Origin of the sequence: Enterococcus sp. DIV2402 (assembly GCF_017426705.2) — a bacterium.
GTDB classification, from domain to species: domain Bacteria; phylum Bacillota; class Bacilli; order Lactobacillales; family Enterococcaceae; genus Enterococcus_F; species Enterococcus_F lowellii.
In genome coordinates this window covers 115,343-173,013 of the sequence record NZ_CP147251.1, presented here as the reverse complement: position 1 = coordinate 173,013, position 57,671 = coordinate 115,343, and the positions used below count along the sequence as shown (strand labels likewise).

The window sequence follows — 57,671 nt, the reverse complement described above, 5'->3', positions numbered from 1 at the left end:
ACGATATCATTGCTAATCCAAAAGATTTGAAATTTGATTTATTGGATGCTAATCAAACGATTCGTGTATTAGACGATGTAGATATTGCATGTGTAAACAACAATGTCGCTGTTGATGCAGGTCATATTCCAACTGAGGATGCAATTTTCTTAGAACCAATTGCTGATTCTTCTAAACCATACTACAATGTTATTGCAGCTCGTGAAGAAGAAAAAGACAAAGAGATTTATCAAACAGTAGTAAAATACTATCAAACAGATGAAGTGAAAAAAATCATCGAAGAAACAACGAAAAAATCAAGTGTTCCAGTTTGGTAAAAAAATAGAAACAGCTACGATTATCAGGTGATTCAATTCCTTTATACTAAGATGTAAAAGGCTTACTTACGTGAAAGGTTACTGTTTCAGCAAAAGCGTATAGATACGTTCATCTATACGCTTTTTTTTCGCTAATTTTTTTAATAATTAATATATAGTGATAGAAAAAAGCTATCACAAGTGCGTTGACTTTTTAAAATGAACCGACTATTCTTTGGGAACAAATACTATCAGTAAGTGATGTATTCAGGGAGGAATAATACATGAAAAAATGGAAAAAGGGGCTTTTTAGCGTCGGCATCTTTGCTTTAGGATTGGCTTTAGCGGCTTGTTCATCAGGAGGAAACACGAATGAAACAGCAAATAGTTCAAGTACCACAGCAGACGATGCGACATTTACGTATGCAATCAGTGGAGATCCTTCTTCTACCAACCCAATTAACACAAGTGACCGTTGGGGCTTAACAGTAACTAATATCATTTATTCACCATTAGTGATTGTTGAAGGGGATGGAACGACAAAAAATGCTTTAGCAGAATCAGTTGAACCAGCAGAAGATGGTTTATCTGTAACTGTTCATTTGAAAAAAGATGTGAAATGGTCAGATGGCGAACCTTTTACAGCTGATGATGTAGTGTTTACGTATGAACAAAAAGCCAAAAAAGAAAATGGAAATGCCGATCAACTATGGGTTGGCGATCAACCGATCAAATTTGAAAAAGTCGATGACTATACAGTGAAATTTGTATTGCCACAAGCCAGTGCAGCGGCAGTTAACAACATTGCGACTGAAACGTTTATCATTCCAAAACATATTTTTGAAGGCGTAGAAGATTTTTCGGTGAATGAATTACCAGAAAATCCAGTTGGAACAGGACCATACAAGTTAGTTGAGTATAAACGTGGCGAGTATTTAACATTTGAAGCGAATGAACATTATTTTGGTGGCGAACCATCAATTAAAAACTTAACTTTACGCATTATTGAAAGTGCCGATACAACAAAAGTAGCACTGCAAAAAGGTGAAGTTGATGCAGCCTTTGTTTTACCATCAGATGTGGCTGATTTAGATGAAAAAACCATCACTACGTACCCTTACAGTGAAAATCGTGTAGGTTATCTAGGATTAAATACAAAATCTGAAGCATTACAAGATGTTAAAGTACGTCAAGCTGTATTGTTTGCGTTAAACAAAGATGAGTTAAATCAAGCGGCGTATTTAGAAAAAGAATATTATGAACAACCTTACTCATTCTTACCACCAAATAATCCATTTGCGACAGAGGACGTTGAAAAATACGACACGAACATTGAAAAATCAAAAGAACTATTAAAAGAAGCTAATGTAAGCGACTTGAAATTAAACTTAGCCTTTTCTTCAAGTGATCCAGCACAAACGATTCAAGCAACTTTAATTCAACAACAGTTGCAAAAAGCTGGTATTACCGTAACATTAGAGGGTGGCGATGGAACAGCAATTTTTGCTGAATTGGATAAAGATGGCTCAACTAAATATAACCTATTCTTGGGTGGTTATATTATGGGAAATGATCCTGATTTATATGGTGCATTATTTGAAACAGAGGGTAGTGCCAATTACTTCCAAACAGAAAATAAAGCAACAGACGAATTATTTAACAAAGCTGCAGTTGAATTGGATGAAGCGAAACGCAAAGAATTATATAATGAATTACAACAAGCTATCGCTGACGATGCGCGTATCTATCCAATTGTTGATAACAAAAAAATTCTAGCAGTTAACAACCGCATTGGAAATGTAGAAGATGCCGGATTAATTCCAATTTACACGTTTGAAGATGTGTCTAAATTAACGATTAAATAGTGAATTGGACTGTGATAAAGACTCTTTTATCACAGTCTCTTTTCATTTTTATTATGAGAAAGGAAGTGTTACGTGTGGCAAGATATATTGCAAAACGAGTACTTCAAGCTATTCCTTTGCTATTGGTTATTTCATTTATTGTCTTTTCATTGATTCATCTGGCACCGTATGATGTAATTGATTCCGTGACAACACCTAATATGTCTCCAGACCGAGTAGAAGCATTAAGAGAGAAATATGGCTTGAATGAACCATTTTTTGTCCAGTACGCTACGTGGTTGACGAATATTTTTAAAGGAGATTTTGGTTATTCATTGGTTTCACAACGCAGTATTGCTGGTGAATTAGCGGTTCGTATACCTAATACGATGAAATTAATTATTCCGGCCTATCTAACGGCATTAATTTTAGCCATTACTTTGGGATTGATTGCTGCTGCAAACAAAGGGAAATTTTTTGATAAATTAATTGATGGTATTGCTTCTTTAGGGATTGCGATTCCAACATTTTGGTTTGCGATGATTTTGATTTATTTTTTAGGTTATCGGTTAAATTTATTCCCAATTATTGGTATGAATACAGTTGGGAAAGCGGGGGACTTCAATGATTTTCTGGCACATTTTATCATGCCTTATCTTACATTGACGGTTGCTTTTTTCCCAGAATTAACCCGTTATATTCGTTCCTCTGCCTTGCAACAAGTGGCGGAAGATTACGTGACTGTTCAACGAGCATTTCATGCGACAAAATGGCAAATTTTCCGTCGACACATTAGTCGAAATGTATTGATTCCAGTAGTGACCCAATTAGGTTTAGCATTACCGATGTTGGTTACTGGTGCGATTATTACAGAAACCATCTTTGGTTGGCCAGGAGTGGGGCCTTATTTGACGAGCGCAACGAGAAGTTTAGATTATCCAGTTATTATGGCAATTATGCTACTTTCAGCAACTTTAGTTATCTTGGGGAATCTCCTTTCAGATGTCCTTTATTCAGTTGTTGATCCACGAATTCGCAAGGGAGGAAAAGAGTAATGAAGCGTTTGAAAAATTTGTTCAGAGCGATTTTTTCTTCTCCAATTTATACCCTCTCTTTTATATTTCTAGCATTACTAATTAGCTTGTCACTAATCGCTCCGTTACTACCAATTGATCCGAATGCGACAGATGTCAGCAATATGTCACAACCTCCAAGCTGGCAGCATCTTTTTGGAACTGATGAAGTGGGCCGAGATTATTTTATTCGAGTGGTATATGGTGGTAGGGTCTCCTTATTAGTAGGTGTATTGGCAATGTTGACGGCGACGACAATTGGTACGACAGTCGGCTTAGTCTCAGGATATTTTGGCGGCTGGATTGATAATGTCTTGATGCGTATTGTAGATATCTTATCCTCTATTCCGTGGTTAGTTTTAGTGATTGTATTAAGTGTCTTCTTAAAACCAGGTCTAGGGACGATCATTATTGTTATTGGTGGTTTTTCATGGATGAATATTGCACGTTTAATTCGTGGTGAAACCTTGTCTGCGAAAGAAAGAGACTACGTTTTATATGCAAATTTCATTGGGCAATCTGCAAGCACGATTATTTTTAGACATATTTTTCCCTCGGTATTACCGACCTTAATTGTCGCAGCTTCAACGAGCATTTCTAGTGCGATTATGACTGAATCAGCGTTGAGCTTTTTAGGATTAGGAATTCAACAACCTATGGCATCATGGGGAAGTCTTTTGCAGAATGCTCAAAATAGCTTGCAACGGGCACCTTATATGGCCATACTTCCTGGTTTGTTTGTAGCATTAACGATTTATTCCTTTAATAACCTTGGTGACATGATTAAGCAAGTTTTACAAAGGGAGGTCTAATTCGATGGCAAAAAATATATTAAAATTGAGTGATTTACGCGTAGACATTCAACCAAAACGTGGCGAATTAATACCAATTCTTAGAGGAATTGATTTGGATGTGCCTAAAGGTCAAGTCATCGGGATTGTTGGTGAATCAGGTAGCGGCAAAAGTATGGCAATGAAAAGTATTATGGATATTTTACCGGAACAAGCTGTGATGTCGACAACTGCTTTTGAATTTAACGAAGAGCGCGTAACGAATCCACAAAAGTTACCAATTTCCATGATTTTTCAAGATCCAATGACCTCTTTAAATCCTTTACGAACGATTGGCTATCATTTAACTGAAGTGATTTTACGAAAACAAAAAATCTCCAAAAAAGCAGCTCAACAACGAGCGATTCAAGAGTTAGAAAAGGTGGGGATTGCTCTTGCTGAAAAACGGATGAAACAATTTCCTCATGAATTATCTGGTGGCATGCGCCAACGTGTAATGATTGCGATGGCCTTGTTAGCAGAACCACAACTTTTAATTGCAGATGAACCAACAACAGCTTTGGATGTGACAATTCAGGCACAAATCTTATCGCTTATTAAAGAATTACAGGAAAGTGAAGAGCTTTCCGTGATTTTAGTCACCCATGATTTTGGCGTAGTAGCAGGAATGTGTGACTATATTAAAGTAATGTACCAAGGTTTGGTTGTCGAAGAAGGAACCACTGAGGAAATCTTTTATCACCCACATCATCCGTATACAAAGCAATTACTGGAAGCAGCACACTTAGGAGATAAACAGGCGCAATTGCATGTTTTTGATTATCATGAAGAGTTACCAGATAATTTAACTCGCAAGGAACTATCAGCAACCCACCATGTTTGGCTTAAGGAGGAAGGAAAATGACAACAGAGTTAATTCGTGTCGAAAACGCGACAAAAATTTTTCGTTCCAAAAACTGGCGTGGTGCAGTAACAGAAGTACGCGCTTTAGATGATATTAATTTAGCGATTTATCGTGGTGAAACATTAGGATTAGTTGGTGAATCGGGAAGTGGAAAAACAACGTTAGGTCGTAGTTTATTAAGTTTAGAGACGCTAACAGAAGGGCAAGTCTTTTTTGAAGGACAAGAACTGACGAACTTAGCAACTGCTGAAAGAAAATCCATTTATCAAAAAATGCAAATTATTTTTCAAGATCCTTATTCTGCGTTAAATCCCCGAATGACTGCGTTAGAATTAGTGATGGAACCTTTATTAAATGATTCTAAAACAAATGCTCGCGACAAAGCGGAACAGATTTTAGCCCGTGTTGGAATTACTGGCGAGGCTTTACACAAATTACCTCGAGCCTTTAGTGGTGGTCAACGTCAGCGAATTGGGATTGCGCGTGCAGTAGTGAATCAACCTGAGTTTATTTTATGTGATGAACCGACGTCTGCATTAGATGTCTCCATTCAAGCCCAAATCATTCAATTATTATTAAGTTTACAAAAAGATTTTGGTCTATCGTATTTATTCATCTCGCACGATTTATCGGTGATTCGTCATATTTCTGACCGAATTGCGGTGATGTATCAAGGGAAATTAGTTGAGTTAGCGCCTACCCAACGATTGTTTGAAGCACCACAACATCCCTATACCAAAAAGTTATTGGCTGCGGCACCGATTGCTGATCCGAAATTAGCGCGTGCTGCGCTTGCAAAAAAAGAAATTCAACAACAAATTGAAGTGACCGAAGCCTTTGACTGGGTTGAAGTAGCAGAAGGCCATTTCGTAAGGAGGAACAAATGACAATCGAGACATTTACACTCATTCAAGGAAAAGAAAAAATTGAATTACCACATGAAACAGGAAACTGGGTTTTGGCAAGAGAACAAGGTTATTCGCCAGTTCAAATGCTAGTCTGTGCGGTCGCTGCTTGCGGTGGGTATGTATATCAATCGGTTTTAGATAATTCACATATTCCGTATCAATTTGAAAAGATTGAGGCTGACTACAGCCGAGATACAGAACGTCGTGCCGAGCCAGTTCAAGCCATTCAGTTACGGTTTTACGTTAAAATTGCGGAAGAATTTCAAGAAAAAGCGCAACGTTGTCTAAAATTAGTTTCCCCGAATTGCCCAGTTATTCAAAGCTTAGATCCAGCTATTCAAGTGGAAGAAACCGTTGAATTTATCTAAAAAAAGAAGCCCTCATCACGTGTGAGGGTTTCTTTTTTTGCCTTTTTGCTCAGGATCAGGTTGTTTTTCTTTGGTTAATTGCAAAAGGACTCCAAATGGATCTCGAACAATTGCATAAAAATCTGCAAATTCGTTTTCGCAAGGTGCAGCAATAATTTGCGTCTCATCATATTGAATGATTTTTTGATAAATCGATTCGATAGTGGCTAAATTGTTAATCGTAAAACTTAGCGAAAAATTGGTCCCACTTGTCAGGAAATCGCTGGTAATTGATGTGTCAGCAATTTGTAACTGTGTGGTCCCAATCTGTAAAATAGAATGTGAAATATACTCTTCTTGGCCGTTGGGAATTTCTAGCTGTGGATTGAAACGTTCTTTGAATTGTTGATTGGTAATTTTAAAAAGAACTTTCGCTTGAAAAATTTCTTGGTAAAAAGTGAGTGCTTGGTTGGCCTTGCCGTCTAATGATAAAAATGTGGCTAATTGAATAGACATAACTAATCATACTCCTTTGCTTTTTTTCTTAGTATACGTTTTAATGGTGACAGAAGATGGCACCAAAAGGAGAAAATATGAAAAAAAGTGAACGACTCAATCAAGAATTAATTTTTATACATGGAAAAAATAAATTCAATTTACGTGATTTAATGAGGGAATTTCGTATTTCTAAACGAACTGCCTTACGTGATGTGAGTGAATTAGAAGCACTGGGGGTACCTTTATATGCTGAAAGTGGAAAAAATGGGGGGTACCGTGTCTTACCTCATCAGTTACGAACCCCAATTTACTTTAAGGAAACAGAGTTGTTAAGTATCTTTTTTGCTTTGCAGTTATTGAAAGGTGCCACCCCTTTTCCCCATTCTTATCAACAAATTAAAGAGAAGTTAATAGAAAAATTTCCAGTGACTTCCTTAGAAGAACTCGAAACAATGGTTAGTTATGAAGGCCTCCAAGTACCGATAGCAGTTCCTCAGCTAGAGATGCTCTATCAAGCAATGTTGGCGCGACACCAGCTACATTTGCATTATCAAAAAGAACATTCAGAAGTCAAAATCATTCAACCAGTCCATTTAAATTATCGTCAAGGTTTGTGGTATTGTTTGGCTCGAGATATACAAAAACACCAATGGCGAACGTATCGTTGTGATAAGATGACCAATATTCAATTTTTTGCTGAAGGAAAAAACTATTCAGTAGAAGCAGTGCGAAAACAACAAGTGCGTCCATTTACTTTCGCAGCTCAGTTAACAGCAAAAGGCTGTGATCTGGCACAAAATCAATTATTTCCTAATATGACTATGGTAGGGAATCAGCTTAAAGGAACGTATCACGAAAAAGAGCTGGATTTTTTAGTGAATTATTTCTTAATGTTTGGCACAGAAGCGCTTATTCTTGAGCCCCCTATGTTAAAACACGCTTATTTGCAAAAATTACAAGATATGCAAGCCCGCTACTAATTGGGTATAATAAAATAGAGAAAGAAGGGAACAAATGAGTGAACTAACACAATTATTAGAAGAAAAATTTGGCTATCAAACTTTTCGTAAAGGTCAACTAGAGATTATTCAAAAAATTTTAAACCGAGAAGATGTTCTGGGCATTATGCCGACTGGTGGTGGGAAATCCATTTGTTATCAATTACCTGCTTTGTTATTTAATGGACTGACAATTGTAGTTTCTCCTTTAATTTCATTGATGAAAGATCAAGTGGATAGTTTAAATGAAATGGGGATTCCAGCAACATATGTTAATAGCACGCTTCATTTTTCAGAAATCCAACAACGCTTAGGAATGGCAGCTAGAGGAGAAGTGAAGTTATTATATTTAGCGCCGGAACGTTTAGAAACAGCTGATTTTCTTGAACTGTTACGTCATGTAGATATCGATTTAGTAGCAGTAGACGAAGCACATTGTATTTCGCAATGGGGACATGATTTTCGTCCAAGTTATTTAAAACTAGCAGAAACGTTGCGTTCATTTGCCCAACGCCCAACCATCATTGCGTTGACAGCTACTGCCACTACCCAAGTTGCGGAAGATATTTGTCAGTTATTATCAATTTCTGAGAATAATCAAATTAAAACGGGCTTTGCTCGTGAAAACCTCGCTTTTCAAGTGGTTAAAGAACAAAAAGATGTCTATTTATTGGAATATTTAAAAACCAATAAAGGACAAGCGGGTATTATTTATGCAAGCACGCGTAAAGAAGTGGAGCGGTTGTATCATTTATTGCGACATAAAGATATTCCAGTGGGCATGTATCATGGTGGACTCTCTGAACAAGTACGTTCAAAAAGCCAAGAAGATTTTCTATTTGATCGTATTCAAGTGATGGTCGCAACAAATGCATTTGGTATGGGGATTAATAAGAGCAATGTGCGCTTTGTCATTCACGCTCAAATTCCGGGAAACCTAGAATCTTATTACCAAGAAGCTGGACGTGCAGGTCGGGATGGCTTACCTAGCGAGGCCGTTTTACTTTATGCTGCGCAAGATTTACAAATTCAGCAGTTTTTTATTGAACAATCAGAATCGTCCATTGACTATCAACAAAATGAATATTTGAAATTACGAGAAATGAGTCAATATGCCCATACACAAACATGTCTTCAATGTTATATTTTACGTTATTTTGGTGAAGAAGGCGTCGCTTGTGGCAAGTGTAGTAATTGTTTGGATGACCGTGAATCAGTAGATATTACCGTTGAAACACAAAAAGTATTGTCTTGCGTAAAACGCATGGGAGAAAAATTTGGGAAATCACTTGTTGGCAAAGTGTTAACAGGTTCCAAAGATCAAAAAATTACGCAATGGAGTTTTGAACAATTATCTACGTATGGCTTAATGAAAGACTGGACACAAAAAGAAATTGTTCAGCTAATTGATTATTTAACTGCGGAACAATATTTGACACCTTCAGAAGGGCAATATCCATTATTGTCGATTTCACCCGAAGGAATTGACGTTTTATTAGGGAAACGAAAAGTCTATCGGAAACAAGCCACTGTTAAACAATTGGTGATGGACAATGAACTATTTGAAGAATTACGTGCTTTGCGTCTTTCATTAGCGCAAGAACAAAATCTACCGCCGTATATCATTTTTTCTGATAAGACTTTGCAAGACTTGGCAGAAAAACAACCTCAAAATTCCTTAGAATTTTTACAAATTAAAGGTGTGGGGCAAAACAAATTAGACAAATATGGCGCGCAATTTTTAGCGGTATTAAAAAAACAGTAGTAGAAGTGAAAACTTCTCTACTATTTTTTTATGGAAAAAGGCGTTTTTCATTACTTTTTGCAATAATCAATCATTATTTCTGAAAAAACACCTAATTGATATTCATTTGAAATGATTTTGTAACATTCTTTTTACCTAAGTGCTATATTAATATGTTAAGATTTATCTGTCGCTAAATTAGAACATGAAATTTTCTTATACAAAAGAAGTTAGATAATTATATTATAGAGTAATCTCAGGGGGAACAATAATTTGAAGAAAAAATACTTAGCCACTTTAATGGTATGTTCATTAATGTTAACAGCAGTTACAGCGCCAAGCGCAACTTTGGCAGATACAATCGATGACCAAATTGAACAACAAGATCAAAAAATCAATGATTTAAAAGGTCAACAAGCAGATGCACAAGCACAAATCGATAGTTTGTCATCAGAAATTGCAACAGTTAGCGGAAAAGTTAGCGAATTAGAAGCAAAACAAGCTGAATTAGGTAAAGAAGCTGAAAAATTACAACAAACAATTGCTGATTTAAAATTACGTATTGCACAACGTGAAGAAGTTATCCAAAATCAAGCGCGTGACGTCCAAGTGAATGGCGATAACATGAATTTACTTGATGCGGTTTTAGAAGCTGATTCTTTAAGCGATGCAATTGGTCGTGTACAAGCAGTATCAACAATCGTTAAAGCAAATAACGAATTAATCGAAAAGCAAAAACAAGATAAAGAAGCTGTTGAAAAAAATATTCAAGAGAATGAAAGAAAAGTCCAAGAAGTTGCGGCGACACAACAACAATTGGAAAATGAAAAAAATTCTCTTGCTGAAAAACAAGCAAGCGTAAACGTCTTAAAAGCAGACTTAGCAGCACAACAAGCAACTGCTGAAGGCGATAAAGCAAAATTACAAAAGAAAAAAGAAGAAGCTGAAGCTGAAAAAGCTCGCATTTTAGCAGCACAACAAGCAGCCGCTAAAAAAGCAGCTGAAGAACAAGCACGTATTGAAGCAGCTCAACAACAAGCAGCGCAAGAAGCCGCTCAACAAACAGTTAAACAAGAACAAACTGAAGAAAAAGCGACACAATCAGTAGAAACACAAGAACAAGCTGCTGAACAAACTATCGAACAAGAAACTACTGAGCCAAAAGCAGAACAAGCTGAATCAGTAGAAAAAGCAGTTGAACAACCAGCAGAAACACAAGAACAGCCAGTAGTTGAAGAGACTGTGGAACAAGAAGTTTCTGAACCAAAAACTGAAGTAAAAGAAGTCGTTCAAGAAGTAAAAACAGAAGCGACTGTTGTAGAACAACCAAAAGTTGAAGAAACACCAGAAGTAACTGTTGAAACACCTTCTGTTGAATCAAACAATAATAGTTCATTTGTAGGAAATTCATCAAGTGGTGCAGTTGACCATTCTTCTTCAGGTAACATGTATGCTTGGGGACAATGTACTTGGTATGTGAAAAACCGTGCACCATGGGTTGGAACTTATTGGGGTAATGGCGCACAGTGGGGCGCATCTGCAGCAGCTGATGGCTATACTGTAAATGGTACACCTGCCGCTGGTTCAGTCGTAGTATTTGCCGCTGGTCAATCTGTCGGTGGTGTTTGGACAGCTGATGGTGTTTACGGACACGTTGCTTATGTAGAATCTTATGATGCAGCAAGTAACACAATCACTATTTCTCAAGGTGGTATGGGATTCTCTAGCCCTGGAGGCCCTAACACTGCAACAATGAGTGCATCAGGTTACACTTATATTCACCGTTAATTTTAAGATAGTTAGAGGTAGAAAACTTAACGAAGTTTTCTACCTCTTTTTTATGTGACAAAACTGTTCGTCACTTGTTATTTAAATAGCTGTAAACACTAGAGAGTTATTGTTATATTAAAGAAAAAAAGAAAGTAGGAAACAACATTTTTAATCGAAATCAATTGAAAGTATTTATGCTTATCTTAATGGTGTTTGACCATATCAGTCCCTTTGTATCTGCCGAAACAGCAGCTCTTTTTCACGTGTTAACGCGTTGTGTGGGTGTGTTTTTTGCGTATATGAGCGTGGAAGGTTTACGCTATACTAGAAATCAAAAAAAATATTTAATCCGTTTATGGAGTGCTGGTTTGCTCATGCTTGCAAGTAATTGGGTGTTAAATACACTTGTTTTTGCGGAAGAATATGCTGTGCATAATAATATTTTTCTGACATTAGCGGTCGGGACAACTATTCTATATCTGATACAGCACTGGCAAACAAATCAAGGACTAACCCGAGTAGCAGCTAGTCTACTAATTTTTTGCTTAATAGCAGGATCTTTAGTGACAGAAGGAGGTATTGTGCTGATTCCATTTATGTTGATCGCTTATCTCGCTCGAAACAATAGTTGGTTGCGCAATAGTTGTTGGTTCGCACTGTCCATTTTGTTCTTTTTCCTTAGTTATGTGGATTATGGAGATTGGCAAACGACATTGACGATGTTAGCGATGAACTCAGACTTTTTCTTTATTTCTGTTTTGCCATTCTTAGCATTATATAATGGAGAAAAAGGGAGTAATCAGCCCTTCTTTAAATATTTCTTCTATCTATTTTATCCATTGCACTTATATATTATTGCTTTAATAGCGACTTTTATGTTGTAATAAATGATAAGGTCACAAAAGATAAGAGGCGATTTGATGGATGTAGTAAGAAAATATTGGCATACATTTAGTCAGAAACAAGGACTGACACAAGCACTTCCAGATGCTTGGATGTTTGGAGATGGATCGGAAAAAATGGGGAATGAATTAGGTCAGCTCGTTGTTCAAGGGCTTAAAACAGGAACCTGTTCAGCCAAGTGTATCCATGAACTTGAAGAAGAAAACATACCTGCTGTTGGAGGATATGAAATTGTATTGGATGGGCAAAATAATCCATTGGCGATTATTCAATATACGAAAATTGAAATTGTCCCGATGAATGAAGTTTCTCAAGAATTTGCTGTTTCTGAAGGTGAAGGAGATTTAAGTTATGAGTATTGGTACCAGGAGCATGAAAAATTTTTCCGCTGGGAATTAGGACAATATTCATTGCCATTTACGCCAACGATTGAATTGGTGTGTCAGTCATTTAAAGTCGTGGATCTTTATAGCAATAAATAAACAGTGTTCGTTGAAACTGATTTCAACGAACACTGTTGTCGTTTATTCTGCTTTTTTGGCTGTATCAGCAATAACTTGTAAATAACCTTTTGTATCAGCAAAGGTAGCACCAGAAACGACATCCGTTGGGTTACCGTCTTCGCCTTGTTTATCTAATTCACCGATAGCTGCTTCGATTTCAGCAATCGTTTTACCAATTGCAAAATCTTCGACTGCTTTCATATTTACTGCATATTCTTGAGTAGAGCCGCCTTTTTCTTTCATTAAAGCTGAATAGGCATCATTGTTAGCGACTTTAGAAGCCAATACTTGCCCTGCTGCAACACCTTGACCAAAGTCGGCATCAGAGTTTGGAACGCCACCGAAAGCTGTCGCATCTACGTATTGGAATTCATCAAGGAAGACGGCAGCTACTTTATCGCCATCCATTGCAACAGTTGTGATGGCAAAGGATTTATCGCCATGTGGTGCGCCAAGAGATTGTGTTTGTGTAAAATCAGTTGCTTCAGTTTTAGCACCAATAGCAACCATGCCGTTGTTGGCTGTGTCAGCAATGGCTTGTAAATAACCTTTTGTGTCGGCAAATGTAGCACCAGAAACAACATCAGCAGGGTTACCATCTTCGCCTTGTTTATCCAACTCACCGACAGCTGTCTCGATTTCAGCGACCGTTTTGCCTTTTACAAAATCAGTAATGGCATCCATACTGGCTTGCCATGTTTGTGTTGCACCAGCTTTATCTTTCATTAAAGCGGAATAAGCCGCATCATTTTCAGTTTTACTTCCTAAAACAGTCCCTTCAGGAAAAGCTTCGCCAAAACCAGCATCAGCATTTGGAACGCCTGTAAAATCAGCTGGATCTAAATATTGAAACTCGTCTATATGTGCGGCAACAATTGTTTCTCCGTTCATTAGAACATTTACAGCAGCGAACGAGTTTGTTCCATGTGGTGCTGTATACATTTGTCGCATCACTAATGTGCCTGCTTCGGGAATTTCAGTGCCTGTATCTGTTCCTTCCGCAATAGTAATGTTACTTGCTTCACTTGTAGTGCTTTCTGAAGTGGTTGCACTTGAAGCAGTGGTCTGTTGTCCTTCTGTTGTTGAACCTGCCGTATTTGAATCATCCGGACTACAAGCTGCTAAACTTAAACTAGCGAAAACAAGAAAGGTAGCGATTCGTGTCTTTTTCATAATATCCTCCTAAAATTTAATTGTTAATTTATTCACATTGTATCACAAAAGGAAAACGTTGCCAAATGGTATTTTGGGTTTTATAGGAAAAAATTCATGCATTTAATTGTGAAATTCAAGTCAATGTTATTTAAAATTGAAAAGTTAGTTGTTGAATTCCATTTTTTTTGTATAAAAATCGAAGAAAGAAGATATTTAAAGCTGTAAAAAATTGTCATTTTCAAGTATACTAGCAAAGGAACAAACGGAGGATGACCACATGGCACAATTATTTTTTAAATATGGCGCAATGAATAGTGGAAAATCAATTGAGATTTTAAAAGTTGCCCATAACTATGAAGAACAGAATAAACCTGTTGTTTTGATGACAAGTGGATTAGATACGCGTTCGGGCATTGGACAAGTCTCTAGTCGAATTGGTCTAGAAGAGAAAGCTATTCCAATTTTTGATGAGACAGATGTATTTTCTGTCATTCAAGAACTGGACTACACTCCTTATTGTGTATTGATTGATGAAGCACAATTTTTGAAGAAAGAGCATGTTCTTTCTTTTACCCGTGTAGTTGATGAATTAGGAATCCCTGTCATGGCATTTGGTCTGAAAAATGATTTTCGTAATGAATTATTTGAAGGATCAAAATATTTATTGCTATATGCCGACAAAATTGAAGAAATGAAAACTATTTGCTGGTTTTGTCACAAAAAAGCAATTATGAATTTACATTATATTGATGGAAAGCCTGTTTATGAAGGTGCACAAGTGCAAATTGGTGGCAATGAAGCCTATTATCCAGTTTGTCGTCACCATTACTTCCATCCAGAAATTTAAACAAAGGAGCAAAACAAATGTACGATCAGTTACAAGCAATTGAAGACCGTTACGAAGAATTAGGCGAATTATTAAGTGATCCAGCTGTCGTATCTGATACCAAGCGTTTCATGGAACTGTCTAAAGAAGAAGCTAGCACACGTGAAACAGTTGACGTTTATCGTCGTTATAAAGATGTTGTCGCAGGAATTGCGGATGCAGAAGAAATGTTAGGCGAAAACTTGGACGATGAAATGGCGGAATTAGCCAAAGAAGAGCTTTCTGAACTGAAAAAAGAAAAAGTAGAGCTTGAAGAACGAATCAAAATCTTATTATTACCAAAAGATCCAAATGATGATAAAAATATTATTATGGAAATCCGGGGTGCTGCTGGAGGAGACGAAGCGGCATTGTTTGCAGGAGATCTATTTAGTATGTATCAACGTTATGCTGAATCACAAGGCTGGAAAACGGAAGTGCTAGAAGCAAACGTTACCGGAATCGGTGGCTACAAAGAAGTCATCATGATGATTAGTGGCGATAATGTATTCTCAAAACTAAAATATGAAAGTGGCGCTCATCGAGTTCAACGTGTGCCTTCAACAGAATCTCAAGGACGTATTCATACGTCGACAGCAACAGTTGTTGTGATGCCAGAAGCTGAAGAAGTAGAAATCGATCTTGCGGATAAAGATATTCGTACGGATATTTATCATGCATCGGGTGCTGGTGGTCAGCACGTCAATAAGACGGCCTCTGCGGTACGTTTAACACATATCCCAACTGGAATTGTGGTGGCAATGCAAGATGAACGTTCACAATTGAAAAACCGTGAGAAAGCAATGAAAGTTTTACGTGCGCGCGTGTATGATCAAATCCAACAAGAAGCGCAAAGTGAATATGATGCGAACCGTAAATCAGCAGTAGGAACTGGTGATCGTTCAGAGCGAATTCGTACCTATAATTTCCCTCAAAACCGAGTAACGGATCATCGTATTGGCTTAACTATTCAAAAACTAGATCAAATTCTAGCAGGTAAAATGGATGAAATCATCGACGCATTAATTATGTATGATCAAACATCGAAGTTAGAAGAGTTGCAAAATGGCTAAAACTTATCAAGAAGTCCTGTCATGGGCTTCTTCTTTTTTAGAAGAACAAGGTAAAGAAGGCTATGCGATTCAATACGTCTTTTTAGCAAGAAAACATTGGACGAAAACGGATTGGCTGTTAAACATGCGAAAAGAAATCTCTTTCGCAGAAGAACAACAACTACAAAGCGACTTAGCTGCTTTATTAGCCAATCATCCTCCACAGTATTTAATTGGTTACGAAGAATTTTATGGTCGCAGATTCCAAGTAACCACAGATACATTAATTCCTCGGCCCGAAACGGAAGAATTAGTGGCACTTTGTTTAGAAAAAAATTCTTCTGAACCTTTAACGGTGGTAGATGTGGGAACAGGAACCGGTGCAATTGCTATTACATTAAAAGCCGAGCGTCCAAACTGGCAAGTTATGGCAGTGGATATTTCTGTTTCTGCCTTAGAAATAGCTCAAAAAAACAGTCGAGCGTTAACAACAGAGGTAGATTTTTACCTCGGTGATACCTTGGAGCCGATTTCGCAGCCAATTGATGTGTTAATTTCCAATCCACCGTATATCAGTCAAGCTGAATGGTCATTGATGGATGAGAGTGTTCGTTTGTTTGAGCCCAAAACAGCATTGTTTGCTTCAAACAATGGGTTAGCTATGTATGAAAAGTTAGCTCAGCAAGCAAAAATGAAATTACAACCTCACGGGAAGATTTTTTTAGAAATTGGCTTTCAACAAGGAGAAGCAGTTAAAAAATTATTTCAAGAAGCGTTTCCTGATAAAGTAATTGAAATTAAAAAAGACTTGGCAGGACAAGATCGAATGGTTTTTGTTTCTTAGTTATCCACAAGATTGTGGATAACTAAGATTGGTAATCAAATCCTTTAAAAGTAGCTATATTCCTACCAAGGTAACTACCGAGAGAAATGCTGAGTGACAAATAGATGATAAATAGTAGAGTTTTCCACAGAATGTGTATAACTATATAGAATTGTTGATAACTCAATAAAAAAAGATTGAAAGGGTGTGGATAACTTTGGAAACCAAACGATTGAATGAAGAAGAATTGAACACGGCAGTAGCTATTTTAAAAGCAGATGGTTTAGTGGCATTTCCAACCGAAACAGTCTATGGACTAGGTGCGAATGCTTTATCCGAAAAGGCAGTAAAGCGAGTTTTTGCAGTGAAAGGTAGACCAACAGATAATCCCTTGATTGTACATATTACAGGATTTAATCAAGTAAAAACCTATGTAGATAACATTCATCCCTTAGCAGAACAATTAACAGAAAAATATTGGCCAGGTCCTTTAACATTAGTATGCCAAACGAAAAAAGATGCTTTTCCAGCAGTGGTATCAGCTGGACTATCAACCGTTTCGTTTCGTATGCCTAATAACGACAAAACGTTAGCTTTGTTGAATGCATCGGGTTTACCTTTAGTTGGACCTAGTGCAAATACCTCGGGAAAACCGAGTCCGACTAGTAGTGAGCATGTTTATCACGATTTAAATGGGAAAATTGAAGGGATTTTAGAAGATGGTTCAACAGCGATTGGGGTGGAATCAACTGTTTTAGATATTAGTGATCCCAACCAACCACCAATGATTTTGCGTCCAGGAGCAATTACAAAGGAACAACTAGAACAAGACTTAGGCATCGAGATTGCTGTTGATAAACATTTGATTAAAGAATCAGAAGCACCAAAATCACCAGGTATGAAATATAAACACTATTCACCCGATACAAGAGTTATGATGATTCGCGAAAACGATTGGGAAAAAGCCATAGCAGCTGCTAGACAACAAGCATTGAAAGTCGGCGTTATGGCAGGACCTACTATTGTAAACCAAGTGCAACAAAACGTAACGACGGTTTTTACGTATGCTGATGATAGCGTGGAAGCAGCCACAAAAGGGCTATTTGCAGGATTACGGGCCTTAGATGAAACTAATCCAAAATTAGATGTGATTTACGTGGCGACATTTCCTGAAAAAGATTTAGGCGTAGCGTACATGAATCGCCTAAAAAAAGCGGCAGACCAACAATATTTTGAATAAATGAGCAAGAAATGCATCTTTTTTCTAACGATAAAAGATGTATTTCTTTTTATTGTTCGTTTTTAAACCGTTTTTAATTTGAAATAGACAAAATGAATCGCCTTTTTAGATTTTTTTGGAGATTTATGTGCGCGATTATGTTACAATGCTAACATCTTAGTAAAGGGGTGTTATGTGTAGAATGGATTATAAAGAGTTTGATAAAGATTTATGGACAGCGATTGAAAATGAGGCTGAGCGTCAACAAAACAATTTAGAATTAATTGCTTCTGAAAATATTGTTTCTGAAGGTGTTATGGCTGCGCAAGGTAGTATCTTAACAAATAAATATGCAGAAGGTTATCCAGGCCGTCGTTATTATGGTGGTTGTGAATTCGTAGATGTCATTGAAAGTTTAGCAATCGATCGTGCGAAAGAAATTTTTGGTGCGGAATTTGCAAACGTACAACCTCATTCAGGTTCCCAAGCTAACACAGCTGCGTATTTAGCTTTAATTGAAGCAGGCGATACTGTTTTAGGTATGGATTTATCTGCAGGCGGACATTTAACACATGGTTCACCAGTTAACTTTAGTGGTAAAACATATAACTTTGTAAGTTATGGTGTCGATAAAGAAACAGAATTAATTGATTATGATGTCGTTCTTGAATTAGCAAAAGAACATCAACCAAAATTAATCGTTGCTGGTGCTAGCGCATATTCTCGTACGATTGATTTTTCTAAATTTAAAGAAATCGCTGATGAAGTTGGCGCAAAATTAATGGTTGATATGGCTCATATTGCTGGTTTAGTAGCAGCTGGCTTACATCCAAGCCCAGTACCTTATGCTGATATTACCACAACGACAACGCATAAAACATTACGCGGGCCTCGTGGTGGTTTAGTCTTAACGAATGACGAAGCTTTAGCGAAAAAAATTAACAGCAATGTCTTTCCAGGTATCCAAGGTGGTCCATTAGAACACGTGATTGCTGGTAAAGCTATTTCATTTAAAGAAGCTTTAGACCCAAGCTTTAAAGACTATGCAAGCCAAGTCATCAAAAATGCCAAAGCGATGGCAGAAGTCTTCAATGATTCAGCAAAAGCTCGTCTAATTTCTGGTTCAACTGATAACCATTTATTACTAATTGATGTAACTGGTTTTGATATGACCGGAAAAGATGCTGAGAAATTATTAGATACTGTCAATATCACTGTCAACAAAAACTCTATTCCATTTGAAACATTAAGTCCTTTCAAAACAAGTGGTATTCGTGTAGGAACACCAGCAATTACAAGTCGTGGTTTTGACGAGGAAGGTTCAGCAGCTGTTGCTAAACTAATCGTGAAAGTATTAGAAAATAAAGACGATGAAGCTGTTCATGCACAAGTGAAAGAAGAAGTTCGTGCTTTAACAGATGCACATCCTTTGTACGCGAAGTAATAACAAAAGGGATTCTCTAGCTAATGAGAATTCCTTTTTTTGTTACAGTAAAATCAAGAAAAAAGAAAGCTTGTTATTTATCAGGATGCAAGTAACTCCGATTAACTAAAACCTTGCCTAGATTTATCCAAAGTTGAAATAAACACTAATTCTTATCAAAAAGGAATAAAAGATGGATATTTCAAAAAAATAACGTGAATTGACACAAGATATGTTGTGCGAAATTTTGATTTGAATTACAATAAAAGAAAACTCTAAAGGAGAGCTGACAATGGGCAAATTTCAAGTAATCGATCATCCGTTGATCCAACATAAAGTATCAATTATTCGTGATAAAAATTGTGGAACAAAAGTATTTCGTGAGGTTGTTGATGAAATTGCGATGTTAATGGCGTACGAAATTTCACGTGACATGCCAGTAGAAGACGTCGTTATCGAAACTCCGATTACGAAAACAACACAAAAAACTTTAGCAGGTAAAAAAGTAGCAATTATTCCAATTCTACGTGCTGGTTTAGGAATGGTTGATGGTATCTTACAATTGATTCCAGCAGCAAAAGTAGGTCACGTTGGTGTGTATCGTGATGAAGAAACACTAGAACCACATGAATATTTCGTAAAATTACCAGAAGATATTGATAGCCGTCAATTATTAGTGGTTGACCCGATGTTAGCAACAGGTGGTTCAGCGATCATGGCAATTGATTTATTGAAAAAACGTGGTGCTTCAAACATCAAATTTGTTTGTTTAGTTGCTGCTCCAGAAGGTGTGAAAGTGTTACAAGAAGCGCATCCAGATGTAGACATCTATACAGCTGCATTAGATGATCATTTAAATGATCATGGCTATATCGTTCCTGGTTTAGGCGATGCGGGTGACCGTTTATTCGGTACAAAATAAATAAAAACCGATTGGGATTTTTCCAATCGGTTTTTATTATATTTTCTTCATATGTTTATAGTTAATAATGATAACGCCATTACTTTTGGACATGAGCTGTTTATTGTCAGCAGTTTCATTAATTTCAATAACGGCTGAGTTTTTTAGCTGTTTAGTGACAGTACCTGTTTCTACTTGATCGTGAATTTTGAATGCTACCGGAGTATCTACGGTAAACATTTCACCAAATTCGGATGGGACGACAGTTGTTTCAAATTTACCAAATGTTGACATATTTAAAAAACCTCCCTTTCTGTATTAAATTGTAACACATTTTTTGGAAATTTTCAGACAACAGGATTATAAAAGAATTTCACTTTACAAAAAAAAGATTTTTAACTATAATACTTGTGTATTTTCGCCAGCTTAGCTCAGTTGGTAGAGCAACGCACTCGTAACGCGTAGGTCACAGGTTCGATCCCTGCAGCTGGCATAAGTAATTAACGCTGATGTAAAGCCGTCGTGGTTTTTATTAGCGTTTTTTATCGAGTCAATCATAAAAATAAATCATATTCAAAGAAGCGTTGATACAGAAATAACTGTCTTACAAAAAAAATGAACACGATAAAAAATTTATAAATTGCTCTAAAGTGAGTATTTCTAAAATTTTTTTGAATGTCTCAGCGGAAGACTTTCAATTCTAAATGATTCCATCTATAATGAGAAGAGTATTTTTAGGGAAAGAGAGAGCCGATGGAAAAAAAGAATGTGTTTAGAAATGATAACCGAATTGATTATGGGGTAATTTTACCTGTTTTTCTTTTATGCTTAGTGGGATTAGCGTCATTATATGTTGCATTGTTTCATAGTCATAATTTAGCAGAATCTGCTAATCCAATTAAAGGCGTTCTAAAGCAAGGTGTTTGGTATGTGTTTGGGGTTATTGCAGTCGCTATTATCATGCGAATTAGTTCTAGAATGTTATGGCTATTAACGCCGTATATTTATGGTTTAGGACTCGTAATCATGGCGCTATTGGTTCGTTTTTATGATCCAGATATTGCGGCGTTTACTGGTTCTCGTAACTGGTTTAGCTTTGGAGCCTTTACTGTACAACCAGCCGAGTTAATGAAAATTGCGATGATTATGATGTTGGCTTTGGTTGTTACCAAGCACAATGGGAGTTATCGTGAGCGAACGTTACAGACAGATGGACTGTTGATTGGTAAAATGTTAGCTGTGACGTTACCAGTTATTATTTTAGTTTTATTACAAGAAGACTTTGGGACGATGTTAGTCTTTTTAGCTATTTTTGGCGGAATCTTTTTGATGTCTGGGATTTCCTGGAAGATTGTGGTTCCAGTCATTGCAACGTTTGTGGTTATTGGTGCCGGCACAATTTTTTTAGTTCTTACAGATGGTGGACGAGCGTTTTTAGAAAATATTGGCTTATTCTCGGAATACCAATTCAAGCGAATTGATGCCTGGCTAGATCCTTTTCATGACGTTCAAGGAAGTTCTGGGCAAGTAGCTAAAGCAATTATGGCGATTGGTTCCGGTGGTATGTTTGGGAAAGGTTTTAATGTCAGTGATGTCTATGTCCCTGTTCGTGAATCGGATATGATCTTTTCAGTAATTGGTGAGAATTTTGGTTTTGTAGGTAGTACTTTTGTGATTTTATTATATTTCATTTTAATTTATCGCATGATTCGGGTTTGTTTTGATACGAACAATGAGTTTTATACCTATATTGCAACTGGAATTATTATGATGATTTTATTCCATGTGTTTGAAAATATCGGTGCAAACATTGGCTTGTTACCGTTAACTGGGATTCCATTGCCATTTATTAGTCAAGGTGGTTCAGCATTGTTAAGTAACATGATTGGCATTGGTTTGATTTTATCCATGCGTTATCATTCTGTTGACCAAGAGTCAGAAACACTTAAAAGAGGTAGTAGAAGGAGCAAAAGATAGATGTTTACATTATATTGGTATCCAAAATGTAGTACGTGTAGAGACGCAAAAAAATGGTTGGAAGCACATGGACAAACTGTTGAGACAATCGACATGATTACGCAACCTCCTGAGCCAAAAGTATTACAGGCGTGGATGGAAGCTAGTGATTTGCCGATGCGTCGCTTTTTTAACACAAGTGGCATGAAGTATCGTGAATTGGGCTTGAAAGATAAGATTGATAGTTTTACACTAGAAGAAGCTAGTCAGGTTTTAGCATCTGATGGAATGTTGATTAAACGACCTATTCTAGTAAAAGATGGTGAATTTTTATTGAATGGGTTTAAGGAAAACGAATATGAGGGAGTCCTTTAAAATGGAAAAAACATGCTTGAAGAAAAAAGATAACTTATGGATATTATTTAATGGCGTGGAATATGTCATCGGTTTAACAAAAGAAGCACAAGATGATTTAGGAAAAATTACGTTTGCTTCTGTTCCCAAAGTAGGACAAACATTTGCGCAAGGGGATACATTAGTTGAACTTGAAGCCGAAAAAGCCGTGAATGAATACCTAAGTCCATTAACTGGTGTGGTCTCTTCTGTCAATGAAAAAATTGATGAAGATGTGGATATATTAAATGATGAAGATGAGCTAAATGCTTGGATTATTAGTTTGAAAGATGTCGATGTAGCACAATTTGATGCACTATAAAAAAATCCCTGTAAAGTTTCGTGTAGTGACCCCCAAAAGTTAGATTTTTGGAGGTCGGTACATTCGACTTTACAGGGTATTTTTTATTATTCTTCTTCACCGATAACTTCTGGTTCAGCAGCTTCACCAGGTTCTTCATCTTCTACAATTTGAGCTTCATTCACAGCCGCAATTTGTTCTTCGGGATTTGTTACAATAGTATATTCATCAGAAGTTGGAATATCTTCAACAGTGATGGATTGACCAATTTCTAAAGAAGTAACATCAACTTCAACATTTTCTGGTAATTTATCAGGGGTAGCAGAAACAGTCACGCTATATAGATTTTGAGTTAGAACACCACCAGCTTTGACACCAGCAGCTTCACCAACTAAAACAACTTCTGCTTCCACTTCTGTTTCTTCTTTCATGTCAACGGATAGGAAAGCAACGTGTGTCACTTGACCTGTAAATGTGTCAGACGAATAGTCTTGGATCAAAGTATTAACATTTTTTCCGTCAATAGCCAATGTAATTACAGTGTTTAATCCATGCGTACGTAAAATACGGTCAAATTCTTTGGCATCAATGGAAATAGGTGTACTTTCTACTTTGTACCCATTTACAATTGCCGGAATTTTTCCTTCGTGACGTAATTTGTTTCGAATAGAACGGGGGCGAACTTCTCTCTTACTTACTTTCAATGATACTGACATAACTCAATTCCTCCTAAATTTCCTGTGTTGTAACAGTAGTTTTTAAGCAAATTTTTGTTACTCATGCACATTTAAGTGGCACGTGATTGAGAACACGCAAAAAGGCAGTTGTTTATCCACAGCTGCCCAGAAAGGTTGATCAGATCTTTCTCCACCAGGTTGTAACGCTGTGTGTAGTGAGAACTTATATTTACTTTACCCTTTAACCATACGTGGAATTTTAATAGAAGTCAAAGATTTCGATTTTTTTATTAGGACAATCTTAAAGAATTCAAGCTATAATAAGATAGAAAGAAAGGGATACTATGCGATTAGATAAATTAATTGAGAAACAGTTAAAGACGTCGAGAAAACAGATGAAACGTCTTTTTTTAATGGGGAAAGTTCAAGTAGATGGTCAAGTGGTTTATCAAGAAAATAAAAATGTGGATAGTCGAATTCATCAGATTGACATTAATGGGCAACGCCTTTTTACAAATGACAAATATTATTTATTAAATAAACCTCAAGGTGTTGTCACTGCCAATAAAGATAATTTGTCAACTGTTTTCGACTGTTTACATACTGAAGACTATCGTCAAGATTTAGTGGCAGTCGGGCGTTTGGATCGTGATACAGAGGGTCTTCTGCTACTAACAAGCAATGGACAGTTGAATTATGATTTAATTCAGCCAAAGAAAAAAGTTGATAAAGTATATGAAGCAATCATTAATGCAGAAGTGACTACAAAAGATATGACGATCTTCGCTCAAGGTATTAAATTTATTGGGGGTGCAACCTGCCAACCAGCAAAATTGGAAATTTTATCAGCAACACCCTATGAAAGTCATGTCCGTTTAACTATTCGAGAAGGAAAATTTCATCAAGTGAAAAAAATGTTTTTAGCGACTGGTAAAAAAGTCATCTATTTAAAACGTGTGGCAATGGGGCCAATTACACTAGGAGATTTATCAGTAGGTGCTTATCGTGAACTAACGCAAGACGAATTACTGTTATTAAAAGATTATTTCAGATGAAAAATCTAGGCATAATTATTTACTTAGGCTTTCAAACTATGGTTTAATAGTAAAGTACTAACTTATAGTAAGTTTAGGAGGATGTTATGTTTAAGAATAGATTGGTCATTGGCATTATTATTATTCGAGTGATTTTAGGAATCACTATGTTGTTGCACGGTGTTGCGAAATTCACAGATTTAACTGGCACACAACAATTTTTTGAAAGTATCGGCGTACCAGGAATCGTTGCTATTTTGACTGCTTTGGTAGAAGTAGTTGGTGGAATATTTATGATTGCGGGGATATTAGTGCCACTGGTTTCGCTAGGATTTATTGCCATTTTATTAAGTGCAATGTATTTGTTAAAAGCACAAAGCGGCTTTGTGAATGGCTATGAATTAGAACTATTATTGGCAGTCATCAGCTTAGGTGTGGGAATTAGTCATTTTGATAAAAAAATTGTGCAATTTATTCCCACAAAATAACAAGAAAAAACCAGGACTACATTTTGTAGCTCTGGTTTTTTTCAATAAGTTTACTAATGGCTTCAAATTCCAATATGAGTTACACTATTTAACAGAGTGAAGACAAAAGGAGCGTTACTATGCGATACAAAACATTATTATTCGATGTCGATGATACCTTATTAGATTTTAAAGATGCAGAAAATCAGGCATTACAATCTCTGTTTCAAGAAGTGAAAATTGAGCTGACACCAGAAATTGAACAGACTTATAAGGTGTTAAATCAGCAACGTTGGAAAGAATACGAAAAAGGCAATATGACTTCAGCAGAGGTTGTAAATGGTCGATTTGGTATTTTGTTTGAACATTTAGGAAAACAAGTAGATAGTCCAGCCATGGAAAAACGCTATCGTCATTATTTGAATCAAGGACACAAACGCTTAGGAAATAGTTTAGAGATTGTACAGGACTTGGCAGAAAAAGCTGAGTTATACGTGGTTACAAACGGTGTTGCCACAACTCAATACCAACGTCTCACTGATTCAAAGCTATTACCTTATTTTAAAGATATTTTTGTATCCGAAACAGCGGGTTATCAAAAACCAAAACGAGAATTTTTCGACTACGCATTTGCACGTATTCCAGAATTGAAAAGAGAAGAAACAATCATTATAGGAGACTCTTTGACTTCTGATACTCAAGGTGGGAAAAATGCTGGTATTGATACCATTTGGTTAAATCCTGTTAAAAATGTTGAAGAACCAAACATTAAACCGACTTTCCAAATTCGAAACCTGGAAGAAATTTATGGAATTTTAGTTTAACTGGTGGATTTTGATAGTAATTTTGCCTATTTTCGTTATAATTTAAAGAGAATTGAAAATGAAAGAGGTAAATTTGATGACGAAACATAAACCAATCATTATTGGCGTTACTGGAGGATCTGGAAGTGGCAAGACAAGTGTCAGTCGTGCGATTTTAAATCACTTTCCCGAGCATTCAATCATGATGTTAGAGCATGACTCTTATTACAAAGACCAAAGCCACTTAGCCTTTGAAGATCGTTTAAAAACGAATTACGATCATCCGTTAGCTTTTGATACGGATTTATTGATTACGCATTTATCAAAATTATTAAATTACGAAACGATTGAAAAACCTGTTTATGATTATGTCAAACATACACGTAGTGACGAAATAATTATTCAAGAACCAAAAGAGGTCATCATTTTAGAAGGGATTTTAATTTTAGAAGATGAACGATTACGTGATTTAATGGATATTAAAATTTACGTGGATACAGATGACGATATTCGTATTATTCGTCGTATCAAACGTGATATGGAAGAACGTGGACGTACGCTAGATTCAATCATTGAACAATATTTATCCGTCGTAAAACCTATGTATAATCAGTTTATTGAACCAACCAAACGTTATGCAGACGTCATTGTGCCTGAAGGTGGCGAAAATCATGTAGCGATTGATTTAATCAATACGAAAGTTGGCTCAATTTTAGAAGATTAAACACTAGCCAAGCGAGTGATTTTATGCTAAAGTAATCTTCATGCGATGAGCCGAGACGGCTAGCGGATGCTAGTCAACTCAAACAGAGACACACCGAGGAAACTCAACCTGCCGGATTTGCAGGGTGTCGGATGATTGTTTTGTGGAGAATCGATCATCTACTAGCAATAGTACTGTAAAAAGGGCAACAACAAACAATTTGTTTGTTGTTGCCTTTTTTTGTGTATGTGTGCTTTTTCAGTGGTTCAGGTAGAGCGATTGCTGAAGCAGCAGGTACAGCGGTACGTAATCTTCTTGAAAGTGATACACAATATAAAGTGAACAAACTATTCCTAATTTTCGGAAGGCAGCAAGCGCAACACTATTATGTGAAGGAAAAACAGAAAAATTCGAGCAACCGTATCAAAGCAAATTTGTTTTTGGAGAGTCCGATTGTCACTAAGGAGTTGATTTTACAAACCGTTGAATTATTTGAACAATTCTATCAGCAAGGGGGCGATTAGAGAGTAACGAGGTATTTTTTCTTTATAAACCAGATAGTAAATTTTAATTGTTAAGAAAGGAATGTGTGATATTACGTTATGAACAATAAATATCTGAACGATAGAAAGACGACTCCTATGCTTCGACAGACCTCTGTCGTAATAGTAGCACACACGCTTCTCTATGGTTCAGATACTTTTATTTGTATTCATGTCATAACTTCAGGCTAATTACTCGAAATGCGCACGCTATTCTTTCACGTCTAGATAAGAATAGGCTCGTACATCATAGCGATTTCTGCTACATGAGAATTCTAGTGGTTGACCATTGTTTAAATAAATGATTTGTTGAATCTCTAAAACCGGATCTGTTTTTTTACATTGTAAATACTGTTGATCAAATTCAGAACTGATATCGGCCATGATTGTTCGATAGGCACCAGCAAATTTAATCCCCAATTCGTCTTTGACATAACTATAGATAGAATTAGCAGCATGGATTTTTTTCAATCCAGGTACAAGATTGACTGGCATATACGTATACTCTAAAATAAATGGTTCACCATCTAAAATGCGAAGACGAATAATTTTGTAAATCGGCTGTTCAGCATCGATCATTAAACGTTCTTGGATATTCTTGTCAGGAAAATCAACTTTAAATTCAATGACTTGACTCTCTAATGAGCGATGTTCACGCATCATCTCTGTGCTTAAACCTTGATAATTGGACAAAATAGACGTATCACGATTAACGAAAGGGTGATTTAATACTTTTGTACCACTACCACGTTGTGCATAAACTAGTCCTTCCATAGTCAAAATATTAATGGCTTTTTTGATGGTCATTCGACTCACTGAAAATTCTTCTACCAATTGTACTTGATTGGGTAAAAAGCTGTCAGGAGGATAAATCTGACTTTTGATTCGTTCTCTTAAAACATTTGCGATTTCTTCGTACTTCAACACATCATTCACCTCTATTTGAGTATACATAATTCTTTTCATTTCCTCAATCTTAAGATGAAATAAACAAGAGATAAACGCGAAATACACGGGTTTATCTCTTGTTTTGTTTACTCTTCGATAGTTGTTTGGCGATCCATTGCTCGTAAGAATGGATACCAAATTAAAGCAACTATAATGAAATCTATTGCTTGCAATAAACCGCCTAACCATGAGTTTGTGGCTAGTGTTCCGCTAGCAATAATTGGAACTGTCCAAGGAACGGAAACGCCTGTCGGGGCAGGAACGATACCTGTTGCCATCATAAAGTAGTTGAAGGTGGTTACAATCAATGGTGCACAAATCCAAGGAATTAAAATGGTTGCGTTGAGTACAATTGGCAAGCCAAAAATCGCGGGTTCATTCACATTAAAAATGCCTGGAGCTAAAGCTAGTCGACCAATCTCTTGATATTGCTTTTTCTTTAAAACAAAAGCCATTAAGATGACAACTGCCAAAGTCATACCAGAACCTCCTAGTCCAACAGTAAATGTTTCCATGAAAGGTTTGGTAATAATATGAGGTAAATCCTGTCCTTGTTGGTATGCTTCAAGGTTATCTAGCATTAACGTATTCCAAATTGGGTCCATAACAGAGTTTACGATAATTTGCCCGTGTAATCCAAAGAACCACAGAAATTGAACTAAAAATAATGCTAATAAAGTCGCAGGTAAACTACTACCTAGCCCAGTTAATGGTTTTTGGATGACTTCATAGATAACATCATGCAAGTTCACATGAAAGATTCCAATCATTAAGGCATTAACTAATAGAAAGAAAGTCAAAGTTACGACTGCGGGAATCAATGCGGCGAACGATTTTGTCACAGCTGGTGGAACACCATCAGGCATTTTTATTTGCCAGCCTTTTTTAGTGATTCGACAATAAATTTCTGCGGCAATAAAAGCGGCAATCATACCAATGAACATTCCTTTTGCACCTAATCGATCCAAAGAGAGTACGCCACTGACTTCAGTACCATCTTCAGTTAATAAAACAAACGGTGTTAAAATTAAAAAACTAGCTAAAGAAACAGCGCCACCGAAAATAGCCTCAACTTTATAAGATTTAGATAAATAATAGCCAATACCAAATGTGACAAAAATTGTCATAATACTCATTGTGGCATTTTGTCCATTTCCAAAAAGACCGCTCAAGGTTCCTTTTGTAGCATCATTAAAGAAAGGTAAATTATTAATAACAACAACAATAGAGCCAAACATCGTAAGTGGAAAAGAAAGCATAAATGCATCTCGTAAAACTGATAAATAACGATTCTGCCCTAATGCATTAGCTAAAGGCATAATTTTTTCTGACAATTTGTCCATAAAACTATTCATTATAGTCACCTCTATATATATTTGTAATCGATTACAACGAAAATATACCATTATTTATTTTAAATGTCTAGTCATTTATTTAAAAAGATTGATTTATTTTTTGATATCAGCTATGATAATTGGGAAATCGTAAAGGAGGAAAAAATATGAATTATAAATTTCCAGAAAATTTTTTATGGGGTTCAGCAGCTAGTGGTCCGCAAAGTGAAGGGCGAATCCATGGTGATCTTAAGGGAGAGAGTATATGGGATTATTGGTATGAAGAAGAGCCAGAAAAATTTTTTAATAAAGTAGGTCCAGAAAAAGCATCACAAGTATATACGAAATATAAAGAAGATATTCAATTGATGAAAAAGACAGGACATAATTCATTTCGAACATCCATTCAGTGGAGTCGTTTAATTCCGGATGGTGTGGGAGCTGTCAATCCAGAAGCGGTGGCATTTTATAATAGCTATATTGATGAATTACTGTCGAATGATATTGAGCCTTTGATAAATTTGTATCATTTTGATATGCCGAAGTCTTTACAGGAACAAGGAGGATGGATGAGTCGCCAAACAGTGGATGCTTATGTAAGATATGCTAAAATTTGTTTCGAACTATTTGGTGATCGTGTAAAGAAATGGTTTACTCATAATGAACCGATTGTTCCAGTAGAAGGAGGTTATTTGTATCAGTTTCATTATCCAAATGAAGTGAATTTAAAAAAAGCTGTTCAAGTGGGCTTCCATGAAAATTTGGCTAGTGCTCAAGCAATCAAGATATATCATGAGATGGAATTAGATGGCGAGATAGGAATTATTTTAAACTTGACACCTAGCTACCCACGAGATGATTCCAATCCAGAAGATGTTAAAGCTGCAGCAATTGCAGATGCTTTTTTCAATCGTTCCTTTTTAGATCCCGCTGTCAAAGGAACGTTTCCAGAAGAATTAGTAGAAATTATCAAAGAATTAGATATTTTACCAAAAATGGAAGTAGAAGATTTACTAACGATTCAGGAAAATACAGTTGATTTACTTGGAATTAATTATTATCAGCCACGTAGAATCAAGGCCAAAGAAACACCAATCGCTGATATCAATCATCCAATGCCAGACGACTATTTTGATAATTATGATATGCCAAATAAAAAAATGAATCCTTATCGTGGTTGGGAAATTTATGAAAAAGGAATCTATGACATCTTGACCAATACTCGAGAAAATTACGGCAATATTAAATGTTATATTTCTGAAAATGGTATGGGGGTAGAGGGAGAAGAACGTTTTATCAATAAAGACGGTCAGATTGAAGATGATTATCGCATCGCGTTTGTTAAAGATCATCTAAGGTATGTTCACCAAGCAATTCAAGAAGGTGCAAATTGCATTGGCTATCATATGTGGACCTGTATGGATAATTGGTCATGGACTAATGCTTATAAAAATCGGTATGGCTTCATTGCAGTAAATCTTGAGCAGGATGGTCAACGAACAATCAAAAAATCAGGATATTGGTTTAATGAAGTTTCTGAAAAGAACGGATTTAATTAAAGAATAGATAGGCTGTGACGTAAGGATGTATCATCCTCAGTTATAATCAGAAGGGGACTTATGTCACAGTCCTCTTTTTTTTGTGTATTCGTGCTTTTTCAAATGAAAAAAAGTATAGTACAATCAAATGTGACAAAGGAGGAGAAAATTCATGATTCATTACGGAATTATCAGCGCTGCACAGATTGTTCCCCGCTTTGTAGCAGGAGTGAAAGAAAGCAAAGATGGCGAAGTTGTGGCGATTGCAGCGCGTGATTATGCACGTGCGCAAGAAATGGCAGAACAGCTTGAAATACCTAATGTCTATGGTAGCTATCAAGAATTATTGCAAGATACTACCATTGATATTGTGTATATTGCCGTGTACAACAAAGGTCATTACGAAACGGCTAAGGAAGCCTTGTTAGCGAACAAGCATGTTTTACTGGAAAAACCCTTCACACTTAATTGGGATGAAGCAGAAGAATTATTTGATTTGGCGCGTGAACGCCAATTGTTTATCATGGAAGCACAAAAAGCATTGTTTTTACCAATCACACAAATTGTCAAAGAAAAAATTGAGGCAGGAGCAATCGGCACGGTGAACTATATGCAATCAATTACGGCATATCCTACGGTTCATCATATTGATTGGTTTTATTCTGTTGAAGCAGGTGGTGGTGCACTACGTGGCTCAGGCGGATATCCTCTACAGTACATGTTGTATGTGACAGGCGGAGCGATTGTTGAAGCGGCGGGTACAGCGGTACGTAATCCTCATGAAAGTGATACGCAATGTGATGTCAGTGTACTATTTGAAAATAAAGTACAAGGGAATATTTTTATTACTACCCATCTGGATTTACCGAGTCAGCTAACATTTTATGGAACAAAAGGGGAGCTGACTATTCCTAATTTTTGGAAGGCAACAAACGCAACACTGTTATGTGAAGGAAAAACAGAAAAATTCGAGCAACCGTATCAAAGCGAATTTGTTTTTGAAGTCAATCACGTCAATGACTGTCTTCAAAAAGGCTTGTTGGAAAGTCCGGTTGTCACAAAAGAGTTGACCTTACAAACCGTTGAATTATTTGAACAATTGTATCAGCAATGGGAAAGCTAAACATCCGGAGGTAAATCATGCTATTCTTAAACGATACACCCGAATTAAGTCCGATTGATTTTGAGATTTATAAATATATAGCGTCTCATATGGAGCAAGTAAGTTATATGCGTATCCGTGAATTAGCAACCTGCACACAGGCAAGTACCGCTAGTATTTTACGTTTTTGCAAAAAATTTGGCTGTGAAGGTTTTTCGGAATTTAAAATTAAATTGCGATGGTATCAGGAGAATTTAGAGAAACAACAAACGGTGCGAACTGTAGATGAGAGTGCTTTTATCAATTTTATTCATCGTTTGAAGGAAGAACGATTCCAAGAGGATTTACAGAAAGCAGTTCAACTTTTAGCGGAAAAAGAAATGGTGTTTTTTATTGGGGGAGGAACATCCAATAGTATTGCTTCTTATGGCGCGTTCTATTTTGCCTCTATTTTCCCGGTAGTCGCGCACCTTGATTTATCAGGGAATCATTCATTGAATTCGTTAAGCACTGCGAGCGCTGAAAAAATGGCACTGATTGTTTTATCAGTAGATGGAGAATCTTTAGACGTTATCAATTATCTCAATCATTTTGTGGCGCAACAACGTGCGATTATTTCGATTACCAATAGTGCTAACTCAACAATTGCCAGCTTGTCAGATGTTAATTTAGCCTACTATATTACAACAGCGCGTAAGGGAAAAGCCGATATAGCCACACAAGTTCCAGCGTTATATACGATTGAATATTTAGCAAAAGAAGTTCAAAAATCAAAAAATAAAAAAGCGTAGAAGCAGATTGTATGTTGAACCTCAAAAGGTAGAGCAAAAAGCTACCTTTTGGGGCTTACAATATCGTTTCTACGCTTTTTATTGAGGCTGTGACTTGCTGCTTTTAGTGGATTTCATGGTTTAAATGCAAGCGTTTAGCAATTTTTTCTAATAAAAATAGGGCAGGAACCTGTGAAGTCAGCTCAATTGTTTTATCTGTATTGTTACTGGATTTATAAATTGTTTCACGTTCGATAAAATAAGGAATCGTTAAATCCGATAGTCGGCTAATAGTAGAAGTTTCAGAATTAGTGATTGCAATAATGCAGCACTTTTTTTGGTTCAAACGTTGCAAATAATGAATCATTTCTTTGGTTTCACCAGAAATAGACAAGACAATTACACACACTTTCTCTAATATTTCTTCAGAAAACCATTCAATAGGATAATTGGAAGGGTCTTCAATTTTTAAAGCGGTTTTGGCTAAATTAGTAAAATAAAGCGATCCATAGGCGGCGATTGTTTCAGATGTTCCTGAACCGATAAATAAAACTAACTGTTTTTCTCTGAGTAATGACACTGCTTGATCAATTTTTTCTTGTAGAAACGGTTGATTGACTCGCTGTAAAAAATCCATGTATTGTGTTTCATCACTTTCTGCAATTTTTGATTTTTGCAAAGAATCATTGTACATCCGTAGTTTAATTTTGAATTCTGAAAAAGAAGCACATTCAAATTTTTTGCAAAAACGCGTGATACTAGTGGCACTGGTGTGGGTATGGTTGGCCAATTCTTTAATTTTTATTTTTGAAACAGCATCTAAATGTTGAGCGACAAAGCGATAAATCTCAAATTCTAAAGGAGTTAATTCAGGTACATAATCAAGAAATAACATGTATTCATCCTCCGTAACATGTCGTGACATAAATGTAACAAGAAACATTTTCCGTTATTGGAAACTAAAATGAATTATATCATTATATTGATTTTAATTCATGCTATACTCTCGGTGTAAATGATAGCACTTACAAATGGAGGGATTAGATGCATTATTCATTTTCAAAAGACTTTTTTTGGGGAGCAGCAACGAGCGCTACACAATCAGAAGGACGGGTTGAAGGAGATAGGAAAGGAGAAAATATTTGGGACTATGCGTCAAAAGAATACAACCATCGCTTTTTCGACGGTGTTACGACAGAACAAACGTCAAGATTTTATGAAGATTATCAAGAAGATATTCAAAAGATGGCGGATTTATCATTTAATTCGTTTCGAACATCCATTTCATGGTCACGATTGATTCCAGATGGGGTTGGCGAAGTGAATCCTGAAGCAGTTGTTTTTTATAATCAGATGTTGGACGAGTTAAATGCAAAAGGCATTCAACCATTTATCAATTTGTATCATTTTGATATGCCGATGAAATTGCAAGAAATAGGTGGCTTTGAAAATCGAGAAGTGATTCAAGCTTATAAAAAATATGCCGAAACTTGTTTTGAACTATTCGGAGATAAAGTCGCCTATTGGTTTACCTTTAACGAACCGATGATTCCCGCCGAAGCAGGTTATTTACATGATCGCCATTATCCTTATGTAGTGGATTTTAAAAGAGCTGCCCAAGTGCTACATCATATTGTTTTGTGTCACTGTGAAGCCATTAAATCTTTTCGTGAAGGTGGTTATTCTGGAAAAATAGGAATTATTATGGATGTGATTCCAGTCTATCCGCGTAGTCAACATCCTGCTGATTTGTATGCCGCAGAAATGGCCGATTTGTTTTATACCAAAAGTTTAAATGACGTTATTTTGAAAGGGTTTTATCCGGAAGAAATTGGCGAAATATTACGAAAATACGACCAATTACCAGTTGTCACAACAGCAGACAAAGAGCTTTTATCAGCAACGAAAATTGATTTGTTAGGGATTAATTACTATCGTCCTCGCCGTGTGAAAGCGAGAGAAAGTGTACCTAATCCAGAAGGTGTTTTCTCTCCAGAATGGTTTTATGATAACTATGAAATGCCGGGGCGTCGCATGAATACATCGCGTGGTATTGAAATTTATCCTAAAGGGCTGTATGACATCGCGAAGAAAATTCAAAATGAATATGGGAATATCGATTGGTTTGTTTCGGAAAATGGGATTGGTATTCAAGATGAGGAACAATATCTTCAAGACGACATGGTTCAAGATGATTATCGTATCGAATTTTTAGAAGAACATTTGAGTTGGTTACATCAAGCAATGGAAGAAGGCAGTAACTGCTTAGGTTATCATATGTGGACATTTGTGGATTGTTGGTCATGGATTAATGCCTTCAAAAATCGCTATGGTTTTTATCGTATGAACTTGGAGACAGGCGAAAAAACAGTGAAAAAATCGGGTTTATGGTTCAAAGATGTTATTGAAAATCAAGGCTTTGATAAAAATAATTAAAACAGGGGATGAAGAAAAATGAATTTTTTAGATTCAGTTGCAATGAAACTTTTACCGGTTGCGAATGCCATTGGGAATCAACGGCATCTGCAAGCTGTACGTAATGGATTGATTTCAATTTTACCATTGACGGTTGTGGGTTCCTTTTTTACGATTATTCTGAATCTACCTATTCCTGGATATACTGAATGGGTAGCGCCGTACTTAAATGCACTGGATGTTCCGTTTCGTTTCACAGTAGGTTTAATGTCATTGTATGCGGCATTTACGATTGGTTCTAACTTAGGGAATTCGTATAAATTAGATAAAATTACTAGTGGTTTCCTCTCAATGCTGGCTACTGTTTTAATGATTGTCCCGATTAATCTAGCGGAGGGTGTGAATCAAGCAGGAGAAGCAGTTGCGGCTGGACGCTATTTACCGATTGCTCCTCTAGGTTCTCAAGGCTTGTTTGGCGCGATTGTAGCTGCATTGATATCTGTCGAAATTTATCATTTTACCAAAGTAAAAAAATTAGAAATTAAAATGCCAGAAGGTGTACCACCAGTTGTGGGAGAATCGTTTGCTGCATTGTTACCAACATTATTAGTCATTTTGATTTTCTGGATTCCTCGCCATTTCTTTGGCTTTGATTTGAATGGTTTATTGACGATTGCCATCTCACCATTAAAAGGATTTCTGACGGGAAATAACTTACTTGGTGGTATCATTACTCAATTTGTAATTTGTGTTTTTTGGGTATTGGGGATTCATGGCCATGCAGTATTGGGTCCAATTATTCGTCCATTTTGGGATCAAGCAATTTTAGAAAATGCTGAATTGTTCCAAGGAGGAATGAACGCTTTTGATTTACCGAATATATTTACTGAGCAGTTTTATCAATGGTATGCACAAATGGGTGGAACCGGTGCAACATTAGCGTTAGTGGTTCTGTTTATGTTCTCCAAATCAAAATATTTGAAGCAATTAGGCAGATTATCTATTCTACCAGGTATCTTCAACATTAATGAACCAATGATTTTTGGAACACCTATCGTCATGAACCCACTACTAGCTATTCCATTTATTTTAGTACCTATTGCGAACACTATTTTAGTTTATATCGTTACGGCTTTGGATTGGATGCCAAGAATGATGGTTAAACCACCGTTTTCAATTCCAGCTCCACTGGGTGCCTTGATCACTTCTAATTGGAATTGGGTTGCGTGTGTCATGGTAATTGTCTGTTTCTTTGTTTCATTGGCGATTTATTATCCATTCTTCAAAGCATTTGAAAAACTTCAAATTGTTCAAGAAAACGAAGCAGAAAAAGAAGTTGCATAAAAAGGAGTGTTGACATGCAGTTAATCATTCTATGTGTATTACTGATATTAGGCACGCATATTTTTATGAAAAAGCAGGTAGCAATTTTTCAAATCGCTTTTTGGAAACTATTATTGGTAAGTTGTGTCTTTCTTTTATTGGTATTTATCTTAAGTGTAGAACTAAACAATTTTTATCCGATTATCATTAGCCTGGTTATTCTTTGTACCATGTTACAAGTCCGATTTCTTCAATTGTTTCAAAGGGGAAAATAATTGGTATAATAGAGGGAAAGAAATGGATTAAAGCTTTTGCAAACCTTTTCTTAGCGTGGTATGCTTAATAAATATCGATAATGAAGGTGAAAATATGAAAAGAAATCGGGTGTTATATTTAGAGGTTGCCGATCAACTAAAAGAAGATATTTTTTCTGGAAAATATCCAGTGGGAAGTATGTTGCCAACAGAAACTGAATTAGAGGAATTATTTAATGTCAGTAAAATTACGATTCGAAAAGCAATTGAGTTATTAGCAGCAGATGAATATGTGCAGAAAAAAAGCGGGAAAGGAACAACTGTTTTAAGTGACCGTCCTTACAATCGACTTTCTCGAGCTGTTAGTTTTACACAAATTCTTGAAAAATCAAACTTAAATGTGACCAAAACGACCTTACATGTCCAAAAAGTAAATTTACCAACGACACATCCGGCGTATGAATTTTTTGGTGAAGAAGCACTTTGCTTGGAACGATTATATTCGCTAGATAATGAACCGTACATTTATTTTACTCATTATATGCCGACGAGTTTATCATCTATTCCTAAGCAACAGTTTGAAGAGGAGTCGTTGTATCGTTTGATGAATCAAAAAGGATATGACTTGAATTCTTTTGAAGATTCTTTTTCGGCGATTATGCTTTCTGATGAGCAAAAAGAAAAGTTGCAAACGAATGAAGCATTAGCCATTTTACGTATCCGTCAATCAATTGATAAATATGGGAAAGTGGTTGAATATTCTGAAGCGATTTACAATACAGCGAAACAACCATATTATATCGAATACGAAACATAATCGAGTTTTTCGACAATAAGATTTCAAACTTATTGTCGAAAAACGTTTACAAAAAAATGTTTCCATGTTACTATTCATTCGTAAACATTATAATGATATAATATGGAGGTCAAGTAATGAATGGTTTTGTAGGTTTTATTGAACAAAAGTTGATGCCTGTTGCTAATAAAGTTGGGATGCAACGTCATATGGTAGCGATTCGTAAAGGGATTATTGCGACATTACCCTTAACGATTGTGGGTTCCTTTTTTACGATTCTGTTAAATTTCCCAATTGAATCGGTAGCAGCAATGATTGAGCCTTATCGTGAGGTGTTAGATATTCCTTTCCGTTATACAGTGGGCTTATTAGCATTGTATGCAACATTTGGAATCGCGTCTTCATTAGCATCTAGTTATAAATTGGATGCGTTAACATCTGGTATTTTAGCAACTATGTCTTTTTTAATTACAGCAGCGCCTCCTTTGCGAGTCTTCGAACCAGTCGAAGGAATTATTGATGCCGGTCGCTTCATTAATATTGCGAATTTAGGTTCTGGCTCATTGTTTGGTGCAATTGTAACAGCTTTATTATCTGTCGAAATTTATCGTTTCTTTATCGTCAAAAATATTACTATCAAAATGCCCGATGGTGTGCCACCGGAAGTAACCAATTCCTTTATGGCATTAATTCCTGGTGGAGCAATTTTAATTTTATTCTGGGCAATTCGTCATTTAATCGGATTTGATATCAATGCGTTCTTGAGTAATTTATTGATGCCATTTAAAGATGTCTTAGCAGGCAATAGTCTATTCGGCGGTTTGTTGACAGTCTTTCTAATTTGTTTCTTCTGGGTATTAGGAATTCATGGACCGGCAATTATGGGTCCAGTTATTCGTCCATTCTGGGATATTTCAATTGCTGAAAATATGGACGTTTTCCAAGCAACAGGGAACGCCCATGACTTACCAAATATTTTTACAGAACAATTTTTACAATGGTTTGTTTGGATTGGTGGAGCTGGAACGACATTAGCACTCGTTGTATTGTTCTTATTCTCAAAATCTAAATATTTAAAACAATTAGGCCGTCTATCTATCTTACCGGGAATTTTTAATATTAATGAACCAGTGATTTTCGGAGCACCAATTGTAATGAATCCGATATTGGGTATTCCGTTTCTTGTAGCGCCATTAGTAACGACAACTTTGTCTTACTTTTTGACTGTTTCTGGTGTTATCCCAATGATGGCTGCTCGTTTAGGTTTTGCGATTCCTGCACCGATTGCGGCGTGGATGAGTACTAACTGGAGTGTAGCAGCAGGAGTCTTAGTAGTAGTGAACTTCTTTATCACGCTAGCTATTTATTATCCATTCTTTAAAGTCTTTGAAAAACAACAATTAGCACGTGAAGCAGAAGAATCAGAATAAAAAAGGAGAGAGGATAGCTAACCACTATCCTCTTTGGTGAAAAAAATGATTATGATTTATATTCTTTGCCTATTTTTTGGCAGTCAAATTTTATTAATGAAAAGTTCATTGGGAACGAAATGCAATCAAGTGAAGTTCCGTTATATTTTAATGCTAGTCATAAGTCTTATTCTAGTGTCTATTGTGTTTGGAGCAGTAGGTGTTCTAACAACTACGATTCTAGGTAGTTCAACGATTTTATATCGATTCCAACAAAAATATGCAGAAATGGAGCAAGGAAAAATATGAAACGACAACTAGGTATTTCGGTTTATCCCGATCACAGTGATATACAAGCAGATAAGGAATATATTGCTTTAGCTGGAAAATATGGCTTTAGCCGAATTTTTATGAGTATGTTAGAAGTAACAGAAGGCAAAGAAGTTGTTGCCAAAAAGTTTAAAGAGTTAATTTTTTATGCGAAAGGGTTAGGTTTTGAAACAATCTTAGATGTCGCGCCTAATATTTTTGAAGAGCTAGGAATTTCGTATGATGATATGACATTTTTCCATGAATTAGGGGCAGACGGAATTCGCTTAGATTTGGGTTTTGACGGAAATAAAGAAGCGATGCTCACTTACAATCCTTTTGGTTTAGCCGTTGAGTTGAATATGAGTAATGATGTCGCCTATTTGGATAATATTTTAACTTACCAAGCAAACACGCCTTATTTATATGGTTGCCATAATTTTTATCCACAAGAAGGAACGGCATTGCCTTATGATTTCTTTGAAAAATGTAGTCAACGTTTTAAAAATCATGGCATTCGTACTGCAGCGTTTATCACGTCACAAGTGGGTGAAGTTGGCCCGTGGGACATTAATGATGGGCTACCTACCTTAGAAATTCACCGCCATTTGCCAGTGGAAGTTGCGGCGAAGCATCTATTTGCAACAAATTTAATTGATGATGTGATTATTGGAAATGCGTATGCTTCAGAAGAGGAGTTAGAGGCATTAAGTCAAGTTAATCGTTACCAAACAGCTTTTGCTATTGAATTTGTAGAGGGGATTAATGAAGTAGAAAAAGCGATTGTACTAAATGAACAGCATTATCGTCGCGGAGATATTACGCACCAAGTTGTTCGTTCAACAGAAGTTCGCAAAAAATATAAACAAGATTCGAATTCACCACATGACAATACCAGCGAGTTCCAAGTAGGGGATATTGTGATTGGGAATGATACGTTTGGGAAATACAAAAATGAATTACAAGTGGTTTTAGAGCCGCATGCAGATGCTCGTAAAAATAAAGTAGGACAGATTATTGATGTCGAACATTTGTTATTACCATTCATTCATCCTTGGTCTAAATTTAAATTTACAGAGAAATAAGGTGAATATATGTTAGATTTAGTAATAAAAAATGCTAAAATGATAACCAATCAAATGTTAGAAATTGGCATTCAAGCAGGTAAAATAGTAAAAATTGCCTCGGTAATTACCGAGGAAGCAAAAGAAACACTTTATTTAAAGGAATCGCAGTATCTTTCTGCTGGCTGGATTGATGATCATGTGCATTGTTTTGAAGAAATGAGTTTATATTATGATTATCCTGATCAAATCGGTGTAGAAAAAGGTGTGACCACTGTGATTGATGCAGGAACGACAGGAGCAGAAAATATTGGTCGTTTCTACAATTTGGCCCAACAAGCCAAAACAAATGTCTATGCGCTACTCAATATTTCTAAGTGGGGAATTGTCGAACAAGATGAACTAGCTGATTTATCTAAAATCAAGGAAGAATTAGTAGCCCAAGCATTAAAAGAATTTCCTGAATTTATTGTTGGCATTAAAGCTCGGATGAGTAAAACAGTCATTGGTGAAAATGGCATTACGCCTTTAGAATTGGCTAAAAGAATTCAGCAGAAAAATCATGTCCCCTTAATGGTTCACATTGGTTCAGCACCTCCAGAGCTAGCTGATATTTTAGCAGTCATGGAACAAGGCGATGTATTAACGCATTGTTTTAATGGTAAAGAAAATGGTATTTTGGCTACTGACAATACGATTAAGCCGATAGCTTGGGAAGCATATCGTAAAGGTATTGTCTTTGATATTGGTCATGGCACGGATAGCTTCAATTTCACTGTCGCCGAGACTGCTTTAAAAGAAGGCATCAAAGCAACTTCAATCAGTTCGGATATTTATATTCGAAATCGTAAAAATGGTCCGGTCTATGATTTAGCCACTACTATGGAAAAATTACATGTGATTGGTTATTCTTGGGAAGAAATCATTGAGAAAGTGACAGTTGCCCCAGCAAAAAATTTCCATTTAACAACAAAAGGGCAGTTAAAAGAAACGTTTGATGCAGATTTAACGATTTTTGAGTTGCTTGAAGAAGATAAAGAGCTTGTAGATTCTAATGGGTTTACTCGGATTACTCCTGTACAAATCAAACCTGTTCACACAATTATTGGAGGAGAAATTTATGACAATGAACTATAATACGTTTGGTTTAAAAGAAGTGATTAATGCTTCTGGTAAAATGACTATTTTAGGTGTCTCTAAAGTATCTGAAAATGTTTTAGAGGCGCAACGTTTTGGTGGCGAACACTTTTTTGAAATGGAAGAGTTAGCGATTCAAACAGGAAAATATATCGCTGATTTACTACAGGTAGAAGATGCACAGATTGTTTCTTCTGCTTCAGCTGGGATTGCTCAAGCAGTAGCGGCTGTTATTGGACAGGGCAGTTTATTTCATGTGTATCATCCCTATGATGCGAGCATAGCAAAAAGAGAAATTATCTTACCTAAAGGCCATAATGTTGATTATGGGACACCTGTAGAAGTAATGGTCAATCAAGGTGGAGGACAAGTGATTGAAGCCGGATATGCGAACATGTGCACAGCCGATCACCTAGAGATGATGGTTACTGACAAGACAACAGCTATTTTGTACATTAAAAGTCATCACACTGTTCAAAAAAGTATGCTATCAGTAGCGGAAGCAGCTGAGGTTGCCAAACGTCATCACTTGCCATTGATTGTCGATGCCGCAGCAGAAGAAGACTTATTTCAATATATGGTAGCTGGTGCGGATTTAGTTATCTACTCAGGAGCTAAAGCAATTGAAGGTCCTAGTGCTGGTTTAGTCATTGGTAAAAAAGAGCTGGTTTCATGGGTACGTCTACAAAGCAAAGGCATTGGCCGAGCAATGAAAATCGGTAAGGACAATATCCTAGGTTTTACCCAGGCAATTGCCGATTATGTGGCACAAGGTAGTGAGCAAGGTGCTTCAATGAAAGAACGGTTAGCACCGTTTATCACAGACCTCAATCAAATTACTAATTTAACAGCGAATGTCGTTCAAGATGGCGCTGGTCGCGATATTTACCGAGCAAGTGTAAAAGTCTTTGGGGAAAAAACAGCGAAAGAAGTTATTGCGGAATTAAAAGCGCAAAATCCCGCAGTGTATACGCGAGAGTACCAAGCCAATAACGGAATTATTGAATTTGATATTCGTTCTGTGAATACAGAAGAAATGAAAAAAATTGTAACACGTTTACAACAAATTATGGATGAAAAAGGAGCGGATTAATATGTCATTAACCCCTAATTATTTAGAAAATCGAATCTGTTTAAATGTATTGGCAAACTCTGTCGAAAATGCGAAAGAATGTTATGAAGCAGCAGAAGGTCACGTGATTTTAGGTGTTTTATCAAAAAACTATGATACAGATGAAAATGCCATTGAAGATATGAAAAAATATCAAGCAGCAACGAACAACGCATTATCGGTCGGTTTAGGCGCTGGCGATCCAAATCAAAGCCAAATGGTTTCACGAATTTCAAGTGTCTTACAACCACAACACATTAATCAAGTCTTTACTGGTGCAGCAACTTCACGGGCATTATTAGGTCAAGAAGAAACAATTATCAATGCTTTGGTTTCGCCAACTGGCAAAGTAGGCTATGTGAACATTGCGACAGGTCCGTTAAGTTCCAAAGAAGCTCCGGCAGAAGTACCTTTAGCAACTGCCATTGCGTTATTAAAAGATTTAGGGGCAAGTTCAATCAAATATTTTCCGATGAAAGGTTTAGCGCATAAAGAGGAATACGAAGCAGTAGCCAAGGCATGTGCAGAACATGATTTTTATTTAGAACCAACGGGCGGAATTGATTTAGAGAATTTTGAAGAAATTGTTCAAATCGCTGTAGATGCCGGTGTGCAAAAAATTATCCCTCATGTATATAGTTCAATTATTGACTCAGCAACAGGCGACACACGACCAGAAGATGTGAAAACCTTATTAGCGATGGCAAAAAACACGTTGAAATAATCATTGTGGAGGGAAAAATATGAAAATTGGTGCTTATGGCGAAGTAATGCTTCGTCTCACTCCTCCTGAATATCGTTTACTTGAACAGACACACTCATTGCGGATGGATTATACAGGAACGGGTGTCAATATTTTGGGCAACTTAGCTCATTTCGGACTGGATACTTGGCTGTTAACGAATGTCCCTGATAATCGTTTAGGGGATGCGGCAATTGTTAATTTACGTAAATTTGGGTTGAAAACAGACTTTGTAGGTAAATATCACAATCACATCGGTAGTTATTTTGCCGAAGTAGGTTTTGGTTCACGTCCAACCTATGTAACTTATCAAAATCGCCATAATAGCTCATTTGGTATTTCTACTGTAACCAATTATTTAATCAAGGAATTTTTGGAAACTGTTGATTTGATTCATATTTGTGGGATTTCCTTAAGTTTAACCGATGCTACGTGGGAGACAGCATGCGCGCTTGCCCAGCAGGCTAAACAACTAGGAAAAAAAGTTTGCTTTGATTTTAATTTTCGTCCAAGTCTAAATACCGAAGCAGGTAAAAAGGCCTTGATGAAAGCACGTTACGAAGCGATTTTACCCTATTGTGACCTTGTATTCGGAACATCGAGAGATTTACTTGAGTTACTCGAAATACCTAAAGAAGCGAATGAAGATAATGTTCGTTATATTCAACGATTTTTGGCGCATTATGAGGTGGAGTGGTTTGCTGGGACGCAGCGTACCACAATGTCTGAAAAACCGTATATTAGTGGTAGAATCATCACGAAGAACGCACATTACGAGACGGAACCAAAATTACTTACAGTATTAGATCGAATTGGCGCAGGTGATGCGTATGCAGCAGGTATTTTATTGGGCTATGCAGAAAAGTGGTCGCTAGAAAAAACCGCTGAATTTGCGACAACAAATGCAGTAGTAGCTCATACCTTATCAGGCGATGTTCCCTTGACAACACGCGCACAAATTCAACAAATTATGGATTATCCAGGCTTAGATTTAATCCGTTAATCAATAGCAATTATTTCAACAAATGAACGAAAATTGTTGAAGTAATTGCTATTTTATTTTTTTCTTCATGCTATACTGAGTGAAAAAAAGGAGTAAGTTATGCAATCTCTTATCAATAAATTACAGAAAAAGCGTCCACAATTAAGTGAATTAGAAAAGCAAGTGTTTGACTATATTTTACGTAATCCAACAGAAATAAAACAATTAACAATTGATGAGTTAGCAGCGAAACTTTTTCTATCGACAGCGACTATTTCACGTACGGCTAAACATTTGGGGTTTAAAGGTTTTCAAGAATTAAAATATGCTATTGCTCAGTATAGTCAAACTGAACGTGGTGAGCGTGAACTAACGAATCCAAGCATCATAAGTTTGTCACAATCAATCCAACTTCAATTATCCCAGACACTTCGTTTATTACAACAAGCGCCAATCAAAGAAATTGTTGATGCCTTATATCATGCTAAAGTGATTGAGATTTTTGGCGTAGGCGGGAGTTTACCAAACTGTATTGAAGCCGCACGAAAACTAACTTTTCTAGGAAAAAAAGCAAATGCCAGAATTGATTGGGATGAACAACAAGCAGTTTCTAAAAGTTTAAGTTGTGATGATTTAGCTATTATTGTTAGTAATAGTGGAGAAACAATTCATATTATTGAATATGCTTTGAATTTACAACAAAATAATGTACCGGTTTTAGCAATTGTGGGTACGGAAAATAGCCGTTTAGAAACGCTTGCTACTCATACATTACAAGCATCAGTAGATATGATTTATTTTGAAGAAGTTGATTTAAGCTCAAGAGTTTCGTTATCGGCTATTTTAGATATTCTATTAATTCAACTGGCTGGCAGAAGTTCTCACGAATGAAGATACAAACGTATGTATCTCCATTCATTTTTTTGAAAGCGCTTGTCAAAATGGATAGATTACCTAAAATAAGGGTAACCAAAAGTTGAGGGGAGTTTATTCTATGAAAAAGCAAAAAGGTAGTGCTTGGGAATTTTTTCAAGGTTTAGGAAAAACATTTATGTTACCAGTCGCATTATTAGCATTTATGGGGATTTTATTAGGAATAGGAAGTTCGTTTTCAAGTCAAGCAACGATTGATGCGTTTCCTTTTTTAGGTAATCATTTCTTACAAATTATTTTTCGTTTAATGTCGACTGTCGGAGGTTTTGCTTTTAGCTATTTACCTGTTTTATTTGCGATGGCGATTCCATTAGGTCTTGCACGTAAAGAAAAAGGCGTAGCCGCATTTTCTGGTTTTGTTGGATATGTCATTATGAACTTAACCATTAATTTCTATTTGCAAGAAACTGGACGCTTGGCTGACCCTGAAAATTTGCGTGAAGCAGGTCAAGGAATGGTTTTTGGGATTCAAACAATTGAAATGGGCGTACTTGGCGGGATTATTGCAGGGTTAGTCGTTTATCAACTGCATAAACGTTTTTATACGATTCAATTATCTGATAGCTTTGCATTCTTTTCAGGCGTACGTTTTGTGCCTATCATCACTTCACTCGTTATGCCGGTTATTGGTCTTTTAATTCCAGTGATTTGGCCAATTTTTGCATTGGTCATTACTACAATTGGATTAGCCATTCAAAAAGCTGGCGCATTTGGGCCTTTCTTATTTGGTTCAGGCGAGCGTTTGTTATTGCCTTTTGGTTTGCATCATATCCTAGTATCGATGATTCGTTTTACCGAAGCAGGAGGTTCAGCAATTATCAATGGCAATGAAGTGTTTGGTGCATTAAATATTTTTTATGCGGAATTGCAGAATAATTTACCTATCAGTCCAAGTGCGACAGCTTTTCTTTCGCAAGGAAAGATGCCAACATTTATGTTTGGATTACCGGCAGCGGCATTAGCGATGTATCATACTGCGAAGTCCCAAAATCGAGCTAAAATCAAAGGCTTATTGATTTCAGGAGTGATTGCAACTTTTGTTACAGGAATTACTGAACCGATTGAATTTTTATTTTTATTTGTTAGTCCGTTTTTATGGATTTTCCATGTGATTATGACTGGTCTAGGTTTTATGGTGATGAGCTTATTAGGCGTTACGATTGGTAATACAGATGGTGGCGTTCTTGACTTCTTAATCTTTGGTATTATGCAAGGCAACTATACGAAATGGTGGCTAGTCTTGATTGTGGGAGCCTTTTGGTTTGCAATATATTATTTTGTCTTTAAGTTTGTTATTGTCCGAAAAAATTTAGCTACTCCTGGACGTGAAGAAGTCATTGATACAACGGAATATTCTAATGAAGAAGTAAACTATAGTAAAAAAGGCAGTTTTGATGCAACAGGAATTTTAGCTGCTTTGGGTGGTACTGAAAATATCGAGTCTTTAGATAATTGTATTACACGCTTACGTTTGGTATTAAAAGATGGAACCTTAGTGAATGATGCTCGTTTAAAAGAGCTTGGGGCGTTAGGAATTGTTCATTTAGATGATAAAAATGTTCAAGTGATTATTGGGACCAAAGTAACGACAGTGCGTAATGCGCTAGATGAATTGCTTTAACAAGGAGGAATAATTTTGAATTTTGATAACATCATAGATCGTAAAGGAACTTTTTGTACCCAATGGGATTTTGTTCAAGACCGTTTTGGTGTCGCTGATCTTTTGCCATTTACGATTTCTGATACTGATTTTGCATTGCCTCAAGAAGTTATTGAGGTGCTTACACAACGTTTAAAGCATCCAGTTTTTGGGTATACTCGTTGGAATCATACCACCTTTAAAAGTAGTGTCTGTCAATGGTATCAAAACCGTTTTGATACGCCGCTTAATGAAGAGTGGCTCATGTATAGTCCATCTGTTATTTATTCGATTTCTAAGTTAATTCAATTGGTCTCAAAAGAACATGAGGGTGTGGTTGTTCAAACACCTGCTTACGATGCTTTTTTTAAAGTGATTGAGGGAAATAACCGACAAGTGGTTGAAAATCCACTCTGCTATCAAGAGAATCGTTATACGATAGACTTTCAGAACTTGGAAGAAAAATTAGCACAAAAAAACAATACAATTTTATTATTATGCTCGCCACACAATCCTACTGGACGGGTGTGGTCCACGCAAGAGCTTAGAAAAATTGTCGCATTATGTGAACAGTATGAGGTTTTTTTGATTTCAGATGAAATCCACATGGACGTCTTGCGAAAAGGAGTGACACATCAGCCAATTCTTAATTTTTCTAACAAAAAAATAGCGTTAGTTAGTTCCGGTTCTAAAACATTTAATTTTCCAGGGTTAGTTTTTTCGTACGCCATTTTGCCAGACGCACAAGTACGTGCCCAGTTTCAATTGGCTTTAAAAAATCAAGATGGGCTTTCTTCTGCAAGTACGCTAGGAATGTTGGCAACGATGACAGCATACGACGAATGTGGGTATTGGGTAGATGAATTAAACAATTATTTAGATGAAAGCATTGCGATGGTCACTGCTTTTATTCAACAGAACATTCCTGAAATAAAGATTATTCCTGCTGAAGCGACCTATTTAATGTGGCTAGACATTAGCCAATTAGGCGTAGATATGACTGAACTCCAAAGAGCGCTAATTGATATTGGCAAAGTTGCCATTATGGATGGCAGTGTCTATGGTGGGAATGGGCAGTCATTTTTACGTTTAAATATTGGCTGTCCTAAAGCAAAGGTGTTCGATGGCTTGGAGCGTCTCGAAAAAAGTATTCAGTATCTTAAACAAACCACTAGATAAAAAGTCTGGTGGTTTTTTCTTTCAAAAACTTCTATAATAAAAGTAAAGTAGGTGAGAAAATGCGTTTAGTAATTGATGGTGATGGTTCACCGGTTAAAGAAGAAGTGATTCAATTAGGTGCAAAATTTAAGTTGCCCGTGTTAATTGTCACGAGTGTCGATCATTATACAACAAAAGAGTATCCTGATTTTGTTCGGTTTATTTATGTTGATAAAGGCGCAGATAGTGCAGACTTTCAAATTGTGAAAGAAATTCAACCCAACGATCTTTTGATTACCCAAGATTATGGCTTGGCATCGTTGGTTTTACCAAAAAAAGTACGCGTTTTTCATCATTCAGGAAAAGAATATTTACCAGAAACAATCGATCAACTATTGGCACAACGCTATCTAGGGACGCAAATGCGTAAAGCTGGGAAACGAACCAAGGGACCCAAAGCCTTTACTAAAAATGATCGTCAACATTTTTATCAAATTCTAGAACAAAATATCCGAAACTATTGTGAGTAATTTGATTAAATGAAAGCATGGCAAAAAATTCAGTGAGAAGACTCGCAAAATAACAGTTAATGATGTGACAAAGTATTATTTTGTGCTAAAATATGTGAGAATCATACGTGAAATGTGACTCTAAACACAGGAGGAAAAACGTTGAAAATTATTTTACTTTACGGCGGACAAAGTGCAGAGCATGATGTATCTATTTTATCAGCTTTTTCTGTACTTAATGCTATTTACTACAACTATTATCAAGTACAACTCGTCTTTATTTCAAAAGATGGACAATGGGTGAAAGGGCCTTTGTTAACTGACAAACCCGCAGCACCAGAAGAATTACACTTAACTTGGTCAGCGACAGGTGAAGCAGGCGAATTTACAGGAACATTGATTCAACCAGGAGATATTAAAGAAGACGATGCAATTGTCTTTCCTTTATTACATGGTCCAAATGGAGAAGATGGTACGATTCAAGGTTTCTTGGAGACAATTCGGATGCCGTATGTTGGTGCTGGCGTTGTAACAAGTGCTTGTGGCATGGACAAGATTATGACGAAATATATCTTGCATTCAGCAGGCATTCCACAAGTTCCTTATGTTCCAGTATTGAAAAATCAATGGAAAGAAAATCCAAAACAAATTTTTGAACAATGTGAAGGTTCTTTACGTTACCCAATGTTTGTTAAACCGGCGAATATGGGATCAAGTGTGGGCATTTCAAAAGCGGAAAATCGCGTTGAATTACAAAATGCGTTAGAAGAAGCTTACAAATACGATACTCGTGCAGTCATTGAACAAGGTATTGAAGCTCGTGAAATTGAAGTAGCGATTTTAGGAAATGAAGATGTGCGCACAACAATGGCGGGTGAAATTGTTAAAGATGTTGCTTTTTATGATTACAACTCAAAATATATCGACAACAACATTGTGATGCAAATTCCTGCACAAGTTCCTGATGAAGTGCAAGAAAAAGCCCAAGAATATGCAAAACTTGCTTATACAATGCTCGGCGGTAGCGGCTTAAGTCGTTGCGATTTCTTCCTGACGAATAAAAATGAATTATTCTTAAATGAATTAAATACAATGCCTGGTTTTACTCAATTTAGTATGTATCCATCATTGTGGAGCGAAACAGGTTTGCAGTATGGTGATTTAATTGAAGAATTAATTCAATTAGGTGTAAAACGATATGAGCAACGCCAAAGCTTTCTAACAGAGATGAAATAAATCGACAAGGCATCATCGAGCAAACTCGACATGCCTTGTTTTTATATGAAGGAGAAGAACATGAAGTTAACAGTAAAAGAAATCGCAGATGCGTTGCAGATTTCATTGGTTGGAAATTCAGAAGCGGTGGTAACTAGTGTTGAATTTGATAGTCGTTTAATTCAAGAAGGTAGCTTATTTGTTCCGTTAGCTGGTGCTCGTGATGGACATGAATTTATTGGACAAGCAATCGCTAAAGGCGCAGTTGCGACTTTATGGAGCAACGATCTTTCGGAGGCACCAACGGATATAGCTGTGTTGCCTGTAACAGATACCACCCAAGCTTTTCAACAACTTGCTGTCTATTACCAACAAAAAGTGGCACCTAAACTTGCGGCAATTACGGGCAGTAACGGTAAAACAACAACCAAAGATATGACAGAATCAGTGTTGGCACAAAAATTCCGTACGTATAAAACGCAAGGAAATTACAATAACGATTTGGGAATGCCCTATACGATTTTACATATGCCGATAGACACGGAAATGTTAATTTTAGAAATGGGAATGGACCATGCCGGTGAAATTTCTTTCTTATCAAAATTAGCTAAACCAGATGCAGCAGCCATCACTCTAATTGGGGAAGCTCATATTGAACACTTAGGCTCACGTGCAGGGATTGCTGCTGCCAAAATGGAAATTGTCGATGGCTTAAAAGAAGATGGCTTGTTGATTATTCCTGGTGATGAACCACTCTTACAGCCATTGTTCGCCGATTTGACGCAACAACTTGCGACATTTGGATTAAGCGAAGGAACCATTCGTGGTGAAATTTTAAATGAAACCAAAGAAGAAACGACGTTTATGATTGATGGTAATGAATACCGTATTCCAGTTTTAGGTGGCTATAATGTCAAAAATGCTTTAATTGCTTATGGATTTGGCCGTTACTTTGGTTTAACAACCGAACAAATTGCTACGGGCTTAGCTGAATTTAAACTAACTAAAAATCGTACCGAGTGGTTAAAAGCTTCGAATGGTGCAGATATTTTAAGCGATGTGTACAATGCCAATCCAACGGCGATGGGCTTAGTCCTAGATAGTTTTGGACAGTTAGACTTACCTGGTCGTCGCTTAGCTGTATTAGCAGATATGCTTGAATTAGGTCCTGATTCAAAAGCAATGCACCGTCAAATGGCCGATCATCTTAGCAACAACTATGATATCGTATACTTGTATGGTGAAGAGATGTCAGCTTTACATGATGCTGTAAGCAGCAAGGTGTATTATTTTGAACCTAATCAAAAAGAAGACTTAATAGCGCAAATTAAAGCCGATTTATTGCCAACAGACAGCATTGTCTTAAAAGGTAGTAATGGCATGGGATTAGCAGAGGTTGTTGCCAAGTTATAAAGAAAAGTAACTGGAAAAGAAATTTCTTGTAAGCAAGCGTGGAAACTTGCTGAAATTTTCAACCTATGTTAGACTGTTTAAGTGCCGAAAGATGAAGAAAAAATTGGAATAACTGATAACCTAAGCCGGTTGCGGTTTAGATAAAAAAGAAATGATCCTATCATTATAAATTCAAAATGAGGCTAGACAACAGCAAAGTATCGTTTGTTCTAGCCTTTTCTAATGCCTTCAAGAAGTGGTTTTTCGGTGAGAAATGATTAAATAAATATGTCAGGGACCATGTTTGGATAATCATGGAAAAAAGCGAACGCTTCAAACTATCAACAGATACAAAAAATTGTATCTAGTTAAAAACGACGAGATGAGAGTATCATCTACGATCACACTTAGGAGGATCCATTTGAAATTTAAAGAATTAGAACTATCACAAGAATTATTGACTTCGATTGAGCGTGCCGGCTTTGAAGAAGCAACACCCATCCAAGAAGCAACAATTCCACTAGCATTGACAGGTAAAGACGTGATTGGACAAGCCCAAACAGGTACAGGTAAAACTGCTGCATTTGGTCTACCAATGTTAGAAAAAATTGACCCAGCAAAACAACAATTACAAGGTCTAGTAATTGCCCCAACTCGTGAGTTGGCTATCCAAACACAAGAAGAATTATACCGTTTAGGTAAAGACAAAAAAATCCGTGTACAAGCTGTTTACGGTGGTGCTGATATTGGTCGCCAAATCCGTCAACTAAAAGATCGTCCACATATTGTTGTAGGAACACCTGGACGTATGTTAGACCATATTAACCGTCACACTTTAAAATTAGCAACAGTAGAAACATTAGTTTTAGATGAAGCAGATGAAATGTTAAATATGGGCTTTTTAGAAGATATTGAAACAATTATTGCCCAAGTCCCTGAAGAACGCCAAACATTATTATTCTCTGCAACAATGCCACCAGCAATTAAAAACATTGGCGTAAAATTTATGAAAGAACCTGAACATGTAAAAATCAAAACAAAAGAAATGACTGCTGATTTGATTGATCAATATTATGTACGTGCAAAAGATTTCGAAAAATTTGATATCATGACACGTTTATTAGATGTTCAAAAACCTGAATTAACAATTGTTTTTGGTCGTACAAAACGTCGCGTTGACGAATTAGCACGTGGTTTAGAAGCACGCGGATACAAAGCAGAAGGCATCCATGGTGATCTTTCTCAACAAAAACGTATGAGTGTGTTACGTGCATTTAAATCTGGCAATCTAGATATCTTAGTTGCGACAGACGTTGCTGCACGTGGTTTAGACATTTCAGGCGTGACACATGTATATAACTATGATATCCCTCAAGATCCAGAAAGCTATGTTCACCGTATTGGTCGTACAGGACGCGCTGGTAAAGGCGGAATGTCTGTCACTTTCGTAACACCAAACGAAATGAGTTACTTACATGTCATTGAAAACTTAACGAAAAAACGTATGTCAACACTACGTCCACCAACCGAAAAAGAAGCTTTCAAAGGTCAAATTGGTGCGGCTATGGAAACTGTTGAAGAAAAAATGGATGCCAATGGGTTGGAAAAATACCTACAAGGCGCAGATCAATTATTAGAACAATATTCAGCACAAGATTTAGCGGCATTGTTATTAAAAACATTAGCCAAAGATCCTTCTGATTTAGTTCCAGTAAAAATTACACCTGAACGCCCATTACCACAAGGGAAAAAATCATTCAAAGGTGGTGGCGGACGTCGTAGCAGTAACAACCGTGGCGGACGTCGTGAAGGCGGACGTGGACGCGATGACCGTAACAGAAGCCGTGGCGATCGTGATCGCAACCGTGATGACAAAGAAGGTCGTCGCACAAACAAAGGTAGTTACAATAAAGACGGTGGTTCTCGTAAACCAAGCCGTCGTCCAAGCGATAAAAAACGTAGCTTCGTTATTCGCAATAACCAAGATTAAGAAAAAATTAATGATTTTATGAATGGCTGAAGACCAACGAATAAGTCGTTAAAAATTACCCATCTGCACCTGAGAAAAGAAATTTTCTTGGGTGTTTTTTTTGTTTCTGAAAAAATTTTCAGTGGTATTTCTTTTAAAGTTTGGTAGAATAAAGCTAACTTAAAAGGAAAGAGTAGGAACCTATGATTCAAGGAATTGGAATCGATGCTGTAGATTTAGCACGTATAAAAAAACTTATCCAAGATAAACCAAAATTTATCTCACGGATATTAACTCCCAATGAGCACATGTTATTTGATAACTTACCTCTAAAACGTCAAATTGAATTTTTAGGTGGCAGATACGCTTGCAAAGAAGCATTTTCAAAAGCATGGGGAACTGGAATTGGTAAAGTTACCTTTCAAGATTTAGAAATTTTAACCAATGATTTTGGTGCGCCTGTTGTAACAAAATCACCTTTTACAGAAGGCAATGTTTTTGTCAGCATCACGCATACCGAAGAACTCGCATTTGCACAAATTATTTTAGAGAAATAGAAAGAAGGATATTCGATGGCAATCTCTTATCATCGCCCAACCAAAATAGTTGTAGATTTACAAGCAATTCAGCAAAATCTTAAAAATGAGCTTGCACATAATCAAGGAAAAGACATTTTTGTAGCAGTCAAAGCGAACGGCTACGGACACGGTGCAGTGGCTGTTTCCAAAGCCGCACTTGAAGTTGGCGTGACTGGTCTATGTGTGGCAACTATTGATGAAGCAATTGAATTACGAGAAAACGGCATCGATGCACCCATTCTTTGTTTAGGAATTATAGATATTTCAGTAATTCCTTTAGCTATCACATACGATATTGCAGTCCCTGTAGCCACACTTGACTGGTTACATGCTGCCAATGAAATGCTAACAACGACGCCACTAAAACTACATATTGCAGTCGATACAGGGATGGGCCGAATTGGCTTTTTAACAGTCGAAGAAGTCAAAGAGGCGGCGTTATTTATCGAGCAGGCTCCTGCGATGACGTGGGAAGGTATTTTTACGCATTTTTCAACCGCTGATCAAGAAGAGGATATGTATTGGCAAAAACAAAACCAGCGTTTCAAAGAAATCTTGGAGCATTTGCCACGTTTGCCACATTATGTACATGTTAGCAATAGTGCCACATCGTTATGGCATGATGATTTAGGTAATATGGTTCGCTTTGGAATTGCCATGTATGGTTTGAATCCATCAGGAACAGCTATGACCGCCAGTTATCCATTACAACCCGCACTCTCTTTAGTTTCGCAATTAGTACAAGTCAAAAAAGTACCAAAGGGCGAAGGAATTGGCTATGGAAAGACGTACGAAACAAGTGAAATGGAATGGATTGGAACAGTTCCGATTGGGTATGCAGATGGTTATTTGCGTAAAATGCAAGGTTTCCATGTATTAGTTGAAGGGGAATTTTGTGAAATTGTTGGTCGGGTGTGTATGGACCAGTTGATGATTCGTTTACCAAAACCCGTTGCAACCGGTACTCGTGTTACGTTAATTGGCAAAGATAAAGATAAGGAAATTACGTTGCAGGAAGTAGCCGATTATTTAGATACGATTCATTATGAAGTTATTTGTTCATTTTCAGAACGAATACCACGAGAATATAATTAAGAAAGGAAGATGTCTATGGTCAAACGTGGTGAAATTTACTTTGCAGATTTATCTCCAGTCATTGGTTCTGAGCAAGGTGGATTACGTCCAGTATTAGTGATTCAAAATGATTTAGGGAATCACTTTAGCCCCACAGTTATTATTGCAGCCATCACTGCAAAAATGGCAAAACCCAAGTTACCAACACATATTGGAATTACAGCAGCTGGGACAGGGTTAGGTCGCGATTCTGTTATTTTAATGGAACAAATTCGCACAATTGATAAGTCACGATTAAAAGAAAAAGTGTGTCGTCTACAAAATGATGTGATGAACTCGGTTGATATTGCTTTGAAAATCAGCGTAGGTTTAAATATTACAGTAGACGAGAAGGGTCTAGTACATAAAAAATAAGTTGGTGAATAAATGGGATACATTGTCGTCAGTCTAACACTGATTTTATTAGTCTGGTTTACTTTTCAACGTGTGCGTCAATCTTTTTTATTTCGTCAACCAGTTGAAAAGTCTGGGTATTACTTATTAGTAAAAAAATATGAAGATCCCTCTGGCAAGTATTTTGGCGTATTTCAACAAGGTGAGGAAGAAATAATCTTAGAAATGTCAGCAAATATTTATATAAAAGTTCAAGTTCCTATGCGAGGCTATTTAGAAATCATAAATGCACGTGTAGAATCTTTTGAATAGGAGTGAAGGAAAATGAGCAAAATTGGTTTTTATGGTGCCGGTCATATGGCAGAAGCAATGATCCATGGTTTGATTGAATCAGGCATGTATCAACCTGAAGAAATTTATGTGTATAATCATCGATATGAACCAACCTTAAAAAAGGTTGAGACAGCCTATCATATTCAAGCGCTCGTGGATGAAAAAGAGCTATTTGCATCAGTGGAGGTCATTGTTTTAGCTGTACAACCCCAAATATTAATCAACGTATTACCCACGATTAAGAACTATGTAACGGACAATCATCTATTGGTCTCTGTTGCCTCAGGTGTGTCTTTAGAAGTAATTGAAGCTGGTTTAGGCGCTCACAAAATTGCTCGCGCTATGCCTAACACGCCCGTAACAGTGGGAGCAGGCATGTCTTCGATTTCAGTCAATTCATATTGTACAGAAAAGGAACGTCAATTGCTGATTCAAATTTTTGAAAGCTTTGGTCGTGCTAAGATTTTACCTGAAAGTCAAATAGATGCAGTCATCGGTGTTAGTGGGTCATCACCAGCTTATGTGTATCTATTTATTGAAGCTTTAGCAGATGGTGCAGTTGCAGAAGGAATGAGTCGGCAAGATGCCTACGAATTTGCAGCCCAAGCAGTGTTAGGTGCGGCTAAAATGGTCCTAGAGACCGGCAAGCATCCCGCTGAATTAAAAGATGCCGTTTGCTCACCTGGAGGAACAACCATTGCGGCGGTTGCTTCTTTAGAGAAAGATGGTTTTCGTTCAGCGGTAATGAATGCAGTACAAGCAGCGATTCGTAAAAATCGAGAATAAAAAAAATGCGTGGATTAACGATTCCACGCATTTTTTTGTTCAATCTACTAATTCAAGTGATTCACAGGTAAAATCATCTGACGTTGTTCAGTTAATTGATAGGTAGTTACTGGTTTATCATAAAATTTTGGCAGTAATTCAGGCGTTAAAATTTCTGGACGAGTCCCTTTGGCAAAAATCTTCCCATTCTTTAACATCATGACATGGCTAATAATTGGTAAAATTTCTTCTGTATGATGCGTAACAAATAATAGACTGGGTGCGTTAGGTTGGCGAATTAAGTGATCGATTTTGATTAGCAATTCTTCTCGAGCAAACAGATCTAGTCCGTTACACGGTTCATCTAAAATTAATAACTCTGGTTCTGCCATCAATGCTCGTGCAATTAAGACAATTTGACGTTCGCCTTGAGAAAGAAAATGGTAGTTTTTACCAATCAAACTTTCAGCATCTAAAGAAACCAGCAGTTCTTTTGCTTTATTTAAATCCTCATCAGTAAATTCTTGATAAATGCCGATACTAGCAAATTTCCCCGACAAAACAATTCGTTCAGCGGTATCGCTGACATTCAAACGATATTGTAACGCGGTACTAACCCAGCCAATTCGTTTAGAAAGCTCTGGAATCGATGCTTGCCCAAATACTTGATCTAAAACCGTTAATTTTCCTTTAGAAGGCCAAAGACTGCCAGTGATTAACTGGAGTAATAAGGTTTTCCCGGCCCCATTTAACCCTAAAATAGCCCAATTTTCACCTTCTTTAATTTGCCAATTAATAGTGTCTAAAAGTGGTTGTTGTTGTCTGATAAGTGAAACATTTTCAAATGTTAAAATTGCCATATGCGCGCCTCCTTTCTCTTATCATACCAGTCTATGATACGTTTTACCAATAGTGTTTTGAATTTTCAAAAAATTAGATGGAGTGGTTAATCCTTCACTTTTTTGTTATTTTTGGTAGAATAAAAAAAACAAGAAGGTGGCGAAAATAATGGCAAATTGGCGAGATACTGTCAAATTATGTAGTGATGAAAAAATATTCTGGGAAGATCATTATTATCGTTTCCGTAAATTAGACGATACGCATTATGAATTGGCGCGTTTAATTGCAGGACCGTGTGGTGACTTCACGTATCATCCAAAAATTACTGTTATGGTTCAAAATGAATTATTTGTTCCCATCTCATATTTTGATAATGAGGAAACTCCAGTGAAACAACTAACAAGAAAAGATGATGAGAGTTTCTTAGATCAGACTTTTGTAAATTTATTAGATTCATTTTTACAAGCAAAACAAGCGCAAGAGTAAGGGAGAAGTCAAGAGCTTCTCTTTTATTTTTGGACATAAATAAATAAATGTCTAAAAAAACAGTAAAAGAGAAGCAATTAGATGGAAAGAAGCTTGAAATCGTGATAAATTATCCAACGACATTGAAGAAATGATGGTGAAAAAAAGTGAATCAGATAAAACAATTCCCCCAACATTTGAAAAATACTTGGGCATTATACAAACTTGATTGGAAACGATTGGCAAGCAATCCGGTTACAATCTTCCTCGTTATTGCATTA

At 36.6% G+C, this 57,671-nt stretch carries 60 protein-coding genes and 1 tRNA gene (2 of these 61 running past the window's edge); 53 read left to right on the top strand and 8 right to left on the bottom strand.

Annotated elements, in window-relative coordinates:
* The 7 genes from DOK78_RS00865 to DOK78_RS00835 all read left to right on the top strand — a co-directional run.
* Positions 1-317: the 3' end of a MetQ/NlpA family ABC transporter substrate-binding protein gene (locus tag DOK78_RS00865; RefSeq protein WP_207871773.1), read on the top strand. Its footprint begins 529 nt before the window's first position; 317 of the gene's 846 nt are visible here — the last part of the coding sequence; the start codon falls outside the window, past its left edge; the stop codon is at positions 315-317.
* 263 nt (positions 318-580) lie between these two features.
* The gene (locus DOK78_RS00860) at positions 581-2,161 is read left to right on the top strand and encodes an ABC transporter substrate-binding protein (protein WP_207871772.1); all 1,581 of its coding nucleotides are present in this window, start codon (positions 581-583) and stop codon (positions 2,159-2,161) included.
* A gap of 74 nt (positions 2,162-2,235) precedes the next feature.
* Complete coding sequence (locus DOK78_RS00855; protein WP_207871771.1) at positions 2,236-3,195, top strand: ABC transporter permease subunit; 960 nt, start codon at positions 2,236-2,238, stop codon at positions 3,193-3,195.
* Entirely contained in the window at positions 3,195-4,025 is an 831-nt protein-coding gene (locus DOK78_RS00850) for an ABC transporter permease (protein ID WP_207871770.1), read from the top strand. Before DOK78_RS00855 ends, DOK78_RS00850 begins: the two co-directional genes overlap by 1 nt.
* A 4-nt stretch (positions 4,026-4,029) precedes the next feature.
* Positions 4,030-4,908: an ABC transporter ATP-binding protein gene (locus DOK78_RS00845; RefSeq protein ID WP_207871769.1), complete on the top strand. Its 879-nt coding sequence runs from the start codon at positions 4,030-4,032 to the stop codon at positions 4,906-4,908.
* Entirely contained in the window at positions 4,905-5,795 is an 891-nt protein-coding gene (locus DOK78_RS00840) for an ATP-binding cassette domain-containing protein (RefSeq protein WP_207871768.1), read from the top strand. Before DOK78_RS00845 ends, DOK78_RS00840 begins: the two co-directional genes overlap by 4 nt.
* Positions 5,792-6,184, top strand: a complete 393-nt coding sequence (locus tag DOK78_RS00835; protein ID WP_207871767.1) for an OsmC family protein — start codon at positions 5,792-5,794, stop codon at positions 6,182-6,184. Before DOK78_RS00840 ends, DOK78_RS00835 begins: the two co-directional genes overlap by 4 nt.
* Before the next feature lie 15 nt (positions 6,185-6,199).
* On the opposite strand, the gene DOK78_RS00830 is transcribed toward DOK78_RS00835, so the two are convergent.
* Positions 6,200-6,679, bottom strand: coding sequence for a VOC family protein (locus DOK78_RS00830; RefSeq protein WP_207871766.1), 480 nt, complete (start codon positions 6,677-6,679; stop codon positions 6,200-6,202).
* Positions 6,680-6,756: 77 nt separating this feature from the next.
* Here DOK78_RS00830 and DOK78_RS00825 point away from each other — a divergent pair, with 77 nt between their 5' ends.
* The 5 genes from DOK78_RS00825 to DOK78_RS00805 all read left to right on the top strand — a co-directional run bounded on the left by DOK78_RS00825 (position 6,757) and on the right by DOK78_RS00805 (position 12,558).
* A complete protein-coding gene (locus DOK78_RS00825) occupies positions 6,757-7,641 on the top strand; it encodes a helix-turn-helix transcriptional regulator (RefSeq protein WP_207871765.1) in 885 nt (294 codons plus the stop codon).
* Positions 7,642-7,675: 34 nt separating this feature from the next.
* A complete protein-coding gene (recQ, locus tag DOK78_RS00820; protein WP_207871764.1) occupies positions 7,676-9,424 on the top strand; it encodes a DNA helicase RecQ in 1,749 nt (582 codons plus the stop codon).
* Between the two features lie 252 nt (positions 9,425-9,676).
* Positions 9,677-11,191 carry a CHAP domain-containing protein gene (locus tag DOK78_RS00815; RefSeq protein WP_207871763.1) on the top strand — a complete coding sequence of 505 codons (1,515 nt, stop codon included), beginning with the start codon at positions 9,677-9,679 and terminating at the stop codon, positions 11,189-11,191.
* Positions 11,192-11,367: 176 nt separating this feature from the next.
* On the top strand, positions 11,368-12,057 hold the full coding sequence (locus DOK78_RS00810; RefSeq protein WP_207871762.1) for a TraX family protein: 690 nt from the start codon (positions 11,368-11,370) through the stop codon (positions 12,055-12,057).
* A 36-nt stretch (positions 12,058-12,093) separates the two neighbouring features.
* Entirely contained in the window at positions 12,094-12,558 is a 465-nt protein-coding gene (locus DOK78_RS00805) for an ASCH domain-containing protein (protein ID WP_207871761.1), read from the top strand.
* Between the two features lie 42 nt (positions 12,559-12,600).
* Here DOK78_RS00805 and DOK78_RS00800 read toward each other — a convergent pair whose 3' ends face one another.
* Positions 12,601-13,752, bottom strand: coding sequence for a peptidoglycan-binding protein (locus DOK78_RS00800; protein WP_207871760.1), 1,152 nt, complete (start codon positions 13,750-13,752; stop codon positions 12,601-12,603).
* Positions 13,753-14,011: 259 nt separating this feature from the next.
* Here DOK78_RS00800 and DOK78_RS00795 point away from each other — a divergent pair, with 259 nt between their 5' ends.
* The 6 genes from DOK78_RS00795 to upp all read left to right on the top strand — a co-directional run bounded on the left by DOK78_RS00795 (position 14,012) and on the right by upp (position 20,038).
* Positions 14,012-14,581 carry a thymidine kinase gene (locus tag DOK78_RS00795; RefSeq protein WP_207871759.1) on the top strand — a complete coding sequence of 190 codons (570 nt, stop codon included), beginning with the start codon at positions 14,012-14,014 and terminating at the stop codon, positions 14,579-14,581.
* Positions 14,582-14,598: 17 nt separating this feature from the next.
* The gene (gene prfA / locus DOK78_RS00790; protein ID WP_207871758.1) at positions 14,599-15,672 is read left to right on the top strand and encodes a peptide chain release factor 1; all 1,074 of its coding nucleotides are present in this window, start codon (positions 14,599-14,601) and stop codon (positions 15,670-15,672) included.
* Positions 15,665-16,495 carry a peptide chain release factor N(5)-glutamine methyltransferase gene (gene prmC / locus DOK78_RS00785; RefSeq protein WP_207871757.1) on the top strand — a complete coding sequence of 277 codons (831 nt, stop codon included), beginning with the start codon at positions 15,665-15,667 and terminating at the stop codon, positions 16,493-16,495. Before prfA ends, prmC begins: the two co-directional genes overlap by 8 nt.
* Before the next feature lie 196 nt (positions 16,496-16,691).
* Positions 16,692-17,714 carry an L-threonylcarbamoyladenylate synthase gene (locus DOK78_RS00780; protein WP_207871756.1) on the top strand — a complete coding sequence of 341 codons (1,023 nt, stop codon included), beginning with the start codon at positions 16,692-16,694 and terminating at the stop codon, positions 17,712-17,714.
* 181 nt (positions 17,715-17,895) lie between these two features.
* On the top strand, positions 17,896-19,137 hold the full coding sequence (glyA, locus tag DOK78_RS00775) for a serine hydroxymethyltransferase (RefSeq protein ID WP_207871755.1): 1,242 nt from the start codon (positions 17,896-17,898) through the stop codon (positions 19,135-19,137).
* Positions 19,138-19,408: 271 nt separating this feature from the next.
* Positions 19,409-20,038 carry a uracil phosphoribosyltransferase gene (gene upp / locus DOK78_RS00770; RefSeq protein ID WP_207871754.1) on the top strand — a complete coding sequence of 210 codons (630 nt, stop codon included), beginning with the start codon at positions 19,409-19,411 and terminating at the stop codon, positions 20,036-20,038.
* Between the two features lie 36 nt (positions 20,039-20,074).
* On the opposite strand, the gene DOK78_RS00765 is transcribed toward upp, so the two are convergent.
* Positions 20,075-20,311, bottom strand: a complete 237-nt coding sequence (locus DOK78_RS00765; RefSeq protein ID WP_207871753.1) for a hypothetical protein — start codon at positions 20,309-20,311, stop codon at positions 20,075-20,077.
* A gap of 126 nt (positions 20,312-20,437) precedes the next feature.
* Between DOK78_RS00765 and DOK78_RS00760 the strand changes: the two genes are divergently transcribed.
* The 4 genes from DOK78_RS00760 to DOK78_RS00745 all read left to right on the top strand — a co-directional run bounded on the left by DOK78_RS00760 (position 20,438) and on the right by DOK78_RS00745 (position 22,688).
* Positions 20,438-20,510, top strand: a tRNA-Thr gene (locus tag DOK78_RS00760).
* A 260-nt stretch (positions 20,511-20,770) separates the two neighbouring features.
* Complete coding sequence (locus tag DOK78_RS00755; protein WP_207871752.1) at positions 20,771-21,994, top strand: FtsW/RodA/SpoVE family cell cycle protein; 1,224 nt, start codon at positions 20,771-20,773, stop codon at positions 21,992-21,994.
* Positions 21,995-22,348, top strand: coding sequence for an arsenate reductase family protein (locus DOK78_RS00750; RefSeq protein WP_207871751.1), 354 nt, complete (start codon positions 21,995-21,997; stop codon positions 22,346-22,348).
* A gap of 1 nt (position 22,349) precedes the next feature.
* A complete protein-coding gene (locus DOK78_RS00745; RefSeq protein WP_207871750.1) occupies positions 22,350-22,688 on the top strand; it encodes a glycine cleavage system protein H in 339 nt (112 codons plus the stop codon).
* 86 nt (positions 22,689-22,774) lie between these two features.
* Here the strand turns inward: DOK78_RS00745 and DOK78_RS00740 are convergent, their stop codons facing one another.
* Positions 22,775-23,383 (bottom strand): 50S ribosomal protein L25/general stress protein Ctc, encoded by a 609-nt coding sequence (locus tag DOK78_RS00740; protein ID WP_207871749.1) that lies wholly within the window; start codon positions 23,381-23,383, stop codon positions 22,775-22,777.
* A 305-nt stretch (positions 23,384-23,688) separates the two neighbouring features.
* On the opposite strand from DOK78_RS00740, the gene DOK78_RS00735 reads away from it, so the two are divergent.
* The 4 genes from DOK78_RS00735 to udk all read left to right on the top strand — a co-directional run bounded on the left by DOK78_RS00735 (position 23,689) and on the right by udk (position 26,372).
* Positions 23,689-24,399 (top strand): 16S rRNA pseudouridine(516) synthase, encoded by a 711-nt coding sequence (locus DOK78_RS00735; RefSeq protein ID WP_207871748.1) that lies wholly within the window; start codon positions 23,689-23,691, stop codon positions 24,397-24,399.
* An 86-nt stretch (positions 24,400-24,485) separates the two neighbouring features.
* Positions 24,486-24,866 carry a DoxX family protein gene (locus tag DOK78_RS00730; RefSeq protein WP_207871747.1) on the top strand — a complete coding sequence of 127 codons (381 nt, stop codon included), beginning with the start codon at positions 24,486-24,488 and terminating at the stop codon, positions 24,864-24,866.
* A gap of 119 nt (positions 24,867-24,985) precedes the next feature.
* The gene (locus tag DOK78_RS00725) at positions 24,986-25,669 is read left to right on the top strand and encodes a YjjG family noncanonical pyrimidine nucleotidase (protein ID WP_207871746.1); all 684 of its coding nucleotides are present in this window, start codon (positions 24,986-24,988) and stop codon (positions 25,667-25,669) included.
* A gap of 76 nt (positions 25,670-25,745) precedes the next feature.
* Positions 25,746-26,372: a uridine kinase gene (gene udk, locus DOK78_RS00720; RefSeq protein ID WP_207871745.1), complete on the top strand. Its 627-nt coding sequence runs from the start codon at positions 25,746-25,748 to the stop codon at positions 26,370-26,372.
* Between the two features lie 731 nt (positions 26,373-27,103).
* Here udk and DOK78_RS00715 read toward each other — a convergent pair.
* Both DOK78_RS00715 and celB read right to left on the bottom strand, forming a co-directional pair.
* Positions 27,104-27,820, bottom strand: coding sequence for a UTRA domain-containing protein (locus DOK78_RS00715; protein WP_207871847.1), 717 nt, complete (start codon positions 27,818-27,820; stop codon positions 27,104-27,106).
* Between the two features lie 107 nt (positions 27,821-27,927).
* On the bottom strand, positions 27,928-29,196 hold the full coding sequence (gene celB, locus DOK78_RS00710; RefSeq protein ID WP_207871743.1) for a PTS cellobiose transporter subunit IIC: 1,269 nt from the start codon (positions 29,194-29,196) through the stop codon (positions 27,928-27,930).
* Positions 29,197-29,342: 146 nt separating this feature from the next.
* On the opposite strand from celB, the gene DOK78_RS00705 reads away from it, so the two are divergent.
* From DOK78_RS00705 to DOK78_RS00695, 3 genes are all read left to right on the top strand, one after another.
* Complete coding sequence (locus DOK78_RS00705) at positions 29,343-30,734, top strand: glycoside hydrolase family 1 protein (protein WP_207871742.1); 1,392 nt, start codon at positions 29,343-29,345, stop codon at positions 30,732-30,734.
* 151 nt (positions 30,735-30,885) lie between these two features.
* Positions 30,886-31,836 (top strand): Gfo/Idh/MocA family protein, encoded by a 951-nt coding sequence (locus tag DOK78_RS00700; protein ID WP_207871741.1) that lies wholly within the window; start codon positions 30,886-30,888, stop codon positions 31,834-31,836.
* 17 nt (positions 31,837-31,853) lie between these two features.
* Positions 31,854-32,606, top strand: a complete 753-nt coding sequence (locus tag DOK78_RS00695; RefSeq protein WP_207871740.1) for a MurR/RpiR family transcriptional regulator — start codon at positions 31,854-31,856, stop codon at positions 32,604-32,606.
* A gap of 103 nt (positions 32,607-32,709) precedes the next feature.
* Here the strand turns inward: DOK78_RS00695 and DOK78_RS00690 are convergent, their stop codons facing one another.
* Positions 32,710-33,480, bottom strand: coding sequence for a MurR/RpiR family transcriptional regulator (locus DOK78_RS00690; protein ID WP_207871739.1), 771 nt, complete (start codon positions 33,478-33,480; stop codon positions 32,710-32,712).
* A 149-nt stretch (positions 33,481-33,629) separates the two neighbouring features.
* On the opposite strand from DOK78_RS00690, the gene DOK78_RS00685 reads away from it, so the two are divergent.
* The 22 genes from DOK78_RS00685 (at position 33,630) to proC (ending at position 56,106) form a co-directional block, all read left to right on the top strand.
* Complete coding sequence (locus DOK78_RS00685) at positions 33,630-35,021, top strand: glycoside hydrolase family 1 protein (protein ID WP_207871738.1); 1,392 nt, start codon at positions 33,630-33,632, stop codon at positions 35,019-35,021.
* Between the two features lie 18 nt (positions 35,022-35,039).
* On the top strand, positions 35,040-36,344 hold the full coding sequence (locus DOK78_RS00680; RefSeq protein WP_207871737.1) for a PTS sugar transporter subunit IIC: 1,305 nt from the start codon (positions 35,040-35,042) through the stop codon (positions 36,342-36,344).
* 348 nt (positions 36,345-36,692) lie between these two features.
* Complete coding sequence (locus tag DOK78_RS00675) at positions 36,693-37,394, top strand: GntR family transcriptional regulator (protein ID WP_207871736.1); 702 nt, start codon at positions 36,693-36,695, stop codon at positions 37,392-37,394.
* Positions 37,395-37,510: 116 nt separating this feature from the next.
* Complete coding sequence (locus DOK78_RS00670; protein ID WP_207871735.1) at positions 37,511-38,803, top strand: PTS sugar transporter subunit IIC; 1,293 nt, start codon at positions 37,511-37,513, stop codon at positions 38,801-38,803.
* Between the two features lie 45 nt (positions 38,804-38,848).
* On the top strand, positions 38,849-39,091 hold the full coding sequence (locus tag DOK78_RS00665) for a hypothetical protein (RefSeq protein ID WP_207871734.1): 243 nt from the start codon (positions 38,849-38,851) through the stop codon (positions 39,089-39,091).
* Entirely contained in the window at positions 39,088-40,176 is a 1,089-nt protein-coding gene (locus tag DOK78_RS00660; protein ID WP_207871733.1) for a DUF871 domain-containing protein, read from the top strand. Before DOK78_RS00665 ends, DOK78_RS00660 begins: the two co-directional genes overlap by 4 nt.
* Before the next feature lie 9 nt (positions 40,177-40,185).
* Positions 40,186-41,292, top strand: coding sequence for an amidohydrolase/deacetylase family metallohydrolase (locus DOK78_RS00655; protein ID WP_207871732.1), 1,107 nt, complete (start codon positions 40,186-40,188; stop codon positions 41,290-41,292).
* The gene (locus tag DOK78_RS00650) at positions 41,276-42,385 is read left to right on the top strand and encodes a DgaE family pyridoxal phosphate-dependent ammonia lyase (protein WP_207871731.1); all 1,110 of its coding nucleotides are present in this window, start codon (positions 41,276-41,278) and stop codon (positions 42,383-42,385) included. The genes DOK78_RS00655 and DOK78_RS00650 overlap by 17 nt, the downstream gene beginning before the upstream one ends.
* A gap of 1 nt (position 42,386) precedes the next feature.
* Positions 42,387-43,127 (top strand): 2-dehydro-3-deoxy-phosphogluconate aldolase, encoded by a 741-nt coding sequence (dagF, locus tag DOK78_RS00645; RefSeq protein WP_207871730.1) that lies wholly within the window; start codon positions 42,387-42,389, stop codon positions 43,125-43,127.
* Between the two features lie 19 nt (positions 43,128-43,146).
* Positions 43,147-44,148 (top strand): sugar kinase, encoded by a 1,002-nt coding sequence (locus DOK78_RS00640; RefSeq protein WP_207871729.1) that lies wholly within the window; start codon positions 43,147-43,149, stop codon positions 44,146-44,148.
* A 99-nt stretch (positions 44,149-44,247) separates the two neighbouring features.
* Positions 44,248-45,018, top strand: coding sequence for a MurR/RpiR family transcriptional regulator (locus DOK78_RS00635; protein ID WP_207871728.1), 771 nt, complete (start codon positions 44,248-44,250; stop codon positions 45,016-45,018).
* A gap of 103 nt (positions 45,019-45,121) precedes the next feature.
* Positions 45,122-46,681: a maltose/glucose-specific PTS transporter subunit IIBC gene (gene malX, locus DOK78_RS00630; protein WP_207871727.1), complete on the top strand. Its 1,560-nt coding sequence runs from the start codon at positions 45,122-45,124 to the stop codon at positions 46,679-46,681.
* A 15-nt stretch (positions 46,682-46,696) separates the two neighbouring features.
* Positions 46,697-47,878, top strand: a complete 1,182-nt coding sequence (locus DOK78_RS00625) for a MalY/PatB family protein (RefSeq protein ID WP_207871726.1) — start codon at positions 46,697-46,699, stop codon at positions 47,876-47,878.
* Positions 47,879-47,937: 59 nt separating this feature from the next.
* Positions 47,938-48,387, top strand: coding sequence for a YaiI/YqxD family protein (locus DOK78_RS00620; protein WP_207871725.1), 450 nt, complete (start codon positions 47,938-47,940; stop codon positions 48,385-48,387).
* A gap of 141 nt (positions 48,388-48,528) precedes the next feature.
* The gene (locus DOK78_RS00615) at positions 48,529-49,602 is read left to right on the top strand and encodes a D-alanine--D-alanine ligase (protein WP_207871724.1); all 1,074 of its coding nucleotides are present in this window, start codon (positions 48,529-48,531) and stop codon (positions 49,600-49,602) included.
* 60 nt (positions 49,603-49,662) lie between these two features.
* The gene (locus tag DOK78_RS00610; protein WP_207871723.1) at positions 49,663-50,994 is read left to right on the top strand and encodes a UDP-N-acetylmuramoyl-tripeptide--D-alanyl-D-alanine ligase; all 1,332 of its coding nucleotides are present in this window, start codon (positions 49,663-49,665) and stop codon (positions 50,992-50,994) included.
* Positions 50,995-51,394: 400 nt separating this feature from the next.
* Entirely contained in the window at positions 51,395-52,963 is a 1,569-nt protein-coding gene (cshA, locus tag DOK78_RS00605; RefSeq protein ID WP_207871722.1) for a degradosome RNA helicase CshA, read from the top strand.
* Positions 52,964-53,145: 182 nt separating this feature from the next.
* A complete protein-coding gene (acpS, locus tag DOK78_RS00600) occupies positions 53,146-53,499 on the top strand; it encodes a holo-ACP synthase (RefSeq protein WP_207871721.1) in 354 nt (117 codons plus the stop codon).
* A 15-nt stretch (positions 53,500-53,514) separates the two neighbouring features.
* Complete coding sequence (alr, locus tag DOK78_RS00595) at positions 53,515-54,615, top strand: alanine racemase (protein ID WP_207871720.1); 1,101 nt, start codon at positions 53,515-53,517, stop codon at positions 54,613-54,615.
* A 15-nt stretch (positions 54,616-54,630) separates the two neighbouring features.
* Positions 54,631-55,008: a type II toxin-antitoxin system PemK/MazF family toxin gene (locus DOK78_RS00590; RefSeq protein ID WP_207871719.1), complete on the top strand. Its 378-nt coding sequence runs from the start codon at positions 54,631-54,633 to the stop codon at positions 55,006-55,008.
* Positions 55,009-55,020: 12 nt separating this feature from the next.
* Positions 55,021-55,299 carry a hypothetical protein gene (locus DOK78_RS00585; protein ID WP_207871718.1) on the top strand — a complete coding sequence of 93 codons (279 nt, stop codon included), beginning with the start codon at positions 55,021-55,023 and terminating at the stop codon, positions 55,297-55,299.
* A 12-nt stretch (positions 55,300-55,311) separates the two neighbouring features.
* Positions 55,312-56,106, top strand: coding sequence for a pyrroline-5-carboxylate reductase (proC, locus tag DOK78_RS00580; RefSeq protein ID WP_207871717.1), 795 nt, complete (start codon positions 55,312-55,314; stop codon positions 56,104-56,106).
* A 47-nt stretch (positions 56,107-56,153) separates the two neighbouring features.
* Here proC and DOK78_RS00575 read toward each other — a convergent pair whose 3' ends face one another.
* Positions 56,154-56,945 (bottom strand): ABC transporter ATP-binding protein, encoded by a 792-nt coding sequence (locus tag DOK78_RS00575; protein ID WP_207871716.1) that lies wholly within the window; start codon positions 56,943-56,945, stop codon positions 56,154-56,156.
* A gap of 148 nt (positions 56,946-57,093) precedes the next feature.
* Here DOK78_RS00575 and DOK78_RS00570 point away from each other — a divergent pair, with 148 nt between their 5' ends.
* On the top strand, positions 57,094-57,411 hold the full coding sequence (locus tag DOK78_RS00570) for a hypothetical protein (protein WP_207871715.1): 318 nt from the start codon (positions 57,094-57,096) through the stop codon (positions 57,409-57,411).
* A gap of 146 nt (positions 57,412-57,557) precedes the next feature.
* Positions 57,558-57,671, top strand: the beginning of a protein-coding gene (locus tag DOK78_RS00565; RefSeq protein ID WP_339076308.1) for a YhgE/Pip domain-containing protein. The gene runs 2,616 nt beyond the window's last position; only the first 114 of its 2,730 coding nucleotides appear in the window; the start codon lies at positions 57,558-57,560; its stop codon lies off the right edge, out of view.

Excerpts from the sequence above, each read along its gene's own strand:
- DOK78_RS00860 (WP_207871772.1), top strand. The coding sequence starts at position 581 with ATGAAAAAATGGAAAAAGGGGCTTTTTAGCGTCGGCATCTTTGCTTTA.
- DOK78_RS00850 (WP_207871770.1), top strand. The coding sequence starts at position 3,195 with ATGAAGCGTTTGAAAAATTTGTTCAGAGCGATTTTTTCTTCTCCAATT.
- DOK78_RS00845 (WP_207871769.1), top strand. The coding sequence starts at position 4,030 with ATGGCAAAAAATATATTAAAATTGAGTGATTTACGCGTAGACATTCAA.
- DOK78_RS00840 (WP_207871768.1), top strand. The coding sequence starts at position 4,905 with ATGACAACAGAGTTAATTCGTGTCGAAAACGCGACAAAAATTTTTCGT.
- DOK78_RS00835 (WP_207871767.1), top strand. The coding sequence starts at position 5,792 with ATGACAATCGAGACATTTACACTCATTCAAGGAAAAGAAAAAATTGAA.
- DOK78_RS00830 (WP_207871766.1), bottom strand. The coding sequence starts at position 6,679 with ATGTCTATTCAATTAGCCACATTTTTATCATTAGACGGCAAGGCCAAC.
- DOK78_RS00825 (WP_207871765.1), top strand. The coding sequence starts at position 6,757 with ATGAAAAAAAGTGAACGACTCAATCAAGAATTAATTTTTATACATGGA.
- recQ (WP_207871764.1), top strand. The coding sequence starts at position 7,676 with ATGAGTGAACTAACACAATTATTAGAAGAAAAATTTGGCTATCAAACT.
- DOK78_RS00810 (WP_207871762.1), top strand. The coding sequence starts at position 11,368 with ATGCTTATCTTAATGGTGTTTGACCATATCAGTCCCTTTGTATCTGCC.
- DOK78_RS00805 (WP_207871761.1), top strand. The coding sequence starts at position 12,094 with ATGGATGTAGTAAGAAAATATTGGCATACATTTAGTCAGAAACAAGGA.
- DOK78_RS00800 (WP_207871760.1), bottom strand. The coding sequence starts at position 13,752 with ATGAAAAAGACACGAATCGCTACCTTTCTTGTTTTCGCTAGTTTAAGT.
- DOK78_RS00795 (WP_207871759.1), top strand. The coding sequence starts at position 14,012 with ATGGCACAATTATTTTTTAAATATGGCGCAATGAATAGTGGAAAATCA.
- prfA (WP_207871758.1), top strand. The coding sequence starts at position 14,599 with ATGTACGATCAGTTACAAGCAATTGAAGACCGTTACGAAGAATTAGGC.
- prmC (WP_207871757.1), top strand. The coding sequence starts at position 15,665 with ATGGCTAAAACTTATCAAGAAGTCCTGTCATGGGCTTCTTCTTTTTTA.
- glyA (WP_207871755.1), top strand. The coding sequence starts at position 17,896 with ATGGATTATAAAGAGTTTGATAAAGATTTATGGACAGCGATTGAAAAT.
- upp (WP_207871754.1), top strand. The coding sequence starts at position 19,409 with ATGGGCAAATTTCAAGTAATCGATCATCCGTTGATCCAACATAAAGTA.
- DOK78_RS00765 (WP_207871753.1), bottom strand. The coding sequence starts at position 20,311 with ATGTCAACATTTGGTAAATTTGAAACAACTGTCGTCCCATCCGAATTT.
- DOK78_RS00755 (WP_207871752.1), top strand. The coding sequence starts at position 20,771 with ATGGAAAAAAAGAATGTGTTTAGAAATGATAACCGAATTGATTATGGG.
- DOK78_RS00750 (WP_207871751.1), top strand. The coding sequence starts at position 21,995 with ATGTTTACATTATATTGGTATCCAAAATGTAGTACGTGTAGAGACGCA.
- DOK78_RS00745 (WP_207871750.1), top strand. The coding sequence starts at position 22,350 with ATGGAAAAAACATGCTTGAAGAAAAAAGATAACTTATGGATATTATTT.
- DOK78_RS00740 (WP_207871749.1), bottom strand. The coding sequence starts at position 23,383 with ATGTCAGTATCATTGAAAGTAAGTAAGAGAGAAGTTCGCCCCCGTTCT.
- DOK78_RS00735 (WP_207871748.1), top strand. The coding sequence starts at position 23,689 with ATGCGATTAGATAAATTAATTGAGAAACAGTTAAAGACGTCGAGAAAA.
- DOK78_RS00730 (WP_207871747.1), top strand. The coding sequence starts at position 24,486 with ATGTTTAAGAATAGATTGGTCATTGGCATTATTATTATTCGAGTGATT.
- DOK78_RS00725 (WP_207871746.1), top strand. The coding sequence starts at position 24,986 with ATGCGATACAAAACATTATTATTCGATGTCGATGATACCTTATTAGAT.
- udk (WP_207871745.1), top strand. The coding sequence starts at position 25,746 with ATGACGAAACATAAACCAATCATTATTGGCGTTACTGGAGGATCTGGA.
- celB (WP_207871743.1), bottom strand. The coding sequence starts at position 29,196 with ATGAATAGTTTTATGGACAAATTGTCAGAAAAAATTATGCCTTTAGCT.
- DOK78_RS00705 (WP_207871742.1), top strand. The coding sequence starts at position 29,343 with ATGAATTATAAATTTCCAGAAAATTTTTTATGGGGTTCAGCAGCTAGT.
- DOK78_RS00700 (WP_207871741.1), top strand. The coding sequence starts at position 30,886 with ATGATTCATTACGGAATTATCAGCGCTGCACAGATTGTTCCCCGCTTT.
- DOK78_RS00695 (WP_207871740.1), top strand. The coding sequence starts at position 31,854 with ATGCTATTCTTAAACGATACACCCGAATTAAGTCCGATTGATTTTGAG.
- DOK78_RS00690 (WP_207871739.1), bottom strand. The coding sequence starts at position 33,480 with ATGTTATTTCTTGATTATGTACCTGAATTAACTCCTTTAGAATTTGAG.
- DOK78_RS00685 (WP_207871738.1), top strand. The coding sequence starts at position 33,630 with ATGCATTATTCATTTTCAAAAGACTTTTTTTGGGGAGCAGCAACGAGC.
- DOK78_RS00680 (WP_207871737.1), top strand. The coding sequence starts at position 35,040 with ATGAATTTTTTAGATTCAGTTGCAATGAAACTTTTACCGGTTGCGAAT.
- DOK78_RS00675 (WP_207871736.1), top strand. The coding sequence starts at position 36,693 with ATGAAAAGAAATCGGGTGTTATATTTAGAGGTTGCCGATCAACTAAAA.
- DOK78_RS00670 (WP_207871735.1), top strand. The coding sequence starts at position 37,511 with ATGAATGGTTTTGTAGGTTTTATTGAACAAAAGTTGATGCCTGTTGCT.
- DOK78_RS00665 (WP_207871734.1), top strand. The coding sequence starts at position 38,849 with ATGATTATGATTTATATTCTTTGCCTATTTTTTGGCAGTCAAATTTTA.
- DOK78_RS00660 (WP_207871733.1), top strand. The coding sequence starts at position 39,088 with ATGAAACGACAACTAGGTATTTCGGTTTATCCCGATCACAGTGATATA.
- DOK78_RS00655 (WP_207871732.1), top strand. The coding sequence starts at position 40,186 with ATGTTAGATTTAGTAATAAAAAATGCTAAAATGATAACCAATCAAATG.
- DOK78_RS00650 (WP_207871731.1), top strand. The coding sequence starts at position 41,276 with ATGACAATGAACTATAATACGTTTGGTTTAAAAGAAGTGATTAATGCT.
- dagF (WP_207871730.1), top strand. The coding sequence starts at position 42,387 with ATGTCATTAACCCCTAATTATTTAGAAAATCGAATCTGTTTAAATGTA.
- DOK78_RS00640 (WP_207871729.1), top strand. The coding sequence starts at position 43,147 with ATGAAAATTGGTGCTTATGGCGAAGTAATGCTTCGTCTCACTCCTCCT.
- DOK78_RS00635 (WP_207871728.1), top strand. The coding sequence starts at position 44,248 with ATGCAATCTCTTATCAATAAATTACAGAAAAAGCGTCCACAATTAAGT.
- malX (WP_207871727.1), top strand. The coding sequence starts at position 45,122 with ATGAAAAAGCAAAAAGGTAGTGCTTGGGAATTTTTTCAAGGTTTAGGA.
- DOK78_RS00620 (WP_207871725.1), top strand. The coding sequence starts at position 47,938 with ATGCGTTTAGTAATTGATGGTGATGGTTCACCGGTTAAAGAAGAAGTG.
- DOK78_RS00610 (WP_207871723.1), top strand. The coding sequence starts at position 49,663 with ATGAAGTTAACAGTAAAAGAAATCGCAGATGCGTTGCAGATTTCATTG.
- acpS (WP_207871721.1), top strand. The coding sequence starts at position 53,146 with ATGATTCAAGGAATTGGAATCGATGCTGTAGATTTAGCACGTATAAAA.
- alr (WP_207871720.1), top strand. The coding sequence starts at position 53,515 with ATGGCAATCTCTTATCATCGCCCAACCAAAATAGTTGTAGATTTACAA.
- DOK78_RS00590 (WP_207871719.1), top strand. The coding sequence starts at position 54,631 with ATGGTCAAACGTGGTGAAATTTACTTTGCAGATTTATCTCCAGTCATT.
- DOK78_RS00585 (WP_207871718.1), top strand. The coding sequence starts at position 55,021 with ATGGGATACATTGTCGTCAGTCTAACACTGATTTTATTAGTCTGGTTT.
- proC (WP_207871717.1), top strand. The coding sequence starts at position 55,312 with ATGAGCAAAATTGGTTTTTATGGTGCCGGTCATATGGCAGAAGCAATG.
- DOK78_RS00575 (WP_207871716.1), bottom strand. The coding sequence starts at position 56,945 with ATGGCAATTTTAACATTTGAAAATGTTTCACTTATCAGACAACAACAA.
- DOK78_RS00570 (WP_207871715.1), top strand. The coding sequence starts at position 57,094 with ATGGCAAATTGGCGAGATACTGTCAAATTATGTAGTGATGAAAAAATA.